The 56,706-nt window shown below is 71.9% G+C and carries 49 protein-coding genes and 4 pseudogenes (1 of these 53 only partly in view); 26 read left to right on the top strand and 27 right to left on the bottom strand.

The genetic code is table 11. The features are described 5' to 3' along the window. Window positions 1-94, top strand: a pseudogene (locus ACZ6A9_RS29070) (DUF4396 domain-containing protein); the annotation flags it as partial. Window positions 95-120: 26 nt separating this feature from the next. Here ACZ6A9_RS29070 and ACZ6A9_RS29075 read toward each other — a convergent pair. The 3 genes from ACZ6A9_RS29075 to ACZ6A9_RS29085 all read right to left on the bottom strand — a co-directional run bounded on the left by ACZ6A9_RS29075 (window position 121) and on the right by ACZ6A9_RS29085 (window position 2,348). Further along, window positions 121-801 carry a class F sortase gene (locus ACZ6A9_RS29075; RefSeq protein WP_468991286.1) on the bottom strand — a complete coding sequence of 227 codons (681 nt, stop codon included), beginning with the start codon at window positions 799-801 and terminating at the stop codon, window positions 121-123. Window positions 802-806: 5 nt separating this feature from the next. Next, window positions 807-1,646 (bottom strand): DUF4397 domain-containing protein, encoded by an 840-nt coding sequence (locus tag ACZ6A9_RS29080; protein WP_468991289.1) that lies wholly within the window; start codon window positions 1,644-1,646, stop codon window positions 807-809. 363 nt (window positions 1,647-2,009) lie between these two features. Then, a complete protein-coding gene (locus tag ACZ6A9_RS29085) occupies window positions 2,010-2,348 on the bottom strand; it encodes a helix-turn-helix transcriptional regulator (RefSeq protein ID WP_468991290.1) in 339 nt (112 codons plus the stop codon). A 244-nt stretch (window positions 2,349-2,592) separates the two neighbouring features. On the opposite strand from ACZ6A9_RS29085, the gene ACZ6A9_RS29090 reads away from it, so the two are divergent. Continuing rightward, window positions 2,593-3,654, top strand: a complete 1,062-nt coding sequence (locus ACZ6A9_RS29090; RefSeq protein ID WP_468991293.1) for a TerC family protein — start codon at window positions 2,593-2,595, stop codon at window positions 3,652-3,654. A gap of 116 nt (window positions 3,655-3,770) precedes the next feature. After that, window positions 3,771-4,217 carry a universal stress protein gene (locus ACZ6A9_RS29095; protein ID WP_468991296.1) on the top strand — a complete coding sequence of 149 codons (447 nt, stop codon included), beginning with the start codon at window positions 3,771-3,773 and terminating at the stop codon, window positions 4,215-4,217. An 84-nt stretch (window positions 4,218-4,301) separates the two neighbouring features. On the opposite strand, the gene ACZ6A9_RS29100 is transcribed toward ACZ6A9_RS29095, so the two are convergent. From ACZ6A9_RS29100 to ppdK, 10 genes are all read right to left on the bottom strand, one after another. Next, complete coding sequence (locus ACZ6A9_RS29100) at window positions 4,302-4,568, bottom strand: metal-sensitive transcriptional regulator (protein ID WP_468991298.1); 267 nt, start codon at window positions 4,566-4,568, stop codon at window positions 4,302-4,304. Window positions 4,569-4,609: 41 nt separating this feature from the next. Next, window positions 4,610-4,978, bottom strand: coding sequence for a thioredoxin (gene trxA / locus ACZ6A9_RS29105; RefSeq protein WP_468991301.1), 369 nt, complete (start codon window positions 4,976-4,978; stop codon window positions 4,610-4,612). A 161-nt stretch (window positions 4,979-5,139) separates the two neighbouring features. Beyond that, entirely contained in the window at window positions 5,140-6,000 is an 861-nt protein-coding gene (locus ACZ6A9_RS29110) for a sulfite exporter TauE/SafE family protein (protein WP_468991305.1), read from the bottom strand. A 5-nt stretch (window positions 6,001-6,005) separates the two neighbouring features. After that, window positions 6,006-6,587: a rhodanese-like domain-containing protein gene (locus ACZ6A9_RS29115; RefSeq protein WP_468991308.1), complete on the bottom strand. Its 582-nt coding sequence runs from the start codon at window positions 6,585-6,587 to the stop codon at window positions 6,006-6,008. Continuing rightward, window positions 6,584-7,987: an MBL fold metallo-hydrolase gene (locus ACZ6A9_RS29120; RefSeq protein WP_468991310.1), complete on the bottom strand. Its 1,404-nt coding sequence runs from the start codon at window positions 7,985-7,987 to the stop codon at window positions 6,584-6,586. The genes ACZ6A9_RS29115 and ACZ6A9_RS29120 overlap by 4 nt, the downstream gene beginning before the upstream one ends. Continuing rightward, a complete protein-coding gene (locus ACZ6A9_RS29125) occupies window positions 7,984-8,340 on the bottom strand; it encodes a rhodanese-like domain-containing protein (protein WP_468991313.1) in 357 nt (118 codons plus the stop codon). The genes ACZ6A9_RS29120 and ACZ6A9_RS29125 overlap by 4 nt, the downstream gene beginning before the upstream one ends. A 232-nt stretch (window positions 8,341-8,572) precedes the next feature. Then, window positions 8,573-11,215 (bottom strand): bifunctional acetaldehyde-CoA/alcohol dehydrogenase, encoded by a 2,643-nt coding sequence (adhE, locus tag ACZ6A9_RS29130; protein ID WP_468991318.1) that lies wholly within the window; start codon window positions 11,213-11,215, stop codon window positions 8,573-8,575. A 188-nt stretch (window positions 11,216-11,403) separates the two neighbouring features. Next, window positions 11,404-12,051: a CBS domain-containing protein gene (locus ACZ6A9_RS29135; RefSeq protein WP_468991321.1), complete on the bottom strand. Its 648-nt coding sequence runs from the start codon at window positions 12,049-12,051 to the stop codon at window positions 11,404-11,406. Window positions 12,052-12,136: 85 nt separating this feature from the next. Further along, on the bottom strand, window positions 12,137-12,520 hold the full coding sequence (locus tag ACZ6A9_RS29140) for a hypothetical protein (protein ID WP_468991324.1): 384 nt from the start codon (window positions 12,518-12,520) through the stop codon (window positions 12,137-12,139). Between the two features lie 130 nt (window positions 12,521-12,650). Next, window positions 12,651-15,347 (bottom strand): pyruvate, phosphate dikinase, encoded by a 2,697-nt coding sequence (gene ppdK / locus ACZ6A9_RS29145; RefSeq protein ID WP_468991327.1) that lies wholly within the window; start codon window positions 15,345-15,347, stop codon window positions 12,651-12,653. Window positions 15,348-15,576: 229 nt separating this feature from the next. On the opposite strand from ppdK, the gene ACZ6A9_RS29150 reads away from it, so the two are divergent. The 8 genes from ACZ6A9_RS29150 (at window position 15,577) to adhP (ending at window position 25,508) form a co-directional block, all read left to right on the top strand. After that, window positions 15,577-16,518, top strand: a complete 942-nt coding sequence (locus ACZ6A9_RS29150) for a universal stress protein (protein WP_468991332.1) — start codon at window positions 15,577-15,579, stop codon at window positions 16,516-16,518. A gap of 331 nt (window positions 16,519-16,849) precedes the next feature. Then, window positions 16,850-19,108, top strand: coding sequence for a formate C-acetyltransferase (gene pflB / locus ACZ6A9_RS29155; RefSeq protein WP_468991334.1), 2,259 nt, complete (start codon window positions 16,850-16,852; stop codon window positions 19,106-19,108). Then, on the top strand, window positions 19,105-19,851 hold the full coding sequence (gene pflA, locus ACZ6A9_RS29160) for a pyruvate formate-lyase-activating protein (RefSeq protein WP_468991337.1): 747 nt from the start codon (window positions 19,105-19,107) through the stop codon (window positions 19,849-19,851). The genes pflB and pflA overlap by 4 nt, the downstream gene beginning before the upstream one ends. A 93-nt stretch (window positions 19,852-19,944) precedes the next feature. After that, window positions 19,945-20,646 carry a response regulator gene (locus ACZ6A9_RS29165; protein WP_468991339.1) on the top strand — a complete coding sequence of 234 codons (702 nt, stop codon included), beginning with the start codon at window positions 19,945-19,947 and terminating at the stop codon, window positions 20,644-20,646. A gap of 163 nt (window positions 20,647-20,809) precedes the next feature. Continuing rightward, the gene (locus tag ACZ6A9_RS29170) at window positions 20,810-22,567 is read left to right on the top strand and encodes a sensor histidine kinase (protein ID WP_468991342.1); all 1,758 of its coding nucleotides are present in this window, start codon (window positions 20,810-20,812) and stop codon (window positions 22,565-22,567) included. A gap of 240 nt (window positions 22,568-22,807) precedes the next feature. Beyond that, window positions 22,808-23,437, top strand: coding sequence for a hypothetical protein (locus ACZ6A9_RS29175; protein ID WP_468991344.1), 630 nt, complete (start codon window positions 22,808-22,810; stop codon window positions 23,435-23,437). A 107-nt stretch (window positions 23,438-23,544) separates the two neighbouring features. Beyond that, complete coding sequence (locus ACZ6A9_RS29180) at window positions 23,545-24,450, top strand: universal stress protein (RefSeq protein ID WP_468991347.1); 906 nt, start codon at window positions 23,545-23,547, stop codon at window positions 24,448-24,450. Between the two features lie 35 nt (window positions 24,451-24,485). Continuing rightward, a complete protein-coding gene (gene adhP / locus ACZ6A9_RS29185) occupies window positions 24,486-25,508 on the top strand; it encodes an alcohol dehydrogenase AdhP (RefSeq protein ID WP_468991348.1) in 1,023 nt (340 codons plus the stop codon). Between the two features lie 62 nt (window positions 25,509-25,570). On the opposite strand, the gene ACZ6A9_RS29190 is transcribed toward adhP, so the two are convergent. After that, the gene (locus ACZ6A9_RS29190; protein ID WP_468991351.1) at window positions 25,571-27,901 is read right to left on the bottom strand and encodes a heavy metal translocating P-type ATPase; all 2,331 of its coding nucleotides are present in this window, start codon (window positions 27,899-27,901) and stop codon (window positions 25,571-25,573) included. Between the two features lie 96 nt (window positions 27,902-27,997). After that, on the bottom strand, window positions 27,998-28,567 hold the full coding sequence (locus tag ACZ6A9_RS29195) for a flavodoxin domain-containing protein (RefSeq protein ID WP_468991354.1): 570 nt from the start codon (window positions 28,565-28,567) through the stop codon (window positions 27,998-28,000). Window positions 28,568-28,789: 222 nt separating this feature from the next. Here ACZ6A9_RS29195 and ACZ6A9_RS29200 point away from each other — a divergent pair, with 222 nt between their 5' ends. Genes ACZ6A9_RS29200 through ACZ6A9_RS29215 form a run of 4 tightly spaced genes read left to right on the top strand, consistent with a single transcriptional unit; the run spans window position 28,790 to window position 33,840 of the window. Beyond that, window positions 28,790-29,662 carry a universal stress protein gene (locus ACZ6A9_RS29200; RefSeq protein WP_468991358.1) on the top strand — a complete coding sequence of 291 codons (873 nt, stop codon included), beginning with the start codon at window positions 28,790-28,792 and terminating at the stop codon, window positions 29,660-29,662. A gap of 58 nt (window positions 29,663-29,720) precedes the next feature. Then, window positions 29,721-32,528 carry a cation-translocating P-type ATPase gene (locus ACZ6A9_RS29205; protein WP_468991363.1) on the top strand — a complete coding sequence of 936 codons (2,808 nt, stop codon included), beginning with the start codon at window positions 29,721-29,723 and terminating at the stop codon, window positions 32,526-32,528. Then, the gene (locus ACZ6A9_RS29210; protein WP_468991366.1) at window positions 32,525-33,184 is read left to right on the top strand and encodes a potassium channel family protein; all 660 of its coding nucleotides are present in this window, start codon (window positions 32,525-32,527) and stop codon (window positions 33,182-33,184) included. The genes ACZ6A9_RS29205 and ACZ6A9_RS29210 overlap by 4 nt, the downstream gene beginning before the upstream one ends. Further along, window positions 33,181-33,840, top strand: coding sequence for a potassium channel family protein (locus ACZ6A9_RS29215; protein WP_468991369.1), 660 nt, complete (start codon window positions 33,181-33,183; stop codon window positions 33,838-33,840). The genes ACZ6A9_RS29210 and ACZ6A9_RS29215 overlap by 4 nt, the downstream gene beginning before the upstream one ends. A 107-nt stretch (window positions 33,841-33,947) precedes the next feature. On the opposite strand, the gene ACZ6A9_RS29220 is transcribed toward ACZ6A9_RS29215, so the two are convergent. The 4 genes from ACZ6A9_RS29220 to ACZ6A9_RS29235 all read right to left on the bottom strand — a co-directional run bounded on the left by ACZ6A9_RS29220 (window position 33,948) and on the right by ACZ6A9_RS29235 (window position 37,998). Further along, the gene (locus ACZ6A9_RS29220; RefSeq protein WP_468991728.1) at window positions 33,948-34,169 is read right to left on the bottom strand and encodes a V-type ATP synthase subunit D; all 222 of its coding nucleotides are present in this window, start codon (window positions 34,167-34,169) and stop codon (window positions 33,948-33,950) included. 40 nt (window positions 34,170-34,209) lie between these two features. Further along, entirely contained in the window at window positions 34,210-35,811 is a 1,602-nt protein-coding gene (locus tag ACZ6A9_RS29225; RefSeq protein WP_468991371.1) for an FAD-dependent monooxygenase, read from the bottom strand. Continuing rightward, the gene (locus tag ACZ6A9_RS29230) at window positions 35,784-36,347 is read right to left on the bottom strand and encodes a hypothetical protein (RefSeq protein ID WP_468991373.1); all 564 of its coding nucleotides are present in this window, start codon (window positions 36,345-36,347) and stop codon (window positions 35,784-35,786) included. Before ACZ6A9_RS29230 ends, ACZ6A9_RS29225 begins: the two co-directional genes overlap by 28 nt. 175 nt (window positions 36,348-36,522) lie before the next feature. Next, window positions 36,523-37,998 carry a bifunctional aminoglycoside phosphotransferase/ATP-binding protein gene (locus ACZ6A9_RS29235; RefSeq protein ID WP_468991731.1) on the bottom strand — a complete coding sequence of 492 codons (1,476 nt, stop codon included), beginning with the start codon at window positions 37,996-37,998 and terminating at the stop codon, window positions 36,523-36,525. 507 nt (window positions 37,999-38,505) lie between these two features. On the opposite strand from ACZ6A9_RS29235, the gene ACZ6A9_RS29240 reads away from it, so the two are divergent. Genes ACZ6A9_RS29240 through ACZ6A9_RS29250 form a run of 3 tightly spaced genes read left to right on the top strand, consistent with a single transcriptional unit; the run spans window position 38,506 to window position 40,996 of the window. Beyond that, complete coding sequence (locus ACZ6A9_RS29240) at window positions 38,506-39,105, top strand: Rv1733c family protein (RefSeq protein WP_468991377.1); 600 nt, start codon at window positions 38,506-38,508, stop codon at window positions 39,103-39,105. Window positions 39,106-39,145: 40 nt separating this feature from the next. After that, window positions 39,146-40,501, top strand: a complete 1,356-nt coding sequence (locus ACZ6A9_RS29245; RefSeq protein WP_468991380.1) for a nicotinate phosphoribosyltransferase — start codon at window positions 39,146-39,148, stop codon at window positions 40,499-40,501. Between the two features lie 36 nt (window positions 40,502-40,537). Beyond that, a complete protein-coding gene (locus ACZ6A9_RS29250; protein ID WP_468991383.1) occupies window positions 40,538-40,996 on the top strand; it encodes an Hsp20/alpha crystallin family protein in 459 nt (152 codons plus the stop codon). Window positions 40,997-41,191: 195 nt separating this feature from the next. On the opposite strand, the pseudogene ACZ6A9_RS29255 reads toward ACZ6A9_RS29250, so the two are convergent. Then, a pseudogene (locus tag ACZ6A9_RS29255) lies at window positions 41,192-41,575 on the bottom strand (BON domain-containing protein); the annotation flags it as partial. A 318-nt stretch (window positions 41,576-41,893) separates the two neighbouring features. On the opposite strand from ACZ6A9_RS29255, the gene ACZ6A9_RS29260 reads away from it, so the two are divergent. Further along, the gene (locus tag ACZ6A9_RS29260) at window positions 41,894-42,433 is read left to right on the top strand and encodes an SMI1/KNR4 family protein (RefSeq protein WP_468991386.1); all 540 of its coding nucleotides are present in this window, start codon (window positions 41,894-41,896) and stop codon (window positions 42,431-42,433) included. A 19-nt stretch (window positions 42,434-42,452) separates the two neighbouring features. Here the strand turns inward: ACZ6A9_RS29260 and ACZ6A9_RS29265 are convergent. After that, window positions 42,453-43,366, bottom strand: a pseudogene (locus ACZ6A9_RS29265) (IS982 family transposase). Window positions 43,367-43,420: 54 nt separating this feature from the next. Next, window positions 43,421-43,573, bottom strand: coding sequence for a hypothetical protein (locus ACZ6A9_RS29270; protein ID WP_468991388.1), 153 nt, complete (start codon window positions 43,571-43,573; stop codon window positions 43,421-43,423). A gap of 738 nt (window positions 43,574-44,311) precedes the next feature. Here ACZ6A9_RS29270 and ACZ6A9_RS29275 point away from each other — a divergent pair. Next, entirely contained in the window at window positions 44,312-44,893 is a 582-nt protein-coding gene (locus ACZ6A9_RS29275; protein ID WP_468991394.1) for a hypothetical protein, read from the top strand. Window positions 44,894-44,968: 75 nt separating this feature from the next. Here ACZ6A9_RS29275 and ACZ6A9_RS29280 read toward each other — a convergent pair whose 3' ends face one another. From ACZ6A9_RS29280 to ACZ6A9_RS29290, 3 genes are read right to left on the bottom strand one after another with little or no spacing between them, the layout of a single operon-like run. Then, the gene (locus tag ACZ6A9_RS29280; protein ID WP_468991396.1) at window positions 44,969-45,148 is read right to left on the bottom strand and encodes a hypothetical protein; all 180 of its coding nucleotides are present in this window, start codon (window positions 45,146-45,148) and stop codon (window positions 44,969-44,971) included. Next, on the bottom strand, window positions 45,145-46,290 hold the full coding sequence (locus ACZ6A9_RS29285; RefSeq protein ID WP_468991400.1) for a sigma-70 family RNA polymerase sigma factor: 1,146 nt from the start codon (window positions 46,288-46,290) through the stop codon (window positions 45,145-45,147). The genes ACZ6A9_RS29280 and ACZ6A9_RS29285 overlap by 4 nt, the downstream gene beginning before the upstream one ends. Beyond that, window positions 46,287-46,634: a hypothetical protein gene (locus ACZ6A9_RS29290; protein ID WP_468991403.1), complete on the bottom strand. Its 348-nt coding sequence runs from the start codon at window positions 46,632-46,634 to the stop codon at window positions 46,287-46,289. The genes ACZ6A9_RS29285 and ACZ6A9_RS29290 overlap by 4 nt, the downstream gene beginning before the upstream one ends. Before the next feature lie 298 nt (window positions 46,635-46,932). Between ACZ6A9_RS29290 and ACZ6A9_RS29295 the strand changes: the two are divergent. The 3 genes and pseudogenes from ACZ6A9_RS29295 to ACZ6A9_RS29305 all read left to right on the top strand — a co-directional run. Then, window positions 46,933-47,148: pseudogene (locus ACZ6A9_RS29295) on the top strand (hypothetical protein); the annotation flags it as partial. 217 nt (window positions 47,149-47,365) lie between these two features. After that, a complete protein-coding gene (locus ACZ6A9_RS29300; protein WP_468991406.1) occupies window positions 47,366-47,893 on the top strand; it encodes a relaxase domain-containing protein in 528 nt (175 codons plus the stop codon). Continuing rightward, window positions 47,775-49,499, top strand: a complete 1,725-nt coding sequence (locus tag ACZ6A9_RS29305) for an AAA family ATPase (RefSeq protein ID WP_468991409.1) — start codon at window positions 47,775-47,777, stop codon at window positions 49,497-49,499. Before ACZ6A9_RS29300 ends, ACZ6A9_RS29305 begins: the two co-directional genes overlap by 119 nt. Window positions 49,500-50,055: 556 nt before the next feature. On the opposite strand, the gene ACZ6A9_RS29310 is transcribed toward ACZ6A9_RS29305, so the two are convergent. Together ACZ6A9_RS29310 and ACZ6A9_RS29315 are read right to left on the bottom strand one after the other, a co-directional pair. Then, window positions 50,056-50,793 (bottom strand): hypothetical protein, encoded by a 738-nt coding sequence (locus ACZ6A9_RS29310; RefSeq protein ID WP_468991411.1) that lies wholly within the window; start codon window positions 50,791-50,793, stop codon window positions 50,056-50,058. A gap of 698 nt (window positions 50,794-51,491) precedes the next feature. Continuing rightward, window positions 51,492-54,050 carry a DUF6185 family protein gene (locus tag ACZ6A9_RS29315; protein ID WP_468991413.1) on the bottom strand — a complete coding sequence of 853 codons (2,559 nt, stop codon included), beginning with the start codon at window positions 54,048-54,050 and terminating at the stop codon, window positions 51,492-51,494. Window positions 54,051-55,032: 982 nt separating this feature from the next. Between ACZ6A9_RS29315 and ACZ6A9_RS29320 the strand changes: the two genes are divergently transcribed. The 3 genes from ACZ6A9_RS29320 to ACZ6A9_RS29330 all read left to right on the top strand — a co-directional run. Further along, window positions 55,033-55,377, top strand: coding sequence for a hypothetical protein (locus ACZ6A9_RS29320; protein WP_468991417.1), 345 nt, complete (start codon window positions 55,033-55,035; stop codon window positions 55,375-55,377). 469 nt (window positions 55,378-55,846) lie between these two features. Continuing rightward, window positions 55,847-56,089, top strand: coding sequence for a hypothetical protein (locus tag ACZ6A9_RS29325; RefSeq protein WP_468991420.1), 243 nt, complete (start codon window positions 55,847-55,849; stop codon window positions 56,087-56,089). An 89-nt stretch (window positions 56,090-56,178) separates the two neighbouring features. Then, a protein-coding gene (locus ACZ6A9_RS29330; RefSeq protein ID WP_468991423.1) for an XRE family transcriptional regulator crosses the window boundary here: on the top strand, window positions 56,179-56,706 show its 5' portion. It continues 264 nt past the right edge of the window; 528 of the gene's 792 nt are visible here — the first part of the coding sequence; its start codon is at window positions 56,179-56,181; the stop codon falls past the right edge of the window.

Consider the following 56,706-nt stretch of genomic DNA (forward strand, 5'->3'; position numbering starts at 1 on the left):
CGGCTTCGCCGTCGCGTTCGTGATCACCACGCCGGTCAACAAGTGGATGATCGGCCGCGGCAAGGGCCACGCCGTCGTCCACGCCCACCACTGACGCACCCAGGCGAAGGCCGGCCGGGGTCAGCCGTGCTCGGGGACCGGAACGGCGTACACCAGCAGATTCCGCTGGTAGCCGCCATGGTCGTGGTCGTAGGGGGGCGCGCAGGTGACCAGGGTCAGGACGGGCCGCCCGTGACGCCGGAAGACCTCGTCGGGGAGCCTGTCCTTGTCGACCACCTCACGGGCCGTCACCTCGTACCGGACAGGGGGCGCGTCCGCGCGGGAGACGGCGATGTCGTCGCCCTTTCGGACCTCGTACAGCTTGGCGAAGGCGCCCAGGTCGCCGGTGCGGTCGTCCACATGGCCGATGAGGACGGCGGATCCGGTGGGGGCGCCCGGCGCGGGGCCGTGGCGGTACCAGCCGATCCGCCCCGCGTCACCGGGGATCTCCACCGTGCCGTCGTCCTCGACGCCGACGTCATGGATGCGGACGTCCAGGGAGAGCCGTGGGATGCGCAGCGCCGTCGGCTCGGGTCCGGGGACGGACGGGTCCTCCGCCTCGCCCGGTCCGCCGTCGTGGACCCCCTTCGACGGTCCGACCGCGGGCTCCAGGGCCCGCGGCCGGTCGCCGAAGTCCGACGGAGCCGAGGCTTTGGCCGGCCACAGCGACCAGGCCAGCACAGCCGCCAGGACGGCGGCGACGACCGCGGCGACCCCGATGGCCGCCGCGGACGTTCGCCCGCCCCCGGTGGAGAGGCGCATGGCCGTCAGCCGCTCCGGTGGTACCTGCGGTGGGCGGCCAGCAGCCCGGCGACCGCGACGGCGCCCGCGGTGCCCCAGGCGAGCCAGACGGTGGCTGACTCGTTGTCGGCGGCCATCGCGCCGTTCCCACCGGCGTTCACACCGTTCGGCGCGGAGTCCATGCCGCTGATCGTCTGCGTCTTCAGCGCGAGGTTGTCGTCCTCGGCACTGCCCCAGGCGTAGACGATCGTGCCGGTGCCCTCGGCGAGGTCGAGGTCGGCGGGGCCGATGGCCACGGTGTCGGTCCCGGCCAGGACGACGTCGGCGTTCACCGTGCCGGCGGGCACCTCGAGCGACTTCTCGTTCGGGTTGGTCAGGTCCTCGACGACCGGCTCGCCGCCCGCGCGGACGTCCACGGCGGGCGCCGCGGCTACGTGACGGACGGTCAGCCGCGATTGGCCGGCCGGCACCTCGGAGGTGTCGTTGACGAACGCGGTGAGCGTGGGGTCGCCCTGCGCGTCGAGGTGGGCCGCGAGCGTGGCGTTGGCCCCGGCCGGTACCTCGACGCTCTTCTGGACGGCGGGATCGCCGTCGGGGCCCTGGCCGTCGGCGAAGATCTCGATGTCGTAGGTGCCCGGGTCCAGGGACTGGGGCTCGGTCAGGGTGCCGGGCTCGAAGTCGGGGATCAACTCGTTGCCGTTGGCGTACACGTCGACGGTGAGGCCCGGAACGCCGTGGAAGACGGACACGGATGCCTTGCCGTCCTCCTGCGCCGTACTGCCGGCGGAGGCGGGGGCTGCCACGGCGAGGGACAGGACGCAGGCCCCGGCGGTGGCGGTGGCGATCTTCCTGCTGCGTGAGTTCATCGTCGGAACTCCCTTCATGAGGGCCCCGGTCATGCGTGGGGCCCGGCTTCCCGAGTGCGGCTTCCCAGATGTGTCACGCGACGGGTTCTTCGGTCGGTGGTACGGGTGCCGTCGGGAGGGGGTCACTGGTGACGTCACGTGTGTGGTCGTAAAGCGAGGGCGGACCGGACCGGCCCGGGCGTGCCTTTGAAGGGCCCAGCACGTGGATTCCGGCCGCCGTGGGACGGAGCGGGCGCTCGCCGTTGAGCGGTCCGCTTCCCGTGACACGTGAACCAGTGTGGGCCGCCGTGCGGCCATCCGCCACTTGTCAGAACCGCTGCGGTCTCCGCAGGCCGGCGGTGCCGCAGGCTGTCGGGCGGGTGGTCACGAGGCGGCGCTTCCGGTGTCCTCGGCGGGGCTGTCCTCGCGGTGCAGGAAGGTGGCCAGCAGGTCACCGACGGGGTGGTCGGCTTCGGACGGGTGACGCAGGGCCACGGTGGGGTCGATGGTGTAGCGGTTGCGGCGGCCTACGCGAGTGCGGGTGAGATATCCGGCGGCCTCCAGGTCGGCGACGATCAGTTGCACGGCCCGTTCGGTGATGCCGATGAGCTCGGCGACGTCGCGTCCCCGTGCTTCCGGGTCACGGGCGAGGGCGATCAGGACACGGGCGTGGTTGGTCAGGAACGTCCACTGGCCACCGCGCGTGGCGGAGGGCTGACTCATGAACTCCATCATACGAAGCCCGTTTCGCTTGATCAAAGAAATTTCGCGAAAGTAGATTGACGAAAAACTTTTCGCGCAATTCTTGACGTAGGTCGGAGGCCGGGTGACGCTGGACATGTCTCCACCTCCCCTTCGACCTCGCCGGAAGGGATCCCGATGTCCCCTCGGACCCCGCCCCGCATCAGCGTCATCGGCGCTGCTCGCCCGCGTCCTTCTCGCTCCCGCCCGAGGAAGCCCAGCAACCATGAATGAACTGTCGTTCGCCGTCCCGCTGTGGGTGTGGGCCGCGGTCACCGCCGGTATCGGCGTGATGCTCGCCGTCGACCTGATCGCCCACCGCGACAACCACGTGATCGGCTTCCGCGAGGCCGCGCTGTGGAGCGCGCTGTGGATCGCCGTCGGCCTGGGTTTCGGCCTGGTCCTGCTGGCATGGCAGGGCGGCGAAACCGCCTCCACCTACTACGCCGGCTACCTGATCGAGAAGGCTCTGTCGATCGACAACGTCTTCGTCTTCGCGCTGGTCTTCTCGTTCTTCGCCGTTCCCGACGCCTACCAGCACAAGGTGCTGTTCTGGGGCGTCATCGGGGCGCTGGCGGCCCGGCTGGTCTTCATCTTCGTCGGCGCCGAGCTGCTGCAGGTGTTCTTCTGGACCGCCTACCTCTTCGGTGCGTTCCTGATCTGGACCGGCTGGAAGATGGCCGTCTCCAAGGACGAGGAGGTCCACCCCGACCGCAACCCCGTCGTCCGCCTGGTCAAGAAGCTCATCCCCACCGATCCGAGGTTCCACGGCGACAAGTTCTTCATCCGCGTCAGCGGCAAGCGCATCGCGACGCTGCTGTTCGTGGTACTGGTCGCCATCGAGGCCACCGACCTGATCTTCGCCGTCGACTCCGTCGCCGCGGTCCTCGCGATCACCACCAACACCTTCCTGGTGTGGACCGCCAACGCCTTCGCCGTCCTGGGCCTGCGCAGTCTGTACTTCTGCCTCGCCGGACTGCTGCGCCGCTTCCAGTACTTGCACTACGGCCTCGCGGTCCTGCTCGCCTTCGCCGGGGTCAAGCTCATCCTGTCCGAGACACCCGTGGGCAAGCTGCCCATCCCCCTCACCCTCGGCGTCATCGTCACCACCATCACCGTGTCCATCGGGTGGTCGCTGATCGCCACCCGCGGCCGGCCGCCGTCCGCCGTTCAGGACCGTCCGGCGGGGACGGCGGCGGACGAGGCCCGTCGCGCCGCAGCGCACACTCCTGCGGCCCACCGGCCCGCACCCCCGCAGGCCACCGAGCACGACAAGGAATCGCCATGACCACACCCTCCTTCTTCCTTCGACCGGAAGGCGTGACGGCCATGACCTCCTCTCGTCCGCACCCCGCGCCCGCGTCACCCGTTTGTGGACCGGATCGCTCAGGCACACGGTTTCCGGTGGCCGCGGTGCTGGCCGACCGCCTCGACGACGTCCCCGTGGTGGAGGCCGCCGTCCGGCTGGCCGACGCACGTGGCGCCCCACTGCTGCTGATCGCGGTGATGCCGCCGTTGCCGCCGAGGGCCGCGGCGCGCCACCCGGCCAGTCCGGCAGTCCGAGCGGTGGTGGGGCGGGCCCTGCCCCGTCTGGCCCGGGCCGGTATCACCCACACGCCCGCCGTCTACCATCGCCCTGCCGGCCGTGCCGGACGCCTGGGGACGGCCAGGGGCCTGCTGGACGTGGCGGTCGCGCACGGCAGCTCGGTGCTGGTCGTCTCGCGCAGCGGGCCGGCCGAACTCGATGCGGGCACCGTGATGGAGGCGGCCGCCATCCGTGGCGGTCCGCTCGTCCGGGCAGCGCCACCGGTGCCCTGGGTGCCGCTGGTCGCGCCCTGCCCTGACGGCTGACCGGCATTCCGGGCAGCCGACGGGAGGGGGCTGCCTTCGAACGGCGGATCAGCGCACACCGCCGGCCCCGGGGCTCATTGGGTCTCAGGAGAGGGAGAGGAAGAGCCTCTCCATCTTCTGGGTGTCGAGGCTGTCGGCGCCGCCCTCCTGGCTCAGGCACTCCTTGAGGCCGCTGGCGACGATGGCGAAGCCGGCGCGGTCCAGCGCGCGGTTGACCGCGGCGAGCTGGGTGATGACGTCCTCGCAGTCGCGTCCTTCCTCCAGCATGCGAACGACGCCGGCGAGCTGGCCCTGGGCGCGCTTGAGCCGGTTGGCGGCCGACCGCACCTGGTCGGCGGGGAGCTGGACCATGGGGTGTCCTCTCGAAGGGCCGGCCGGGGGACCGGCGGTGGTCACTGGCCGGGGCTCGAGGTCGCGAGGGAGGCACGCACCTCGTCCATGTCCAGCCCGCGGACGGCGGTGATCAGCTGGTCCAGGGCCTGCGGGGGCAGGGCGCCGGGCTGGGAGAAGACCAGGACGCCCTCGCGGAAGGCCATCAGCGTGGGGATCGAGGTGATGTCCGCAGCGCTGGCGAGGGCCTGTTCGGCCTCGGTGTCGACCTTGCCGAAGACGATGTCCGAGTGGGCCTCGGAGGCCTTCTCGTAGACGGGGGCGAACATCCGGCACGGTCCGCACCACGCGGCCCAGAAGTCCACCAGGACGATGTCGTTGGCGGTGACGGTCTTCTCGAAGTCCGCGGCGGTCAGGGCGACGGTGCTCATGGGATGTTCCTTCCGTTTCGCGGGAGTGTGGGCGTTTGATACCCCCTGGGGTAAAGAACGCGGGAGTGAGGCGGGACATTCCCCGGACGGCACGGCATGCCGCTGCCCCGGCGCTCCGAGGGGACGGGACGACGGGGCAGCGGTGGCCGGGCCGGTGGGCGCTAGGTCCGGTGGACGACCCGGCGCAGCGGACAGCGGGCGACGAAGCCGTAGCAGACACCCGCACCGGCGCCCAGCGAGGCGAGGGCCGCCAGGATCGGGACCGCTATGTGGGCGGGGGCCTGCTGGATCAGGACGAAGGTGCCCATGGCCAGCACGAACCAGGCGAAGAGCCGGGAGAGGACGTGCGCGGGGACGCGCCCGGCCAGCCGCGCCCCGGCCAGGCTGCCGGCGACCGCGAATCCGGTGACGGCCAGGGTCAGGGTCCAGTCGATCTGGACGCTCGACAGGTAGCCGGCGAAGCCGGCCGCGGACTTCATCGCGATGACCAGCAGGGAGGTGCCGACGGCCACCGGCATGGGCAGGCCGCCCAGCAGGGCCAGGGCGGGGACGACGAGGAAGCCGCCGCCCGCGCCGACCAGGCCGGTGGCCAGACCCACGGCCGCGCCGTCCAGCAGGACCCGTCCTACGGGGAGTTGCTGGTGGGCCCGGCCGGGATCGGCACCTCGGCGGCCGCGGAGCATGGCGGCGGCGGTGACGATCATCATGACCGCGAAGGCGATCAGCAGGACGACGTCGGGGATGTGGCCGCCGACCAGTCCGCCGGTGTAGGCGCCGGCCATGCCGGCCGCTCCGAACAGGACACCGGTGCGCCAGCGGACCCGCCCGCCGCGGGCGTGGTTGATCACGCCCACGGCGGAGGTGACGCCGACGACGAACAAGGAGGTGGCGATGGCCTCCTTGGCGTCCATGCCCGCGACGTAGACCAGCAGCGGCACGGTCAGGATCGACCCGCCTCCCCCGAGCAGCCCGAGGGAGACGCCGACCAGCAGCGCGAGAACCAGGACGAGCGTCAGCGTCATGGTGGTCACCTGCCGTCGGCGAGCCGGGCGACGGCCTTGCGCGGGTCGAAGGAGGGGGTGCGGTTCCACGGCATCCTCGACAGCAGGACGCCCATGGCGCAGGTGTTGCTGATGGCCGCGAAGGCCAGTCCACCGCCCACGAACGCGGACAGCGCCTGAAGGCCGGGTACGGCGAAGCTGCCGAGGGCGCCGACCAGCACCAGGGAGCCGGCGACCAGGCGGACCTGGCGTTCCATGTCCCAGCGCTCCTGTCCGTAGTTGGTCGGTGCGCCGGACTTCTCCCAGGCGGACATGCCGCCCGACAGGACCGCCAGGCCGGGCAGTCCGGCCTCGGCGAGGGCGCGTTCGGCCTGGCCGGCGCGCTGGCCGGAGCGGCACACCAGCACCACGTCGGTGTCCAGGTGCCGGGTCAGTTCCTCGCGGTGCTCGCGCAGGGTGTCCAGGGGGACGTTGTAGGAGCCGGGGATGTGCGCTCCCTCGAACTCGGCGGGGGAGCGGACGTCGAGCAGGCGCGGCGGGCCGGCGGAGGCCAGCCGGGTGCGCAGTTCGTCGATGGTCAGGCTGCGGGGTGCGGTGGGGGCGGTCACGCGTTGATCTCCTGTCGGTCGTCGGAGGATGCGGGGGTTCGGGAGGGGAGGGAGCACAGCCCCAGGTCGAGGGCGTTGTCGAAGCTGTCGTCGACGGCGACGACGTCGCGGCCGCGGGCGTGGAGCAGTGCGGCGACGACTCCGGCGCGGTAGCCGCCGGCGCAGTGCACCCAGACGGGGCCCGCGGGGATCTCCTCGAGACGGTCAGGCACCTCGTGGATGGGGATGTGCACCGTGCCGGGGATGTGCGCCTCGGCGCGCTCCTGGTCGCGGCGTACGTCCAGGACGACGAAGTCGTCGTCGCCGTCCAGGGCGGCCTTCAGGTCGCCGAAGGTGGCGCGCTCGTAGGCGGCCAGCGGCTCGCCGCCGGCCCAGTCCCCGGGGCCGCCGGTGGCCATGGCGGCCGGGCGGTCGATGCCGATGCGGACCAGCTCGCGCTGGGCCTCGGCCACGTCCTCGGCACTCTCCCCGAGCAGGGTGAGCGGGGTGCCCCACGGGATCAGCCAGCCCAGGTAGGTGACGAACTGGCCGTCCAGGCCGAAGTTGAGGCTGCCGGCCAGGTGCCCGGCGGCGAAGGCGGTGCGGTCGCGCAGGTCCACCACCCACTCGCCGGCCTCGATCCTGCGGCGCAGCTCGGCCGGGTCCGCCACGGACGGGGCCGACAGGTCGGGATCGCCGGGTCCTTCGGAGTTGGCCGGCCCCATGTGGGCGTAGTAGGCGGGGTAGGCGTCCAGGCCCGCCAGGAGCTGCTCGACGTAGGCCTCCTCGTCCGCGGTCAGCGCGGTGTTGGTCCGCTTCTCCTGGCCGATGGTGCTGGCCAGGCCGGTGGCCTGGGTCGCGGAGCAGAACGAGCCGAACCCATGGGTGGGGTAGACGGCCGTCTCGTCCGGCAGTTCCTCCGCCAGCCGTCGCGCCGAGTGCCACTGGGCGCGCACCAGGGTGTCGGTGTGGTCAGGGCCCAGGAGGTCGGGGCGCCCGGTGGTGCCGTACAGCAGCGAGCCGCCGGTGAACACCGCGAGCTGCTCCCCGTCGGCCTCCAGGGCGTAGGAGAGGTGGGTGTGGGTGTGGCCGGGGGTGTGGATCGCCCGCACTCGCAGCGTGTCGCCGACCTCGATCACCTGGCCGTCGCGCACCGGGGTCCGCTCGTAGGAGACCTCGTCGTCGGCGTTCACCAGGTAGCGCGCGCCCACCTCGCGGGCCAGGGCCAGGCCGCCGGTGACGTAGTCGTTGTGGATGTGCGTCTCGAACACGTGGGTGATCCGCACTCCGGCGGCGTCGGCCAGCGCGGTCACGCGGTCGTAGTCGCGCTGGGGGTCGACCACCAGGCCCACGGAACCGTCGTGGGCGAGGTAGGTGCGGTCGCCGAGGCCGGGGGTCTCGACGGGCAGAACGGTGATCATCGTGTCTCCTCGGAAGTGGCGGGGGTGGTGGGCGTGCCGGGCTCGTCACCCGTGACCGAGGGGTGGCCCGCGTCGATCCAGGCGGCGGTGCCGCCGCTGACGCTGTGGGCGTCGTAGCCCAGGTCGCGGAGCAGGGACGTCGCCTGCGTGCTGCGGCCGCCGCTCTGACAGATCACGTGGACCGGCCGGTCCTTGGGCAGTGCGGCGAGGGCCAGGGGGAGGTCGGGCAGCGGCGCCGACCGGGCGCCGGGGACATGGCCGGCGCGGTACTCGCCGCGGTTGCGGACGTCGATGACGAGTGCGCCCGCGGCGTGCGCCTCGGCGAACGTGTGCTGATCGATCTCGGGAACCATGCGGGGAACTCCTGCTCACTCGGCCTTCGCTGATACCCGGGGGGGTATGCATGGCTCAACCGTAACAGGATGCGGTTTATGCCCCGGGGGGTATCCGGAAGTGAGGTGTTTCACATACCCGCCGCTCCGCCCCCGCCGGGCGCGGCACGCGCCCGGGAACGCCGAAGCCGCCGTGCGGGAGCCCGTCAGCTCCCGCACGGCGGCCTCGGACCGGTGACCACCGGCCCCGTGGTCAGCCGTGGTAGGCGGTGCGCATGAGCGCCTGCATGTCGTCCAGCATGGGCATCCGCGGGTTGGCGGGTGCGCACTGGTCCTCGAAGGCGTTCAGTGCCTGCTGGGGCAGGGCGTCGAGGAAGGCCCTCTCGTCCACGCCCAGGGCCCGGAACGACGGCTCTATGCCCACGGCGTCGCGCAGCCGCTCCACGGCGCCGGCGAGGGACTCCACGCCCTCCCGCGGGGTCGCGGCTGCCAGTCCGAGAGTGCGGGCGATGTCCTGGAAGCGTTCCGGGGCCCGGTAGTTCTCGTACTTGGGCCAGCCGGTGAGCTTCGTGGGGACGGTGCCGTTGTAGCGGATGACGTGGGGGAGCAGGACCGCGTTGGTGCGGCCGTGCGCGACGTGGAAGGTGGCGCCGAGGGTGTGGGACATGGCGTGGACGATGCCGAGGAAGGCGTTGCCGAAGGCCATGCCCGCGATGGTCCCGGCGTTGTGCATCCTCTCCCGGGCCTCCGCCGCACCGTCGCGCTCGTTCACCGCCCCCTCCAGGTTGCCGAAGATCAGGCGGATCGCGTGCAGCGCCAGGCCGTCGGTGAAGTCGTTGGCGTAGACGGACACATACGCCTCGATGGCGTGGGTGAGGGCGTCGAAGCCGCTGTCGGCCGCCAGCGCCGGCGGCAGGGCGGCGGTGAGGAGGGGATCGACGATGGCCACGCTCGGGGTGAGCGCGTAGTCGGCCAGCGGGTACTTCTTGCCGGTGGCCGGGTCGGAGATGACGGCGAAGGGGGTGACCTCCGCACCGGTCCCCGACGTGGTGGGCACGCACACCAGGCGGGCCAGCCTGCCCAGGGTCGGGAAACGGAAGGCACGCTTGCGGATGTCGGAGAACTTCTGCCGCATGTCCGCGAAGTCGATGCCGGGCTGCTCGTACAGCAGCCACATCACCTTGGCCGCGTCCATGGGCGAGCCTCCGCCCAGCGCGATGATCGTGTCGGGGCGGAAGTCCCGCATGAGGTCGGCGCCGCGCCGCACCGAGTCGATGCTGGGCTCCGGTTCGACGTTGTCGATGACCTGGAGGGTGACCGGGTCGCGGCGCCGCCGCAGGACGCGCGAGATCCGGTCGACGAAGCCGAGACGGGTCATCGTGGCGTCGGTGACGACGGTGACGCGGTGGACGTCCGGCATGGAGGTCAGGTAGCGGATGGCCTGCGGTTCGAAGTAGATCTTCGGCGGGACCTTGAACCACTGCAGGTTGTTGCGCCGGGTACCGACCCGCTTGATGTTCAGCAGCTGGGCGGCGGAGACGTTGTTGGACACCGAGGTGCTCCCCCAGGAGCCGCAGCCGAGGGTCAGCGACGGCAGCAGACCGTTGTAGACGCCGCCGATCGCGCCCTGCGAGGACGGGGCGTTGACGATGACGCGCACGGTCTTCATGCGGGTGCCGTAGGCCTCGGCCAGGTCACGGTCCTCGGTGTGGATGACGGCGCTGTGGCCCTGGCCGTGGAAGGCGACCATGTCGGCGGCCAGCGTGAAGCCCTGCTGTTCGTCCTCCGCCCGGAGCACGGCCAGCACGGGGCAGAGCTTCTCCCGGGTCAGCGGCTCGTCCGGGCCGACGTGTGCGGTCTCGACGAGGATGACCGAGGTGTCCTCCGGTACGGAGAATCCGGCCTGCCCGGCGATCCAGGCGGGGCTCTGTCCGACGGCGGCCGCGTTGACCTTGGGTTCGCAGCCGGCGCCCGAGCCGCCGGAGGCGGGGAAGAGGAAGGACTCCAGCTTCGCCTTCTCCTCGGCGGTCGCCAGGTGGGCGTGGAGGGTGCGGAACTCGGCGAGCGCCGCGTCGTAGATGCCGGTGTCCAGGATGACGGCCTGCTCGGAGGCGCAGATCATGCCGTGGTCGAAGGACTTGGACAGCACCAGGTCGTTGACGGCGCGGCGCAGCTTCGCGCTCTTGTGGACGTACGCGGGGACGTTGCCGGCGCCGACACCGAGGGCGGGCTTTCCGGCCGAGTAGGCGGCCTTGACCATGGCGTTGCCACCGGTGGCGAGGATCAGCGAGACGCCCGGGTGCCGCATCAGCGTGTCGGTGGCCTCGACCGACGGCTGCTCGATCCACTGCACGCAGTGCTCCGGCGCCCCCGCGGCGACGGCCGCGTCGCGCACCACGCGGGCGGCCTCGGCGCTGCACCGCTGAGCGGAGGGGTGGAAGGCGAACACGACCGGGTTGCGGGTCTTCAGCGCCATCAGCGCCTTGAAGACCGTCGTGGAGGTCGGGTTGGTGACCGGGGTGATCGCGCACACCACGCCCACCGGTTCGGCGATCTCGACCATGTCCTCGATGTCGTCACGGGCGACGACCCCGACCGTCTTCATGTGACCCATGCTGTGCGTGACGTGCTCGCAGGCGAACATGTTCTTGGCCGCCTTGTCCTCGAACACACCCCGACCGGTCTCCTCCACCGCCAGCAGGGCCAGCGCGGTGTGCTGGTCCAGGGCGGCGACCGACGCCTTCTTCACGATGTGGTCGACCTGCTCCTGCGTGAGGGACTCGTAGTCGGCGAGTGCCTTGAGGCCGGCCGTGACCAGACGGTCCACGGCGACCGCGGTGTCGGACGGGGCGTCGGTCGCGACGCGGTCTTCGGTCCGCACGTCCTGTCGGGTCATGATGTGTGCCTCCGTCGTCGGGGGCCGCCGTGGTGTCCGGCGGCGCCGCTGTCTGCCTTCACCGTCCTCCCGGACCGCCCGCCCGAGGAGACGCCGAAGGGCCCCTCCCGCGCCCTTGCGTCCCGGCTCTGCAGGGACCGTCGGCCCCGGCCCCTCGGCCCGCGCCGCGCCGCCGCCCGCCGCTGCGCTCACGGGTTCCCCGCCGGGGCGAGCCGGGTGGGCGCCGCACAGTCGTCGGTGCGGAAGCCGAGCCGGTTCATCACCCCGACCACGCCTTCGAGGCGCCAGACGGCGTGTACGAGCTCCGGCACCTGACTGCGCCGTTCGACCCGGCCGGACAGGGTGACGACCCCGTCGCGCACGGAGACGAGGACGGCGTCGGACGGCAGGTCCAGCGCGCCGACGACGATGTCCCCGGTCACCTGCCGGCGGATGTCGTCGTCGGCGCGCAGGAAGACCCGGAGGAGGTCGCGGCGGGTGGCGATGCCGATGAGCCGGTCGGCCTCGTCGACCACGGGCAGCCGCTCGACGCCCCGGCGCTCCATCAGCCGGGCCGCGTCCGCCACGGTCTGCTCCGGGTGCACGGTGATCGCGGGAGTCGACATCACGTCCCCCGCCCGCAGGGCGGAGGGCGGTGCGCAGCCGTCCCGGTGAGCCTGGATGCGTACCAGGTCGCTCCCTGACAGGACGCCGAGGACCTTGTCGTCGGCGTCCACCACCGGCAGCCCGCTGATCCGGTGGTGGTCGAGCAGCCGCACGACCTCCTTGAACGGTGTCGTCCGGTGCGCCTGCACGACGTCCCTGGTCATCACTGCACCGACGGTGTGAGTGGTCATGGCGGAATCTCCTTCGCGGACGCGACGGGGAGGGCCGGAGGCCGGCTCCGGCCCCCCGCCGGGTCGGGCGGCGCCGTGCGGGCGCCTACTTCATCGGGCCGCCGCGCCACGGAGGCGGCGCGGCCGTCCGGCGGACGGCGCCGTCCCGGTGGGCGACGCGTTCGACGCCGGCACGCAACCGGTCGTGGAGCCGGTCGGCGAGTTCGCGGGCGGTCGCCTCGCGGGCGTGGACGACGACGAGGCCGCCGCCGACGCGGATCTCGGCCCCCGCGGACCAGGGCAGCGCGAGGTGGTGGGCCGAGGCCCTCGAGACGCGTACCTCACCGCTCACCGGCGGCAGTCCGGGCCGGTCCAGTGCGGTACCGACCTTCTCGCGGAGGTAGGTGAGGGATTCCTCGTCCACCTCGCCGTCGGCGCGCACCCGGACGGTGTCGGTGGTCTCACGGGTACCGATGTCCTTGGCGGTCATGTGCTCCACTCCCTGTGATCGTTCCGTGACACCTCAAGACTGCTGCGCTTTTCGCCCGGATCCCAGAGGCGGCCGGCCCCGCCCGCAGGGGCGGTCGGCCCCCGGCCCCGGGGCCGAGGGGCCCCGGGCCTCACCTGCTGTCGCTCCCCTCGGTCCCCTCGAGCGCGGCCCGGCCCGCCTCCAGGCGCGCCACCGGCACCCGGAACGGAGAGCAGGAGACGTAGTCCAGCCCCGCGGTGTGGAAGAAATGCACCGAGTCGGGGTCGCCACCGTGCTCGCCGCACACACCGATCTTCAGGTCCGGGCGGGTGGCGCGGCCCTCGGCGACGGCGATGCCCACCAGCCGGCCGACCCCGTCGCGGTCGAGCGTCTCGAACGGCGAGACGGGGAAGACACCCTTGTCGAGGTAGGCGGAGAAGAACTCCGCCTCGACGTCGTCGCGCGAAAAGCCCCAGGTGGTCTGCGTCAGGTCGTTGGTGCCGAAGGAGAAGAACTCGGCCTCCTCGGCGATCCGGCCCGCCGTCAGGGCCGCCCTGGGCAGCTCGATCATGGTGCCGACGGGGCAGTCGACGGTGATGCCCGACGCCTGCGAGACGTCCGCCAGCACCCGTCGCACCTCCTCGCGTACGAGGCGCAGCTCCCGCACGTCACCGACGAGCGGGACCATGATCTCCGCCTGGGGGGCGCCGCCGGCCAGGATGCGCTCGGCGACGGCCTCACCGATCGCCCGGACCTGCATGGCGACCAGGCCGGGAACGACCAGCCCCAGCCGCACGCCGCGCAGCCCCAGCATCGGGTTCTCCTCGTGCATGCGGCGCACGGCGGTCAGCAGTTCGACGTCGTGGGCGTCCGCTTCCTCGCCCCGGGCCTCGGCGGCGGCGATCCGCACCGCCAGGTCGGTGTGGTCGGGCAGGAACTCGTGCAGCGGCGGGTCCAGCAGCCGGATGGTGACCGGCAGCCCGTCCATCGCCGCCAGGATGCCGGCGAAGTCCTGCCGCTGAAGGGGCAGCAGCTCCGCCAGGGCCCGGTCGCGCTCGGCGTCCGTGCCGGCCAGGATCATCCGCTCGACCAGCTTGCGGCGCTCACCGAGGAACATGTGCTCGGTTCGGCACAAGCCGACGCCCTGCGCGCCGAACCGGCGGGCCAGGGCGGCGTCCTGAGGGGTGTCGGCGTTGGCCCGCACCTCCAGGCGCCGGACGGTGTCCGCGCGGGACAGCGCCCGGGCCACCGCGCCGACCACGCCCCGTGCGCCCTCGTCGCCCCGGCCGTCCTCCAGGAACCGGATGACCGCCGAGTCCACCAGCGGCACCGAGCCCGCGTACACCGCTCCGGCCGAGCCGTCCACCGAGACGACGGTGCCCTCCTCGACGACGGTGCCGTCCGCGGTGGTGAAGCGGCGGTCCCCGGTGTCCACGGTGAGCTCCTCGGCGCCGCACACGCAGACCTTGCCCATGCCGCGGGCGACGACGGCCGCGTGGCTGGTCTTGCCGCCCCGGCTGGTGAGGACCGCCTGGGCGGCGATCATGCCGGGCAGGTCGTCGGGGGTGGTCTCCTGCCGGACGAGGACGACCTTCTCACCGGCGGCGGCGCGGCGCACGGCCCGGGCGGTGTCGAAGACCACGGCGCCGACCGCCGCGCCGGGGGAGGCCGGGACACCGCGGGCCAGTGCCGTGCCGGCCGCCGAGGCGTCGAACCGCGGGAACATCAGCCGGGCCAGGCCCTCGCCGCTCACCCGGGCCAGCGCCTCGTCCCGGGTGATGAGCCCCTCGTCGGCCAGCTCGGCGGCGAGGACGAACGCGGCCTCGGCGGTGCGCTTGCCGACCCGCGTCTGGAGCATCCACAGCGTGCCGCGCTCGATGGTGAACTCGATGTCGCACAGGTCGCGGTAGTGCCGCTCCAGGGTCTCCATGTGCGTCCGCAGCCGGGCGTACGACTCGGAATCCAGGCGCTCCAGCTCGCTCAGGGGCACGGTGTTGCGGATCCCGGCGACGACGTCCTCGCCCTGGGCGTCGGGCAGGTAGTCGCCGTACAGGCCGGGGCGTCCGGTCGCGGGGTCCCGGGTGAAGGCGACGCCGCTGCCGGAGTCGGACCCCAGGTTGCCGAAGACCATGCGCTGCACGTTGACGGCGGTGCCGAGGTCGTCGGCGATGTGCTCGCGCCGCCGGTACAGCCTGGCGCGTTCGCCGTTCCAGGACTCGAACACGGCCAGCACCGCCCGGCGCAGCTGCTCGGCGGGGGACTGCGGGAAGTGCTCCCCGCTCTCCCGGTGGATCAGGTCCTTGTACGTCTCGACCAGCTCGGCCAGGTCGGTCGCCGTCAGGTGCACGTCGTCCCGCACGCCGCGCGAGCCCTTCAGGAGGGCGAGGGCGTGCTCGAAGGAGGAGGAGTCGACGCCCATGACCGTGCTGCCGAACATCTGGACGAGGCGGCGGTAGGAGTCCCAGGCGAAGCGTTCGCTGCCGGAGGTCTTGGCCAGCCCGAGGACGGAGTCGTCGTTCAGGCCGATGTCGAGGATCGTCTCCATCATGCCGGGCATGGAGAACCGCGCGCCGGAGCGGACGGACACCAGCAGCGGGTCGTCCGGCTGACCCAGCAGCCGGTCGGCGGACGCTTCGAGGGCGGAGAGGTACGCGGAGACCTCCTCCCACAGGCCCGCGGGCTCGCTGCCCGTGGCCAGGAAGGCGCGGCACGCCTCGGTGGTGAGGGTGAATCCCGGCGGTACGGGGAGTCCCAGGCGGGTCATTTCGGCCAGGTTCGATCCCTTGCCGCCGAGGAGGTCGGCCATGTCACGGCCGCCCTCGGTGAAGTCGTACACGTAATGGACCATGACGCTGCGCTCCTCAGCCTTGGGCGTGACGGTTCCAGCGTCGGACGGGAGCGTGCCCGGCGCGAGGTGCCGGCCGTCCCGTCCGGGGGACCGGGCGGCCCCGGTCGACGCCGTTCGTCCCGGAAGGACCTTCGGGCCCCTGCCGGGGCGGTACGGCCCGTGGACCACCGGTGCCGCCGGGAGGACGCTCGACGGCACCGGACGCCACCGACTCGGGAGGGGACACGTCATGCCGCACGACATCGTGGTGGGGGTCGACGGATCGGCCGCGGGCCTGGCCGCCGCGCACTGGGCGGCGCAGGAGGCCCAGCGGCGAGGGGCGGGACTCCTCGTGGTCCACGCCTGGCACCGCCACCCCCGCCCCGCCCCGGACATCCCCGCGGACGGCAACGAGCACGACTGGGCCGAGCGGGTGCTGGGAGAGGCCGTACGCAGCGTCCGTGCCGCCCACCCGGGTCTGCGGATCACCGACCGACTCGTGTGTGACGCGACGGTCACCACTGTGCTGGCCGCATCCGCCGACGCCGGCCTGCTGGTGCTCGGTTCCCTCGGCCTCGGAGCCCTGGGCGGATTCGTGACGGGCTCCGTGTCCCAGCGTGTCGTCGGCCGGTCCGCGTGCCCGGTCGTTCTGGTGCGTGCCGGACGGGGAGCCGCCGACGAGCACCTGCCGGCCACGGACGGCGTCGCCCCGGAGGAGGTCCCCGCGACGCCCTACCGCCGGGTGGTGCTGGGGCTGCGGACGGACCGTCCCTGCGACGAACTGATCGAGTTCGCCTTCGACGCCGCCCGCCGGCGTGACACCGGCCTGCTGGTGGTCCACGCCGTCCGGACGCCGTTCCGGCCCGCGCCGGCTCCCTCGGTGCTCCTGTCCGCCGCCCCGGAAAGCCCGGCTTTTGCCCCGCAGCCGCAGGCCTGGGCGCGGGCGGACGAGGAGCGGACTCTGGCGGCGGTGCTGCGCCCCTGGCGGGAGAAGTACCCGGCCGTCCCCGTGACCGAGACAGTCAGCGAAGGACGGGCCACCGTCGCACTGGTGCGGGCCACCCGGGAAGCGGGCCTCCTCGTGGTGGGCCGCCGCGCCACCGATCACCGGGTCGGTGTCCACACGGGCCCGGTCACGCACGCCGTCCTGCACCACGTGGGATGCCCCGTCGCCGTGGTCCCGCACGACTGAGGCGGCGCGGAACACCGGCCGGCCACCGGTCCGCCGGGGCCGGCCGGTCAGGGCCGGCCCCGGCGGACACCAGGGGACACCGGCACCACGACCTGCCGCTCGGGCACGCGCACCGCGCCTCTCCCGTGTGCCGCTCGGGCGTTCCGTCCCGTCGCTCTGAGGACGTCCGCCGCTCGGGTGTTCCTTCCCGTCGCTCTCGGCACGGAAGGCCGAAGGTCCCGGCCGGCAGGGGACGGAGGGGACCCGTCCGGTGCCCTGTCCGGCACTCCCCGCCGGGGGCCCGCGCGACGAACATCGACAGTGACAAGACCGTCCGACGAGAGGACCTGCGATGACCGCGACGGTGACAGCCGGCCCCCGAACCGCCGACGCCTGGCGTCAGTTCGCCGGAAGCGGATGGCGTGAGCGCATCGACGTGCGCGACTTCATCCAGGCCAACTACACCCCGTACGAAGGTGACGCCACCTTCCTGACCGGCCCCACCGACCGCACCCGCGCGGTCTGGGAGAAGGTCAGCGCGCTCTTCCCCGAGGAGCGGCGCCGGGGCATCCTCGACGTCGACACCGCCACCCCTTCCACGATCACCTCGCACGCGCCGGGCTACATCGACCGCGACCGCGAGCTGATCGTGGGTCTGCAGACCGACGCACCGCTCAAGCGGGCGATCATGCCCAACGGCGGGCTGCGCATGGTGGAGAACGGTCTGAAGGCGTACGGCTACGAGGCCGACCCCTTCGTCTCGGAGGTGTTCGGCACCTACCGCAAGACCCACAACGACGGCGTCTTCGACGCCTACACCCCGACGATGCGCGCCGCCCGCAAGGCCGGCATCATCACCGGCCTGCCGGACGCCTACGGCCGCGGCCGCATCATCGGCGACTACCGGCGCGTCGCGCTGTACGGCACGGACCGGCTGGTCGGGGCAAAGCGCGCCGAGCGGGCCCTGCTGGACGCCCGGCCCTCCACCGAGGACGTCGTCCGCGACCGTGAGGAACTGGCCGAACAGATCCGGGCCCTGGGTGAGCTCACCCGCATGGCGGCCACCTACGGCTGCGACGTCACCCGCCCCGCGGCCACCGCCCACGAGGCCGTGCAGTGGCTCTACCTCGGCTTCCTCGCCGCGGTGAAGGAACAGAACGGCGCCGCGATGTCGCTGGGCCGCACCTCCACCTTCCTGGACGTCTACCTCCAGCGGGACCTGGACGAAGGCATCCTCGACGAGTCCCGCGCCCAGGAACTGATCGACGACTTCGTGATCAAGCTGCGGATCGTGCGGTTCCTGCGCACCCCCGAGTACGACGCGCTGTTCTCCGGCGACCCGACCTGGGTGACGGAGTCCATCGGCGGCATCGGCGCGGACGGCCGACCGCTGGTCACCCGCACCTCCTTCCGCTTCCTGCAGACCCTCTACAACCTCGGTCCGGCCCCCGAGCCCAACCTGACCGTGCTGTGGTCGCCCCGGCTCCCGGACGGCTTCAAGCAGTTCTGCGCCCAGGTGTCCATCGACACCAGCGCCGTCCAGTACGAGTCGGACGAGCTGCTGCGCCCGCGCACCGGCGACGACACCGCGATCGCCTGCTGCGTCTCGGCGATGGCGGTCGGCAGGCAGATGCAGTTCTTCGGCGCCCGCGTCAACCTCGCCAAGGCCCTGCTGTACGCCGTCAACGGCGGCCGGGACGAGATGACGGGCGACCAGGTGGCCCCTCGGATGTCGCCGCTCACGGGGGAGTACCTGGACTACGACGAGTTGTCGGCGGCGTACGACCGCGTCCTGGACTGGCTCGCCGGGACGTACGTGGACGCGCTGAACGTCATCCACTACATGCACGACAAGTACGCCTACGAGCGCATCGAGATGGCGCTGCACGACCATCCGGTGCACCGCTTCATGGCGTGCGGCATCGCCGGCCTGTCGGTCGCCGTGGACAGTCTGTCCGCCGTCAAGCACGCCCGCGTCAAGGTGTTCCGCGACGCGACGGGACTGGCCGTGGACTTCAAGACCGAGGGGGAGTTCCCGGCGTACGGCAACAACGACGACCGTGTCGACGCGCTCGCCGTCGACCTGGTGGAGACGTTCATGGCGAAGGTGCGCGCGCACCCGACCTACCGGGACGCCGAGCACACGCAGTCGGTGCTGACCATCACCTCCAACGTCGTCTACGGCAAGCACACCGGCAACACCCCCGACGGCCGCCGCGCCGGTCAGCCCTTCGCCCCCGGAGCCAACCCGATGAACGGCCGCGACCGGCACGGCGTCGCCGCCTCGGCCCTGTCGGTCGCCAAGCTGCCCTACGAGGCGGCGCGCGACGGCATCTCCCTGACCACCACCATCACCCCGGAGGGACTGGGGCACGTCCCCGGGGAACGCGCCGGCCACCTGGTCGGCATCCTCGACGCCTACATGTCCTCGGGCGGCTTCCACATGAACATCAACGTCCTGGACCGGGCGACCCTGGAGGACGCCATGGAGCACCCGGAGAAGTATCCCGAGCTGACGGTCCGCGTCTCCGGGTACGCCGTGAACTTCGTCCGCCTGACCCGCGAGCAGCAACTCGACGTGATCAGCCGCACCTTCCACGGCTCGCTGTGAGCACCACCGTCGAGCCGGTCACGGGCCGGATCCACTCCTGGGACCTGTCCACGGGAGTGGACGGTCCCGGGACCCGGTTCGTGCTGTTCCTCAGCGGCTGCCCGCTGCGCTGCCTGTACTGCGCCAACCCGGACACCTGGCGCATGCGGGACGGCGAACCGGCCACCGTCGACGAGGTGATGGCCGAGATCGAGAAGTACCGGGCCTTCCTCACCACCGCCGGCGGGGGAGTGACCCTCACCGGCGGCGAGGCCCTCCTCCAGCCGGCCTTCACCGCCGCGGTGTTCCGCCGCTGCAAGGAAATCGGCCTGCACACCGCCCTCGACACCTCCGGCTTCCTCGGCGCCCGCGCGAGCGACGCCCTCCTCGCCGACACCGACCTGGTGCTGCTGGACGTCAAGTCCTTCGACGTCCGTACGTACCGCAGGCTGACCGGCGGTGACCTCGCCCCCACCCTCAACTTCGCCACCCGCCTCGACCGGCTCGGCAAGCGCATGTGGATCCGGTACGTCCTGGTGCCCGGCTGGACCGACGACCCGGAGGCGATCGACGGACTCGCCGGCTTCCTCGCGGGCCTCGGCAGTGTCGAGCGGGTCGACATCCTGCCGTTCCACAAGCTCGGTGCCGCCAAGTACGACGCCCTGGGCATCCCGTTCCCCCTGCGCGACACCCCGGTCCCCGACACGGCGCTCGTGGAGCGGGTACGGGGCCGGTTCCGCCGACGCGGCCTCGCGGCCCACTGAGGCGGGCAAGAACGGGCCAACCGCCCCGGGACCTCGGCCTTCCTGGAAAGATGAGGAGTTCTACGGAGACCGAGGCACACGAGGAGCGTTGCGATGGCGCACAGCGAGCAGGACGGCAGCACGGGAGACCCGATCAAGGTGTTCCTCCTGGACGACCACGAGGTGGTACGGCGGGGGGTGCACGACCTGCTGAACGACGAACCGGACATCACGGTGGTCGGAGAAGCGGCGACGGTGGAGCAGGCCCTGATCCGGGTTCCCGCGCTGCGCCCCGACGTGGCCGTGCTGGACGTGCGCCTGCCCGACGGGGACGGAGTGACCGTCTGCCGTGAGCTGCGGTCCCAGATGCCCGACCTGGCCTGCCTGATGCTCACCTCCTTCGACGACGAGGAGGCGCTCCTGGACTCGATCATGGCGGGCGCCGCCGGGTACGTGCTGAAGCAGATCCAGGGCTCGGACCTGGTCTCGGCCGTGCGGACCGTGTCCCGCGGCCAGTCGCTGCTGGACGCCAGCGCCACCGCCAAGCTGATGGCACGGCTGCGCGGAGCCGGACAGCAGCCGGTCGAGGAGCCGGACGGCCTGCCCGGCGGCCTGACCGAGAGGGAACGCGAGATCCTCGACCTCATCGGCGAGGGGCTGACCAACCGGCAGATCGGTCAGCGGCTGTACCTGGCCGAGAAGACGGTCAAGAACCACATCTCCCGTCTGCTCGCCAAGCTCGGCGTGGAACGCCGCGTCCAGGCCGCCGTCATCGCCACCCAGGCACGTGACCGCAAGCGGCCGGCAGGCCAGTAGCTCGGGCGGGCCGGCCGGTTCGGCCGCCGGGTGGGCGGGCACCGCCCGCCCGGCCGTGATCGCGTATGTGCTGATCCTCTGTCATCCTCCCTGTTGGAGCCGCTACCGTGGCGGCCGGACAATACGGCCGCCGACACGAGGTGGGGGCGTTGGAGGAGCAGCGTTGAAGAACGCCGAGGAAGCCCACGAGGCGCGGATACGACTGCCGCAGCTGCGGCTGGACGAGCTGCTGGAGGAGCTTCAGGCCCGGCTGGACGCGGCGCGCGGCACCCGGGACCGGGTGCACAGCCTCCTGGAGGCCGTGCTGTCGGTCGGCCGGGAGCTGGACCTGGAGCAGGCACTGCGCAGCATCGTGGAGGCTGCGGCGGTCCTCGTCGACGCGGAGTACGCGGCGCTCGGGGTGATCGGCCCCGACGGCGAGCGGCTGTCGGCCTTCCACACGGTGGGCGTCGACGAGGAGCAGATCGCACGGATCGGCCCCTACCCGGAAGGCCACGGCATCCTCGGCGAGCTGATCCGCCATCCCGAGCCACTGCGCCTGGCCAAACTCTCCGACCACCCCGCTTCCTACGGCTTCCCGGCCCACCATCCGCCGATGAACAGCTTCCTCGGTGTTCCGATCCGGGTGCGGGACCACGTCTTCGGCAATCTGTACCTGACCGAGAAGCACGGCGGGCAGCAGTTCGACGAGGACGACGAGTCGGTGCTGGCCACCCTCGCCGTGGCGGCCGGCGTGGCGATCGACAACGCCCGCCTGTACGAGGAGTCGCGGCTGCGCGAACGCTGGCTGCGGGCGAACGCGGAGATCACGCACACCCTCATGTCGGGCGCGGACCAGGGCGGCGTACTGCCGCTGATCGCCGAACGGGCCAGGGAGATCACCGCCTCCGCCCTGAGCGTGGTGGCCATGCCGGTGAGCGGGACGGACCGGCTCGCCGTGGAACTCGCGGTGGGCCGGGAGGCCGACGGGTGGCGCGGGATCGTCCTGCCCGTGGAGGGGAACCTCATCGGCGAGGCGTTCGTCCAGCGGGTGTCCGTTCACAGTCCGGACGTCTCCCGTGACTCCCGGACCGCGGCGGGACCTGCGGGTTCAGACCGGCTCGGACCGGCCGTCGCCGTGCCGATCGGCTCGGGCGACGAGGCCCGTGGCGTCGTTCTGCTGGTCCGGCAGGCGGGCGGCCGTGAGTTCTCCGAGACGGAGACCGAGCCGATCGAGGTCTTCGCCGCCCAGGCCGCCGTCGCCATGGAGCTGGCGGAGCGCCGCGAGGACGCCGGACAGATCGCCCTGCTGGAGGACCGGGACCGGATCGCGCGCGACCTGCACGACCTGGCGATCCAGCGGCTCTTCGCCACCGGCATGACGCTGCAGAGCGCCGACCGGTTCATCCAGCACGAAGGGGCCTCGGACCGGGTCCAGCGGGCCGTGAACGACCTCGACGAAACCATCAAGATCATCAGGTCCACGATCTTCGGTCTGCGTTCCCGCGAGGAGGACGCGGCTCCCGGCCTGCGTTCCCGCGCGGTGCGCGCGGTCGGTGAGGCCACCGCGCTGCTCGGCTTCGCCCCCAGTGTCCGTATGGAGGGCCTGCTCGACACGCACGTCCCCGCGGAGACCGCCGACCACGTCCTGGCCGTCCTCACCGAGTCCCTTTCCAACATCGCCCGGCACGCCCGCGCGGACCGCGCCGACGTGGTGCTGGAGACCGACGGCCAGCACGTCCGTCTGACGGTCACGGACAACGGCGTCGGCATCCCGCCCGGAGGCCGGCGCAGCGGCCTGACCAACATGGCCGAGCGGGCACGCACGCTCGGCGGTGACATGGAGCTGGAGAGTCCGAAGGAGAAGGGGACACGGCTGGTGTGGCACGCACCGCTGGGGCAGTCCTCGGACGACGCGGGGCACGGCCGGCCCGCCTCGTGACACACGGCGTCAGCGGACGAGCCTGCGGGCGTAGAGCTCAACAGGGTGATTTCGCGGCTGTGTTCGGCTCCCGGACGGCGCCGTCCCGCCTCGCGGTACCGGATGTGGCCGAAGGTCCCCGCCGATCAGGGCTGTTGAGTCCCCGGCTGCGGACCTTCGGCGTCGGGCGCCGGCCGGCGCGAGCCGGGAGAGTGAGTGGTGTCAGGAACCAACCGGACTCTCCCTGAAGGGACCACCGTCATGGCCGTTCACCAGCCCACGCACCGCACTTCGGGTCTCCACCTGCCGTCGTTCCGCAGGAACCGGGCCGCTTCCGCACCGGGGTCGGCCGAGTCGGCGGAGGCCGGCACGCGTACCGCACAGGCCTACGTCTGGGCATCGGCACGGGTGTTGATGGGGTTCGTCTTCCTCTGGGCGTTCCTCGACAAGACGTTCGGCTTCGGCTACGCGACCGCTTCCGGAAAGGGCTGGGTCGACGGTGGTTCGCCGACCGAGGGTTTCCTGGGACACGTCGCGGTCGGTCCGATGGAGTCGACGTTCCACTCCTGGGCCGGGGCGGCCTGGGCCGACTGGCTGTTCATGCTGGGTCTGCTGGGCATCGGACTGGCGTTGGTTGCGGGGGTGGCGCTACGCCTGGCGGCGCTGGCGGGGACGGTGATGATGGCGTTGATGTGGGTGGCGGAGTGGCCGCCCGCGCAGCACCTGTCGGACGGCTCGGCGAGCATGTCGACCAACCCGTTCATCGACTACCACCTGATCTACGCGGTGGTGTTGATCGCCCTGGCCGCTGTCTCGGCCGGTGACACGTTCGGACTGGGCCGGCTGTGGGCCCGGCTCCCGCTGGTCCGTGACCACGGATGGCTGCGCTGAACGCACCGGGTGGGGCAGGCCCTTGTGGACCCGCCCCACCAGCCCGCCGGCAGGAGCCGGCGGAAGAGACACCGGGAACGGACCGAACGACACAGGAGGTGGGCAGCATGGCCCGCACGATCACCGTGGGACTCGACGGCTCGCCCGAGAGCCGGGCGGCCGCCGACTGGGCGGCCCGCGAAGCGGCGCTGCGCCGGATACCGGTACGGCTGCTCCACGTGTGGCAGCCGGTTCCGGAGCCCATGGCACTGGCCCCGCTCCTCGGTGCGGACACGCACCGATACGAAACGGAGCGGATCCTCGCAGAGGCCGTCAAGGGCCTGAGACAGCGTCACCCCGGCGTCGAGGTGACCGGCGAACAGCAGGTCGGAGCCCCGGCCGAGATCCTGCTCGACGCCGCCCGCGACACGGAACTGCTGGTGCTGGGCTCGCGCGCCCTCGGCGGACTGGCGGGCTTCCTGGTCGGGTCCGTCGGCCAGTCGGTCGTCGCCCGGGCCGAGGTGCCCGTGGTCCTCGTGCGAGCGGGCGGGCAGGCCGCCGGCGAACACGTCGAGGACACCGCCGGCCTTTCCTCCGCCGCCACCGGCTTCCGGCCCGTGGTCCTGGGCCTGGACACCGACGGTCCCGACGAGACGGTGATCACCTTCGCGTTCGAGGAGGCCCGGCGTCGCGGGACCACGCTGACCGTCGTCCAGGGCTGGAACCTGCCGCCCTCCTACGTCCACAGCCTGGCCGCCGGCATGGACCCCCGCGAGGACATCGCCCGAGGGCAGGCCGCCGTGCTCACCGAGGCCCTGCTGCCGTGGCGCGAGAAGTACCCGGACGTCGAGGTGACCGAGAAGTCACGGCTCGGCAGCCCCGCCGACCACCTCGTCGACGCGGCCCGCGACGCCTCCCTCCTGGTCGTCGGCCGCCGTGTACGCCGCAACCCGTTCGGCGTGCACATCGGCGCCGTCGCCCACGCGGTCATGCACCACGCCACCACCCCCGTCGCCGTCGTCGCGCACCACTGACGCGCCGTCCGGCCCACACCGAAGGAGCAGACACCATGAAGGCAGCAGTCGTCCGGGAGTTCGGAGAACCCCTGGTCATCGAGGACCGTCCCGACCCCGAACCCGGCCCCGGCCAGGTCCGCGTGCGCGTCGAGGCGTCCGGCCTGTGCCACACCGACATCCACGCCGCGCACGGCGACTGGCCGGTCAGGCCCACCCCGCCGTTCGTCCCCGGCCACGAGGGCGTCGGCCTCGTCGAGAAGCTCGGCGACGGCGTGACCCACCTCGCCGTGGGGCAGCGTGTCGCGGTGCCCTGGCTCGGCAAGGCGTGCGGACGGTGCGAGCACTGCCTCTCCGGCTGGGAGACCCTCTGCGAGAGCCAGGTCAACACCGGGTACGGCTGTGACGGCGGGTACGCCGAGAAGATGCTCGCCTGGGCCGACTTCGCCCAGCCGGTGCCCGACGGCGTGAGCGCCCTCGACGCCGCCCCGCTGACCTGCGCGGGCGTCACCACCTACAAGGCCCTGAAGGTCGCGGACGTCCGGCCCGCCCAGCTCGTGGCGATCTCGGGCGTCGGTGGGCTCGGTCACCTGGCGGTGCAGTACGCGAAGATCGCGGGTGCCACCGTCGCCGCCATCGACGTCACCGACGACAAGCTGCGACTCGCCCGGGAACTCGGCGCCGACATCGTCATCGACGCCCGTACCCAGGACGTCGGCGCCGAGCTGAAGCGGCACGGCGGCGCGCACGCGGCCCTCGCCCTCGCGGTGAACCCGTCCGCCTTCGCGGCCGTCAACTCCGGTCTGCGCCGCGGCGGGAAGCTCGTCATGGTGGCCCTGCCGGCGCACGGCACCCTCCAGGTCCCGATCTTCGACACCGTGCTCAACGGTACCTCGGTGATCGGCTCCATCGTCGGCACCCGGCAGGACCTCGCCGAGGTCTTTCGGCTGCACGCCGAGGGCCGTACGAAGGTCATCCGCGAGACCCGCCCGCTGGCCGCCGTCAACGACTGCATGGAGGAGGTCCTGCACGGTCACGTCAAGGCCCGGATCGTGTTCGACCTCGACGCGGGAGCCTGAGGACGACGCCCCGTGCCGGGGCGGCGGCAACCGGTGGATCCGAGCTCGTCCCGGGCCGTCGCTCACGGGGCGAGGGAGAAGAAGTTCTCCTCTTCCTGGGCGAAGTGCAGCCGCAGCACGGTGTTCAGGCCGTAGAGGCACGCGCGCAGGTCGTCAAGCTGTTCGGGGGAGAGGCCCCCGTCCGCGTGGGCCAGCCGCACGTGGGTGGCGACGCGGCGGGAGAGACGTTCGATCTCGGTGTGGGCGCGGCTCATGGTGGCGGTCGCCTCGGGGCCGCCGAGCGTCGGCGCGAGGGCGGGATAGAGCTCCTGCTCCTCGGCGTGCTCGTGCGGCAGCAGCCGCTCGGTCAGCAGCCGCTGGGTCTCCTCGACGGCCGTCAGGGCCTCGGGTCCGGGGCCGGCGGAGAGGCGGTCGGCGGCGTCGCGTACGGATTCGAGGACGTCCTGGAGATCGTCGTGCTCGGCGGCGAAGCGGTGGACGAGGGCTTCCGCGGCGGGGGTGAGGGCCGGACGTGCGGCCGGGCCCCCGGCGAGGGCGCGCAGGGCGTTGAGGATGACGGCGACGTCGATGCCCTCCTGCAGCAGGGCGCCGACGGCGGGCGGGAGGAGGCCGGCGGCGGCCGCGGCCATGGCGGCAAGGGACAGCAGCATGCCGCCGAGGGCGCTCTGGACGGCGATGCGCCGGGTGCGCTGGGCGATGACGACGGCGTCGGCGAGACGGTCGACGCGATCGGTGGTCAGGACGATGTCGGCGGCCTCGGAGGAGGCGGTGGAGCCGCGGGCGCCCATGGCGACGCCGACGTCGGCGGCGGCGAGGGCGGGGGCGTCGTTGACTCCGTCACCGACCATGACGGTGACGGCGTGCTCGCCTTCGGCGCGTACGGCGGCGACCTTGTCGGCCGGATCGAGTTCGGCCCGTACGCCGTCGAGTCCGAGGACGGCGGCGACCTCACCGGCGGACGCGGCGCGGTCGCCGGTCAGCATCAGCAGTCGTTCGATGCCCGCCGCGCGCAGGTGCCGCAGGGTCCGCGGCGCGTCGTGGCGGACGGGGTCGCGCAGCAGGACGGCGCCGGCCAGGTCGTCGTCCACGGTGAGCCAGGCGACGGCCGCGCCGTCGAGCAGGGCACGGTTGTCGACCGCCCCGGCCCACGCCGGCCGCGCGTCCGCGGGGTCCGTACGGCCGATGAAGACCCGGTGCCCGTCCACGGTGCCGGTGGCGCCCCGGCCGGGTTCCTCGGTGACGCCGGCGGGGACCGACAGAGCCAGTCCGCGTTCCAGGGCGGCCTCGACGACGGCCCGGGCCAGGACGTGCGGCGAGTACTGGTCGAGCGAGGCCGCCAGACGGAGGACTTCGGCGGGGTGGGCCCCGGGAGCGGCGACGACGTCGACGACGCGGGGGCGCCCTCCGGTGAGGGTGCCGGTCTTGTCCAGCAGGAGGGTGCGGGCCCGGCCGAGGTTCTCCAGCGCGCCGCCGTCGCGGATGACGACGCCGAGGCGTGAGGCGCGGGAGAGCCCGGAGACGACGGCGACCGGGGCCGCCAGGAGCAGCGGGCAGGGGGTGGCGACCACCAGGACGGCGACCGCGCGCACCGCGGAGCCGCTGATCAGCCAGGCCAGTCCGGCCACGGCGAGCGACAGGGGCAGGAACCAGGCGGCATAGCGGTCCGCCAGGCGCACCACGGGCGCGGACTCGGCGCCGGCCTGTCGCGCCAGCCGCACGATTCCGGCGTACGTGCTGTCCCGCTCGGTGGCCGTGGCGCGCAGTTCGAACGCGCCCGAGGCGTTGACGGCGCCGCTGCGCACCGTCTCGCCCCGGCCCCGCTCGACCTGGAGGGCCTCGCCGGTGAGCACCGACTCGTCGACAACGGCGGCGGCGCTCTCCACCCGGCCGTCGACGGGAACCACCTCGCCCGGACCGACGACCAGAAGATCGCCGGCAGCGACCTCGGCCAGCGGCACCGTGGCCACTTCGGTGCCGGTACGGCGCCGTGCGGAACGCGGCGCGTGCTCCAGCAGGGCACGCAGATCGTGGGAGGCCCGCCGCTGTGCCGCCGACTCCAGGGTGCGGCCGGTGGCGAGCATGAACGCGATCAGGGCACCGGCCAGGTACTCGTGCACGGCCAGGGTGCCGCCCAGCGCGAGGACGGCGATGAGATCCACACCCGCGCGCCCCTGACGCAGCGCGGCGAGCACCCACACCAGCGCGGGGACGACGGCGGACAGCGTGCCCAGGGCCCACAGGAGGTCGGAGAACGGTGCCGCACCGGCGAGCCGGGCGATGCCACCGGCGGCCAGGGCAGCCGCGGTGACGGCCAGGAGGACGGGCTCGAGCCGTGGCCGAACCACCGCCGCGGTCATGCGCCGCAGCCGCGGGAGGAACGGGCGTCGGGTCATGGCACACCTCGGTCCGTCCGGCGCGGAGGTCAGGGGCCGGACCTTCTTCCATCACACCTCACCACCGGGCAGGGTGCAGGACGGCCCTCCGCACCATCACACCCCCGCTCGCAGTTCCCCGGAGATGCCCGCCGCCCAGGCGTCGACGGCCTCCCCGTCCCGGAAGTCGCCGAACCGTCCGCCCACCAGGCGGAACAGCAACCGTCCGGTGACCGGCAGGTGGTTCCGTCCGACGACGCCGGAGAACAGACGGTGGCTCCGGTACACCAGGCGCGGCGGCAGGCCCTTCTCGATCACCGGTACCTCTCGGGGAGCCATGCGCCGCCACGGTCCGCGCAGCGCCGCCGGCATCCCGACGCTGAAGAGCCACACCGGGCGCGCCACGAGGAGGTCCAGGTGCTCCTCCGCGAAGTCCCGGGCCGGTCGCAGCCAGCTCTGCCCGTGCACGGCGCTGCCGAGAACGAACGCCCCGTACGCTGCGGCGTCCTCGACCTCGACCACGGGCCTGGCCTCCGCCGTCAGCCCCGACCGGCGCAGGACGGCGGCCGTCCTCTCGGCGATCGCCCGGGTGGAACCGTGGGCGGTCGCGTATCCGACGAGCACGTTCACGGCGTCACCTCGCTGGTCGAGCCACGGCGTGGGGAATCCCGGCAGCAGCCACTTCACCGGCCCGCTCCCAGTGTCCGTCGGACGGCGTGCCCGGCCCGGGGCCGAACGGTGCACGGAGCCGGTCGTGCCGGACGCTTCCGGGCGGCCACCCGCCTGCCCCGAACCACGGGCGGACGCGAATCCGGCCACGTTCCCGGCAAGCCGTGGCGTGGCGTCACCGGGTGGCGGAGGCGAGGCTGGAATGACAGGCAACGCGCAGTGCGAGAACCTGGAGGTGCCATGACTGGTGCGGACGGGCGTCGGCCGATCGTGGTGGGCGTCGATCCCGATCCTGCGAAGCGGCTGGCTCTGTCCTGGGCCGCCGAAGAGGCGGACCGGCGCGGTCTGCCGCTGCGGCTCGTCCACGCCCAGGGCACGCCGACCGGCGGATACCGGTCGGGGGAGGTCCGGCCGTCCTGGGAGGAATGGAACCGGGCGCTGCACGGCATGGGCGATCAGGTGCTCGAGGATGCCGCCTCCTTCGTGAGGTCCCGGTGGCCGGGGGTGGAACTGTCGACGCTGCTGGCGGAAGGGGAGCCGGCCTATGTCCTGCACGAGGAGTCGCGGAGCGCTGCCCTCGCCGTGGTGGGTTCCTGGCATCTGAGCCGGCGGCGCGGGACGTTCTCCTCCGCCTCCGTGGCGCTTCCCCTCGTCGCCCACGCTCCCTGCCCCGTCGTGGCCGTACGGGAACCGGAGCACACCGCTCAGCAGCCCCCCTACTTCGTGGTCGGCGTCGACGGCAGTGAGCATGCGGCCGCGGCGGTGGACGTGGCGTTCGAGGAGGCGTCCCTGCGCGGAGCGCTCCTGCGGGCGCTGTACGTGTGGCATCCGCCCCTCCTCGGTGTCCTGGACGAGCACGCGGCGGTGCAGGAGTGCCGGCGGGTGCTGTCGGAGACGGTCGCGGGCCGCACCGCGGCGCACCCGGACGTGGAGCTCCACCACGAAGTCGTCCGTGGCCACCCGGTGCAGGTTCTGACGGAAGCCTCGCGACACGCACTGGGTCTGGTGGTGGGAACCCGGGGGCACGGAGGTTTCACGGGCATGCTGCTCGGCTCGGTGAGTCAGGGGGTGCTCCACCACGCCCACTGCCCCGTCATCACGGTCCCGACATGAGGCACCGGACGGCCCCGTACCCGGGCGACCCGGCCCGTGCCCGTCGCGGGGGCGGGTGATGGGCGCCGGTACGAACGCGCCGGTACCCGGCGGGGGCAGGCAGGAGACGTCCGGTTCCGGCCCAACTCCTCCCGTACCGCAGCTCCCCGCCGGTGAGGTCTTCGCCGCGCTGGGCACGACACGCCGCGGGCTGCCGGGAGAACAGGCCCGGGCCAGGCTGCAGAAGTACGGGGCCAACGAACTGCCCCACGCGGCACGCAGCACCGTGTGGCGGCAGCTGGGGGCGCAGTTCACGGACCTCTTCGCGGTGGTGCTGATGGTCGCGTCGGCCATCACCTTCCTGGCGTACGCCCTGGAGGAGCCGCGGGACGCGGGCACCGCGCAGCTGGCGATGGCCATCCTGGCAGTCGTGGTGCTCAACGCCGCGATCGGCTTCGCCCAGGAGTACTCCGCCGAGCGGACGGCACAGGCGCTGGAGGCGATGGTGCCACACGCCTGCCGGGTCCTGCGCGACGGTGAGCGGCTGGAGCTGCCGGCCCGGGACGTGGTGCCGGGAGACGTGGTGACGCTGGAGGCCGGCGACGCCGTGCCGGCGGACTGCCGGGTCGTCGAAGCGCACGAACTGGCCGTGAACAACGCGCCGCTGACCGGCGAGAGCAACGCCGTGGGCCGCACCGCCGACCCGGTGGCGGCGGGACCACCGCTGGAGGCGCGCAACTGCGTCTTCATGGGCACCGACGTCGTCACCGGATCCGGCCGGGCCGTGGTGTTCGCCTCCGGCGCTACGACCGAGTTCGGACGGATCTACCGGCTGGCCGCGGCCGCCCCGCGGCAGAGGACCCCCCTGCAGATCCAGGTCGCCTCCATGGCCCGACGGGTGGCGGGGGCCGCCCTGGCGACCGGCGCCCTGATGTTCGCCGTGCGGCTGCCCACCGGGGAGTCCGCGGTACCCCTGTTCGTGTTCGCCCTGGGGGTGATGGTGGCGCTGGTGCCGGAAGGGCTGCCCGCCACCCTCTCGGTGTCCCTGTCGATCGGGGTGCGGCGGATGGCACGCCGCCACGCCCTGATCAAACAGCTGCTGGCGGTGGAAGCACTCGGGTCCACCACCGTGGTGTGCACGGACAAGACCGGAACCCTCACCCAGGCGGAGATGACGGTCACCCAGGTGTGGGCGGGAGGCGCGCCCCACCCCGTGAGCGGTGTGGGGTACGAGCCGGGCGGCGAGGTCGCCGACGCCGCTCCGGTGCGCGAGCCGCTGCGGGTGGCGGCCCTGTGCTGCAACGCCCGGCTCGCCCCGCCCACGAGCCCCCGGGAGCGCTGGCGGGTGCTCGGCGACACCACGGAGGGAGCGCTGCTCGTCGTCGCGGCCAAGGCCGGTCTGGACCCGGGCGCGGAGGAGGCGGCCGCGCCACGGGTGACGGAGTTCCCCTTCGACTCGGACCGCAAGCTGATGACCACGGTGCACAGGACGGACGCCGGCTACCGGGCCTACGTCAAAGGAGCGCCCGGAGAGCTGCTGGCGCGGTGCACCGACGTGGAGTGGGACGGGCGGCGCGGACCGCTGACCGGGCCGGACCGGGCGGCGGCCGTCGCGGCGGGTGACGAGCTGGCGTCGCAGGGGCTGCGGGTGCTGGCCGTCGCGCGGCGGGCACTGGACGGGCCCCGCCCGGCGCAGCAGGAGGCCGAGTCGGCGCTGACGCTGCTGGGCCTGGTCGGCATGCTGGACCCGCCGCGCCCCGAGGTCACCGACGCGGTAGCCGCCTGCCGCCGGGCCGGCATCCGGGTCGTCATGGTGACCGGTGACCACCCGCTGACCGGGGAGGCCGTGGCCCGCCGGGTGGGCATCGTGCGGCGGCCGGATCCGGTCGTGGTCACGGGCGCCCGGCTCGACGCGATGGACGACGAAGGGCTCGACTCGCTCCTCGCCGAGCCGTCCGAGCTGCTCCTGTGCCGGGTCGGTCCTGAGCACAAGATGCGCGTGGTCACCGCCTTCCAGAGGCGTGGCGAGGTGGTGGCGGTCACCGGGGACGGGGCGAACGACGCCCCGGCGCTCAAGCACGCGGACATCGGCGTCGCGATGGGGGCGTCGGGCACCGACGTGGCCCGGGAAGCGGCCTCGATGGTGCTGCTGGACGACTCGTTCGCCTCCATCGCCGCCGCGGTGCGGCTCGGACGGGCGGTCTACCAGAACATCCGCAAGTTCCTCGTCTACCTCTTCAGCAGCAACATCGGGGAGCTGGTCCCGATCCTGGTGGCGACGTTCGCCGGGTTCCCGCTGGTGCCCATCAGCGCGGTGCAGATCCTGGCGATCGATCTGGGATCCGATGTGCTGCCCGCCCTGGCCCTGGGGGCGGAGCCACCCGAACCCGACGTGATGGACCGCCCGCCGCGCTCCCGTCACGAGCGACTGTTCTCCGCCGCCGTGGTGGGGCGGATCCTGTTCCTCGGGGGCGTCCAGGCGGCCTGCGTGAGCGCCGTGTTCTTCTGGCACATCGCATCATCGGGCATCCCGTTCGACGACTTCACCGAGGACACCCTCGTCTACCAGGAGGCGGTCACGATGGTCCAGGCGGGGATCGTGCTCAGCCAGTTCTTCAACGCGCTCGCCGTGCGCACCGACCGCCAGAGCATCCTGACCGTGGGACTGACGACCAATCCCGCCATGCTGGCGGCGGGCGGCTTCGGCATCGCCCTCATGGCCGCGATCAGCTACCTCCCGCCCCTTCAGGCCGTCTTCAACACCGCCCCGCTCGACGCCGGCCACTGGGCGGTCCTGGCCGGGCTCGGCACCCTGCCCCTCCTCGCGGACGAGGCCCGCAAGGGGTGGCTGCGCCGCGCCGACCGCCGGAAAGGAGGCCCACTGTGAAGGTGATCGTCGTCGGCTGCGGACGGGTGGGCTCCGCCCTCGCCGGTCTGCTCGCCGCCGAAGGGCACGACGTGGCGGTCGTCGACCGGCGTCCACGAGCGGCCCGCCGGCTGCCCGACAGCCCGCACATCCGCTTCCACGAGGGCAACGGCTACGGCCGAGCGGTGCTGCGGGCCGCCGGGATCGAGCACGCGGACGCCTTCGTCGCCGTCACATCGAGCGACAACAGCAACATCGTCAGCACGCGGATCGCGAAGGAGACCTACCGGGTGCCCATCGTCCTCGCGCGCGTTCACGACCCCCGGAGTGCCGACATCTACCGGGAACTCGGCATCCCCACCATCGCCGGCATCCACTGGACGGTGCACCAGATCCACCGGATGCTGCTGCACCGTCACCTGAGTCCCGAGGTGAGCTTCGGCAACGGGGAGACCCTGCTCGTCCGCTCCGATCTGCCCGGCTACCTCGTCGGCCGGCGGCTGACCGAGTTCGACGTCGACGGCGAGATCCGCGTCGTCGAGGTCACCCGGGCGGGCCGCTCCTTCATCCCCGCGCACGGCACGCCCGCACACGACGGAGACCTGGTCACCTTCGCCGTCGCCGCCACCGCCCTCGGCAGGCTGCGCGGCTTCCTCGACAAGGAGCTGGGGACGTGAACGTCATCGTCGCCGGCGCGGGACGCCTCGGCACCCAGATAGCCCAGGTGCTCTCCGCGGCCCACAACGAGGTCACGCTGATCGACAGCGACGACGACCGCGTGGCCGAACTCCGGGGCCGCCTCACGGGCGTGCTGCTCCTCGTCGGGGACGCGTGCGAACCGGCCCTCCTCGAACACGCCGGCGCGCTGACCGCAGACCTGGTCGTCGCCACCACCGGTGACGACGAGGACAACCTCGTCATCGGCCTGCTCGCCAAACGGCGGTTCGCGGTGCCCCGCGTGGCCGCCCGCGTCAACGACGCCGACAACGCATGGCTCTTCGACGCGCGCTGGGGCGTCGACGTGGCCGTACCCGCCGCCACCCCGCTGATCTCCCTCATCGAGGAGGCCACCGGAGCCACCGACACGGTCGCCCTGCTGCGTCTCAGCAAGGCCGGCGTCGACGTCATCGAAACGGCCATCACGCCGCGGTCCAGAGCGGTGGGCCGGGCCCTGGGCGACATCGTGCTGCCCGAAGGGACGGTCGTCGCGACGATCGTCCGTGACGGGCAGCCCACGGTGCCGGATCCGGCCGTCCGCCTGCGGGCCGGCGACGAGCTCCTGCTCGTCTCGCACTCCGCGACCGAACACGAGATCCACGCGGCGTTCCAGTGAACCGCGCCCCCGCGCAGCGAACGGTGCGCGGCTCACCGGTGCCCGGGCACGTCCCACACGGTCGGGCGGATCGCGGTGACGAGCCCCGACCGCCGCGTACGGAGCGGTCAGCGCCGGGCGGCCCAGCGCCGCCGGACCCCGTCCTCGTGCTCGGCCTGTTCCAGGGCGAGGTCGCTGCGGTCCAGGGCCTGGCGCAGACAGGGGATCCTTTGGCGCCGCAGGGCACGGACCCGGTGCCGGGTGCCGCTGACCTCCGCGCCCACCAACGGGGCGGCGGCGTGGACCGCCGCGTACTCGGCGGCCGCGCGCACGGCACGGCCGTAGGCCAGGCCGGCCGCTCAGCGGACTGCGGGGCTCGTCGCCCGGCGTTCACGGCCGGACACGCGGGGACGGCGCCGCGCCGACCAGGGAGAGCCATCCGGTCAGCCTCACAGGGTCGGCGGCCCCGCAGCGGAAGCCGACATGCCCGTCCGGACGGACGGCCACCAGACCACGGCCGCGACTGTTGGACAGCCGCAGGACGGTCACGAGCGGCCCGCCCGGCAGTGGGGCGGCATCACGCTGCAGCAGCAGGTGCACACCCGGGCGGGCCAACAGTGCGTGCAGCCGCTCAGCAGCTCCACCGACGCCGACGGTCGCGTCGGGCAGGCGGTCTCCTGGACGGGGAGCCCCGTGCAGGGGCGGTGTCCCCTCCACCGACAGGGGACTGCGCCGGTAGTTCACGCGGAGCTGGGAGATGACGCGAACGGCCTCGGCGACCAGTCGCCGCCGGCCGAGGAGGACGGGGACGGCGGGGGCCGCGCGCGGAGCGGCCACCGCGCGCAGCCATCCCGGGAGCCGGCCCGTCGACGCCTCCGCCCAGAACGCGGTGTGCGTGAGGATCAGGCGTCTGAGGGCAGCCGCCCTGCGCTCACCTTCGTAGGAGTCGAGCAGCACTTCGGCATCGAACCCCTCCGCGGGCCCACCTTGTGGACCGCTCGTCGCGAAGCCCAGCTTCCAGCCGAGGTTCACCGCGTCCTGGATACCGGCATTCATGCCCTGTCCGGTGGCCGGCGAGTAGGTGTGCGCCGCGTCCCCGGCGAGGAAGAGCCGTCCCTGGCGGAATCGCCGGGCACGGCCGCACTGCAGCGGAACCCGCGCCGACCACGCGAGACGCTCGATCCGTGCCCCCGCCCCCGAGTCGTCCACGAGCTGCTGAAGCTCGGCCCCGGGGACGGCGGGGCCGGGCTGGCCGAAGCCCTGTCCGGCCCCGCCGTCCGACGCGCGCGTGGCCAGCAGCCGCCACGTGGCCCGCTCCCCGAGCGGGAAGAGGAACAGCAGCCCCTGGCGCCCCGCGAACACCTCGGCGTCGGCACCGGGGGACCTACCGCCGAGGTCCAGGTCGGCCAGGACCACCTCTTCGGCGTAGGGCCTGCCGTGCCAGCCGATGCCGGCACAGGCCCGCACCACACTGGCCGGGCCGTCGCAGCCGACGACGAAGGGGCAGCGGACCTCCTCCACGCCGTGCCGCGAGCGCAGCACGGCTCGTGCGCCGTCTCCGTCGTCCCGGGCGGTGAGCAGTTCGGTGCCGCGTTCGACCGTCACCCCCCGGTCGGCCAGCGCCTGCGTCAGCACCGTCTCGACATCCGTCTGCCGCAGGAGGGACAGATGGGGGAACGCGGTGTCGGGCAGCGCGAGGTCCGCGAGTCCGGCGTCGACGACGCGGGAGCCGAGACGCAAGTGGACCCGGGGGGCGGTGTCCGCGAGCTCCAGCAGGGCGTCCGTGACACCGAGCGGTCGCAGGACCTCCAGGGTCCGCGGGTGCAGGATGAGCGCACGGGAGGGCCGGAACGCTTCGGGACGCCGCTCGACGACCCGGACCCGCGCCCCGTGGGCACGGGCCTCGAGAGCCAGGCTGAGGCCGGTCGTGCCGGCCCCCACGACCAGGACGTCCACCGCCGGGGTCACGTCCCCGCCGTGGGGCGCCACCACGCGGCGGCCTCCGGCTCCGGACTCCCGGCGGGCCGGAGGCCGGCGATCACGTCGTCGGGGCGCACCCCCGGCAGGACGGCGTACCGGATCGAACCCGGGACGCTGACCAGCGCGAGGACCCGCCACAGGGAGCGTGCGTAGTGTTCGGCGCGTCGCGGACCGTCCCACTCGTACATGCCGCGGTAGCGGTCGCGCTCGTCGTGGGCCAGCCACAGCTTCGAGGTGAAACCGGGGAAGCCGACGAACAGCGCGGTGTTCAGAAGGCTTTCTCGGCGGAACAGCGCGTGCGCGGGTCCGCGCACCCGGCGCAGCCGGAAGGTGACCACCAGCGTGCACGGGTCCTTCGCCAGACCGCTGCCGAGGCGGGTCTCCCGGTAGACCCGGGCCGTGGTGCCGTCGGCGAAGCTCATCCGCCTGCCCACCCGCTCCTCCGACAGGTGGACCCGGCGCCGCGAGAGCAGGGCGAAGGTGGTGAGGAAGCACGCGGCGACGGCCCGCCACGCCTCACCGGGGGCAAGTGGTTCCTGTTCACCCATGGCGGCCTCCTCCGCAGAGCCCCGCCGGCCACCGCGCGCCGCGCCCGCCACGCCGGACGCGCCGGAGTCGCCCTACCACCAGCATGAGGCAGTGCGCCGCGCCCCGCGAGACCTGCCAGTGCGGACCCGCCGTCGACGATCGGACCCGAAGAGCACAGAGGAGCAACCGCTCGCTCTAGTCGGGCTCCATGTAGGGGCGGCGGAAGACCGGTGCCTGGCCCGTACCCCACGGACGCACGGCGGCCAGCGCCCGGGCGACCGCTGCCTCCAGGGGGCCGCCGGTGTCGACCGCGACGGCCTCCGGCCACGGCTGTTCCCCGGCCGCCATCGCGGCCGCGATGCCGGCGTCGGCGTCGGACGCTCCGGGGGCCCGCGTGCCCAGGCGGGCCGCCGACACGTCGCCCGGCACATGGCAGTGCAGGGCCACCAGGTCGGCGCTGGTGCGTTCCGCCAGGCGCACGGCCGCCTTCCGCTGTGCCGCATCGGACCACGTGGCGTCCAGGACGACGGATTCCCCCGAGGACAGCAGGACGGACGCGCGGTCGAGCAGCGCGGAGTAGGTCCTGGCCGTCCACTCCGGCGTGTAGATCCCCTCGCCGTAACCGGCCGCCGCGGACTGTTCCACGGGGATCCCCGCCAGCTCCTTGCGGAGGCGGTCGCTGCTGAGCAGCGTGACCCCCAGCCGGTCCGCCAGCGCTCCGGAGAGGGTGGACTTCCCGCTGCCCGGCAGCCCTCCGACGAGCGTCAGGCCGACGGCGGAGGTGCGCAGATGACCGAGCGCCGCCGAGACCAGCCGCCGGAACGCAGCCTCGGCGCCCGGGGCGCCCTGGCGTGCCTGGATCAAGGAGACCTTGGCGCGGACGAACGCGCGGTAGGCGACGTAGTGGTGCCACAGGGAGGAGGGCGCCGGGTCGCCCGAGTACTCGCCGTACCGGGCGAGGAAGTACTCCGCGGACCGAGGGGCGCCGAGCTGTTCCAGGTCCATGGCGAGGAAGGCGGCGTCGTCGAGCCCGTCGACGTGGCGCAGGTGGTCGTCGAACTCCAGGCAGTCCAGGACGCGGGGACCGTCGTCGAGGCAGAAGACGTCCTCGGCGAGCAGGTCGCCGTGGCCGTCGACCACCCGCCCCTGCTCGATGCGGGAGTCGAACAGACGCTCGCGGCCGGCGAGATAACGGCGCACCAGCCGCTCCACCTCCGCCACCCCGTCCGGCACGATGCCGTCCCCGGCCAGCGCACGGACCTGCCGGAAGCTCGCCTCCCAGCGCGACGACAGGGCGTCCCGTGTCCCCTGCTCGTCCACTTCCCGGCCCCGGGGCGCGTCCGCGTGCCACGCCGCGAGCTGCCGGGCGACGGCGCGCAGGGCGTCGTCGACGCCGACACCTTCCCGCACCAGGCGGGAAAGGCGGCGGTCCGCAGGCATCCGGCGCATCACCACGAGTGGTTCCGGCTCCTGCGCGCCGGGGGTGCGGAACTCGCCCAGACCCAGATAGACATCGGGGGCGAAGCGGCGATTGAGAGCGACTTCGCGCTCGCACGCCGCCCGGCGGGCCGTCACCGTCGTGTAGTCCAGGAAGCCCAGGTCCACCGGCTTCTTCACCTTGTAGGCACGGTCACCGGCGAAGAACACGATCGCGGTGTGCGTCTCGCACACCTGCGCGCGCGGCGGCGCATCGCCGTGCCGGCCGGCGGCCCGGAGCGGGGACGTGCCGGCCGCGGGCACCGGGGGGGCCATGCTCCGGCCGGGGTCCTGCTCAGTCATGAGGGCCCGCACCTGCGTGGTCGGCACGGCAGGCGGCGGCGGGACTCGCGGGTGAGCCGTCGAGGCCGACTGGTTGCATGGCGGTGCCCTCCGTCTCGTCACACACTGGGAAGAGGGACGGGCGACGGTGCCCGGGTCCGCCGGCACGGACGACCGGGAGGCCGTCGGCAGGCGCATAGCGGTTTCCCTCGTTCGAGGAGTACCCCAATCCCCTCGGCGGCGCATGTGCAGGACATGCCGGTCCCGCGAAGACCGACCACCTCGGCGGCGGTCCCCGCGGACCCGTGAACCGCCCCGTACAGGGACGTTCGGCCCTGGGACCGCAGCCGGCGCCGTCCCACGACGGAAACAGGAGGGTTGGGTGGGGGGAACGACCGGCGACCTGTTGGAGGCCGAGTCATGAGCACACGGAACCCGCCGTACGCGTCCGGTCCGCTCCCGCCGCACCGGGAGCCGGAGGGGGCGAACCCCCTGCGCCGCAGGTCCGACCGGTTCGAGGCCTGGTTCCGCGGATTCCTGATGCTGGTCCTCCTGCTCGGTCTGCCGGCAGCCGCGCTCGGTGCGGGCGTGTCGGTGTACGAGTCGTCGATGCGGACCGTGCAGACCCAGTCGGTCGAGCGGTACCGGGTCGACGCCCGGGTGACGTCGATCACCGAGGAAGCCGGTGAGAACGCCCAACAGCAGGCGCGGGTCCGCTGGACCGACGACGACGGGACGGTGCGGACGGGGACCACCTCCGTCACGCCGGACACGCCCGGGGGCGCCACGCTGCGGGTGTGGGTGACCGGCGACGGGGCGGTCACCGGTCCGCCGATGACCGACCAGCAGGCCGTCACCACCGGTTGGTTCGCGGGCGGTGCGGCGGCGGTCGGTGTGGCGGCCGGGGTCTTCGCGGCGCGGGTGGCCGCGCGCCACGTGCTGGACCGGAGAAGGTACGCGCAGTGGGACGCCGAGTGGGCCCGGGTGGAGCCCCTGTGGGCCGGCCGGTTCCGCCGGTGACGTGAGGACGAGCCGTAGACGACCCAGGAGGCGACGCTGAATGTCCGACGCGACGACCACAGACCTGTACGAGGTCACTATGGCCACGTCCTACCTCCGGGAGGGGATGACCGGGTCCGCGACGTTCAGCCTCTTCGTCCGTGACCTGCCCGCCGGGCGCGGCTTCCTGGTCGCGGCGGGGCTGGAGTCGGCCCTCGACTACCTGTCCGGCCTCCACGTCGGCCCGGAGGACGTCGACGCCTTCGCCTCCGCCATGCACCGCCCACCCAGTGATCTGCGGCCCCTGCTCGGCCTGGAGTTCACCGGTGACGTGAGGGCGGTGCCGGAAGGACGGATCGTCCTGGCGGGAGAGCCCCTCCTGGAGGTGACCGCGCCGCTCCCACAGGCGCAGCTGGCCGAGACGTACGTACTCAACCGGCTCAGCCACCAGACCGCCGTCGCCTCCAAGGCCGCACGGTGCGTCCTCGCCGCGGCCGGGCATCCGGTCGTGGACTTCTCCCTGCGGCGCACCCACGGCCCGGAGGCCGGGTTCCAGGCCGCCCGCCTGGGCGCGATGGTCGGCTTCGCCGGAACCAGCAATGTGGCCGCGGCCACCGCTCTGGGCCTGCCGGCCGTCGGCACGATGGCCCACTCCTTCGTCGAGGCGTTCCCCACGGAGGAGGACGCCTTCCGCGCCTTCGCACGGTCCCACCCGGGGCCGGTGACCCTGCTGGTGGACACCTACGACACCGAGGAGGGCGTACGCGTCGCGGCACGTGTCCTGCACGACCTGGGCGGCGCGGCCCGTGGGCCTGGCTCGGCGGTACGGCTGGACAGCGGCGACCTCGGGGCCCTGGCGGTACGGGCCCGGTCCCTCCTCGACGGCGCGGGCCTGCCCGACGTACGGATCATCGCGAGCGGCGGTCTCGACGAGTACGAGGTGGACGACCTGGTCCGCTCCGGGGCGCCGATCGACACGTACGCCGTCGGCACCCGCGTCGGTGTCTCGGCCGACGCCCCGTATCTGGACTCGGCCTACAAGCTGGTGGAGTACGACGGCCGGCCGGTGATGAAGCTGTCGTCGGCGAAGGTGACGGCACCCGGGCCCAAGCAGGTGTTCCGGCGCCCCGGCTGCGTCGACGTGATCGCCCTGGCCGGCGAGCCGCCCCCCGACGGCGGCCGGCCGTTGCTGGAGACAGTGATGCGGGGCGGACGGCGCAGCGGCCCCCGGCCCACGCTCGACGAGTGCCGGGAGAGGTTCAGGGCGGACCTGGACGGCCTGCCGCCGGCGGCCCGCCGGATCCGGGAGCCGGTCGCTCCCCGGGCGGCGGTCTCCGAGCCGCTGGGCGCACTCGCCGCCCGCGTCCGGCGCCGCATCGGGGAACGCACGACTGCGGCTGCCGCCCGGTTCACATGAGCGGTGGCCGGCGCAGCAAGGCAAGGAGGAGCAGCCATGACACATCCCGTACGACACAGCAGGGGCGGGCTCTCGGCAGCCGTGCACGAACTGGACGATCTCCGTACCCGGATGGACCAGCTCATGCACGCCGTCTTCCCCGTCGGCGGCTATCCCGAATTCGGCACGGGCGAACCGTGGGCGCCGCCGGTCGACGTCGTCGACACCGAGGACGCCTACCTGGTGGAACTGGAGCTGCCCGGCGTGGGCAAGGACCAGGTCACCGTCGAGATCGCCGAGGGCGAGCTCGGTATCCACGGTGAGATCAGGGAGAGGGAGCACCCCGGGGTGGTGCGCAGGCACACCCGCCGCCTCGGACAGTTCGACTACCGCACGACCCTCCCGCCGGACTCCGACACCGGGCACGTCAGCGCGGACCTGACGAACGGAGTCCTCACGGTGCGCGTCCCGAAGAGCGAGACCGGAAAGGCGCACCGCATCGAGATCACCGGCTGAGCCGGGACGGGCGCCGTCGACACTCCGGCACTTCGGTGTTGCAAGAGACCTCCCCGTACGGGTTGCGACCGTCCGGCAGCCACCCGCCCGGCCCGCTTCCGCGGACAAGGCCGGCCGTGCCCGTGCGGCGGTGTACCGCGCGTGACACGCCGCCGCACGGCACCATTCCGATGAGAGGGCGGCGACCGTGCACGGTCACCCGGACGTTCCGGACCCGTCCCGGCCTGCCGTCTCGCCGGTGAGCTGCGGCTCGACGTCCACGACGCCCTCCACGGCACGCACGAGACGTACGGCGACCGATATGAGTGAGGTGTCGTGAATGCGCCCGCGGAGGGTGACGACTCCCTCGTGGACGTCGACGTGGAGGGTGTGGCCGTGGGTGGGGAAGAGGTAGGACACCACAATGCGGCGGACCTCCTCCTCGATCTCCTCGTCCGGCCGCAGGAAGACCTTCAGCAGGTCGGCGCGGCTCACGAGGCCCTGGAGCATGCCGACGTCGTCGACCACGGGCAGCCGTTTGACATGCCGGACGGCCATGATCCTGGCCGCCTGGGCCAGGGTGGCGCCGGGGTGGACCGTGCTGTGGGACACCCGCGCCTTCCACGATCTCTCCGCCCTCACCGACCAGGCGTGCACGATCGCGGGCCGGTCTCTGACCCAGCAGGAATGGCACCGCTACCTCCCTGACGGAGTTCCCCATCAGCGGATCTGTCCCTGAGCTGGCTGTCTCCACGAGCGAGAACGGACGGCGGGTGTGTCAGCACTGCGGGAGGCACCGAGATGGTCCCCTGTTCGATACTCATGGGCATGAGCCGCGATGGCTGACAGCCGGATCCAAGAACGGCAGCAGATGGGGGATCAAGATCAGATGTCAGCCTCTTCTGCCAGCATGCTGCCGTGACGACCACACCTGATCAGCGTCCTGTTGAGGCAACTCTCGACTTCCTGCGTTCCGCGTTCGCGCCGGAGTGGCGCGAGCCTCCTCTCGGCCATGAAGCCGTAGCAACGTGGGAGACCGAGAACCGGGTGACGCTCCCGGAGCCGTACAGAACCTTCGTCGTGGACATCAGCAACGGATGCAGCCTTGGTCCGGCGGAAGACGGCGGTCTGCAGCCGCTCGGGTGGCTGCCCGAGAGCTGGCCGGACCTCGGTCCGCGGCAGCCAGGGGAACTGTTCCCCTTGGAGGCAGCCTGGCCGTGGGAGGACGACGAGACGGTCGACCCTGAAGACGATCCACGCACCGACGCCGTGTACACCAGGGGGTCGATCGTTCTCGGTTCAGAGGACGGGCAGTCGTTCTGGGTGCTGGTGACCACGGGACCTCGCCGAGGCGAGGTCTGGATGGTGTCCGACGTAGGAGCCGGCCCGGTGCCCGGGGATGACGCCTGGGGTTTCGAGCAGTGGGTGCGGCATTGGTACTCCGGCGGCAACGACTAGATGATCGATTCCAAGGGCTTCAGTGGTCGTAGGCGGTCTGTGCGCGCATGACCGGCTGGCCGGTGTGGTCGTTGTGCCAGATGGCGGCGGTAAGGGCGAGGATGCGCTGCAGGACGCGGACGACCACGCCTCCGGGCGTCCGACCGCGGTGGCGTTCGAGGTCGAGCTGGCCCTTGAAGGTCTCGTTGATGGACTCGATGACCTGCCGCAGCGGCTTGAACAGCTGTGATCCGGCCCGTTCGGCCTCACCCCTGCGGGCCGGCCGCAGCAGCCGGATGCCCAGCTCCGCGAGTTGTTGCTCGAATTCGCGGCCGAAGTAGTTCTTGTCGCCGATCAGCGTCTGGCCGGGACGCTCGTTGATGAGTTGGGGCTCGACGGCGAGCAGGTCCAGCAGCGTCTCGCGTTCGTCGGCCTTGGCCCCGGTCAGGGCGAAGGTCACAGGCAGGCCCCGCAGGGTGCACACCAGGTGCAGCCGCAACCCCAGAAGAAGCGCGAGCGGCTGGCGCAGTACCCGTACTGGGCCCATCCGGCCAGGTGGGAGCGTTTGACGGTTTCGCGGGACCGTCCGCATTCGACCGGCGTGGAGTCCACGACCCACACGTCATCGGTCCACGACATGGTGTCGACGGCCAGTGCGCGGGTGACGCGCCGGATGAGCTCGGCGGCCTTGCGCAGCCGCTTGTTGTGGCCGGGCTGCTGCGGCAAGTAGGGGAAAAGGTGCTGCAGATGGGTGCGGGCGTGCCGCAGCCACCGGGCCTCGGAGGTAAACCCGAGCGTGGCCTGCATCATCGCCAGGGTCACCAGTTCGGCATCGCTGAGCCGGGGCGCGATGCCCACCGCTGGCCGCCACGGCCCGCACTGCGGCGAGTCCTTCAGCAAGTCGTCGGTCTTCACGTAGAGTGCGATCGCGAGGGTGTCCAGGTCGTTCGTCACACAATGACTTTGGATGCCCTCGTATCGTCTGTGCGGCTGAACCAGGGAATCCGATCATGGTCCGGAGCTGGAGACAACACTCGGATTGGTCGTGTCGAAGTAGACCCAGTCCGCACGCGGGTCGAAGTAGAACGCGCCGGAGTACGTCCCGCCCGTCACCTGACGGTCGAAGGACTCGCTCCGGACCCACCTGGCGCTCTTGGGCATGAACTGCACGAGTGTTTCCGGCAGCCGGCTCGGCACCGCGGGCTGAAAACCCCACTGTGGTGCCCCCACAATGGCGGCGACGCCACCCGTTCTCAGCCGGGCGAAGCCCACCACACGAACATCAGTGGGACCCGGAACGGGGCCCCTCGAATCGGTGCCCAGCACGACGCCGAGCCAATGTGTGTCGGAGAGCGGGCCGAGCGCGGCGAACCGACGTTCCAGCGGTTCAGAGTCCGTACGGACTTCGTTGCCGTCTGCGCGGTTCGCAGTCGACCCACACGCCGCGAGTACCGTCGCCGCGCCCAGCGCGAGCGCGCCCCGACGCCCCAGACCCGCCAAGCCGCCCATAACACGCTCTCCCCCGCCACCCCACGCCCAAGACCCTGAGCGTAGCGGTCCACTCAAAGCCGCTACCCCTTGGAATCGATCATCTAGCTCGACGGCCTGATCACTGCTGTCGGCTGTCAGCGCTTCCGAGGCCCATGGACAGTCTGGTTCGCGTCAGACAACCAGGTGTCCCGTTCCCACGGACGTCTCTCGGTGCGTGGTTGTCGACCCATCCACACTCGATCGTGGTCCGTCCCTGGCTTCCGCTTGGCTGTCCGACGCGACTGTCGGCCGGTCCGTCGGGACAGGGCGCCGCTGTGCTCTCTCCGCGCCTTGGTTCGGCCTGGCACCGTTGACTCAAGATCAAAAGAATGGACAAAGGCACGTCCCCTACGGGAACGGACGCGGCCGTTGGCCATCAAGGTCGAGGGGAGGGGGCGGCAGTCGATGGCCTGGGTGACCGGGATCGTGGATGACGGGCAGGTCGAGTACCGTCTCACCGGTCAGGCTGGCTGCTACGTCCAGCACGACGGCGAGGGCCTCGCCGGGCACGCCCGGCCGACCGTCGGCGACCAGATCGGCTCTGGCACGGACGCCACCGCCGACGGTCCGCTCGTGTGGATCGGCGAAGAAGGTCTCACCGAGGTGGGCCAAACCCCTGGCACACCGCTCGACGGGGCGGGCCGGCAGGTCGCACGCACCCTGGCCAAGGGCGTCCACCCCCTCACCGCCGAGCACCTGGTGCGCCCCGAGCTTCGTGCCCATCCGCGTGCCAAACTGACCGGCGCCCGGCTCGCCGGCGCAGTCCTGAGGCGGACACCTGGAGTCTGCAGATCCTGGAGTAGCACCACGTCGACCGCATATGTCTCATACCTGCCGCTACCTGCCTCGACGGTCCACTGCCCTGACGGGCAGTGGACCGTCCCGCGTTCGCTGACTCGACAGCGCCGTCATTTCTCGTCGACATTCACGAGCCGGCGGATCGACAACTGACTCCGGAACCGGGCGACAATCGCTGTTCCTTGAGATGAACGAAGCCAGCCTTTTTGCGTTTGCGGGAGATCTTCCTCAGAAGAGCCCGGCGACCTCGTCGGCGGCCTCCTCGATGGCCGCTTCGTAGTCGTCGTCGTCGAGGATCGGGGTGCGTGAGGTGACGCGGTGACGGAGCTCGGCCAGGTGGCGGAGCACCTCCTCGTCGGAGAAGGTCTGGTCGTACCCGTCCACGTCCAGTTCGGCGTCGTGCTTCATCGCATACCTCCCTCGCGGAAGTCGTAACCCAGTGAGTCCTTGAGGTCCTTGCGGGCCGCGCTGAGCCTGCTCTTGACCGTTCCCGAAGGGAGATGCAGGAGCTCGGCGATCTCGCTGACGGAGTAGCCGTCCATGTAGTGCATGACAAGACACTCGCGCTTGTCGCGCGTCAGATTGCCCATCGCGGTGTGCAGCGCGATCTTGTCGACCGTCGCGGACGCCACATCCTGCCCGTCGCAGGGCACGCCCGCATCCGACTCGTTCAAGGGACGCACGCGGCGGGCCGCCAGCTTCTGGTACGCCCGCATCATGATGCGCCGACCCGTGAGGACCACCCAGGCGACCGGATTGGGATGCTCACTGACCTCCGCCCAATTGCGGTAGGCGATCTCGAAGGCCCGGCTGGCTGCCTCCTGCGCCATCTCCCAGTTGTTGCACCTGGCGTTGAGGATGCGGCAGACCTGTAGATAGTGGGCCTTGAAGAAGTCCTCAAAGGGCCTGACCTGCGGAACGGAGGGGACTGGGACCATGGCATTGGCATGGGCCAGAAGCTTGTTGGCGCGTGCCTGCACGGGCCAGATGGACTCCGGCCTCAGCACGGAAGGGGCGCAGCGATCCCCGAAGAGCACCACCAGCTGGTCCCCGGGGCTCCAGCGGGAGGGCCACAGGAGTCCGTCGGCCCAGGGATTGTTCCGGCGGAGCACCGAGGCCCAGGCGCGTGCCCGCACGAGGTCGTCGGAAAGGACGAGGTCGGATGTAGCACCGACGGCATGGAGAGATTTTGCCGTCGTCAGGTCGATGAGATGGAGCGGGGTAGTGACGCGCAGCTGAGTGAGCTGACGGTTCACCACCGCGGCCCACGGCAGGAGTCGTGGGTCATCAGGGGTGAACACCGACCCCTTCAGCAGGGTCTCGGCGACCGCTGCCTTAGGACTGAGAGCCGCGTAGAGGAAGGGGTACGGATCCTCCGCGCTGCTGTCGAAGCGCCCGCCGCCGAGTGCGCCCGGTACGTGAGGGAGGAACATGGTCGGAGAGAAGCGCTTGTTGTGAACCCTGTACAGCACGTGGTCCTTGGGAAGCGAAGCGCCGTGAGCCGTCAACGGCTGCGCCGGCGGAGGCGAGACAGGCACGGGCTTGATCACCTCTCCTCAGCCCGGGGGAGGGCAGCCGAACGGGCAGCAAGCAGTTCCGCAGGCTCCGATGCGGCGCGATCGCGGACGGGCGGCTCGCCGACGATGAAGCCCATTCGCCCCTTCACGGGGACGGTGATCTCCAAGATGCTGCCGTCGCTCCGCTGGTCGTAGATCCTGCCGCCCTGCTGCAGTGCCGACGGCGCCGTGAGCAATGTCGTACGCCGCTCTCGCTCGAACGTCGTTGCGTTCTTGCCCTCGATCCAGGTCCGGATCGTGTGCCACATGCCGCCCTCCCGTCCCTGCCCGCTGCCGTCGGCGCGCGACAACGCCGCTCGAATCATCGCAACCACCATGCCTGCTCCATCGGCTCGTCGTGTCTGCCTTTACCCCGGTAAGACCGCCGACGGAGCCCCGGTTCACACGAATTTCTGGAAATCCTCGATCCTCCTCCGAGGCCCAGCAGCTCGGCGCTATTACATGCGGCACCCAAGTCCCTTGGGTCACGGCACTCGCCAGTACAGTGACCAGTCACACCAAGATCGAAAGCCGAAGTACCAAGGTATGGCTGCGCCATACGCCAACACGCTTGAAGATCATCGACGCGGGAGGGGGTGAGTAGCGATGGCGTGGGTGACACCGCTGGGGCCGGACATGCAGCAGGTCGAGTACCAGCTGACCGGGCAGTGCGGATGCGACCTGGAGCGCCAGGAGCAGCGCGAGCAGGAGGCCGACGCGCAGGTCGACTACCGCCTCGGCGACGCGCGTGATCTGGAGTGGATCGGCGGCGGGCTCGCCGACGTCGGCCTGGTCGCCGGACAGAGCGTCGACAAGGACCAGGCGCGGCTGCTGATGGACGGCCGGCACCCGCTGACGGGCGAGTTGCTGGTGACGCCGAAGGTCGCCGTCGACCCGCGCGGCAAGCTGCAGGCGCGGCCGCTCGCCGAGGCGATCGAGACGTCGGCCGCCGAGCTCAGCGTGGACGTCGACGAGCTGCTCGGCGACGACAAGCTGAGCAAGAGGTTCGCCCGCCTGCAGCGCGACATCCTGCGTGAGGGCGACCGGCACCGCCTCCCCATTCCGCGCGGTGGAGGATCTCGCCGAGGCGTCCGGCGTCGACCTGGTGCAGCTGTACGGGCGCTCAGATGTGGCGGAGGCCCGCGCGTGGGCCGACGCCCGGGTCCGGGTCGGCAACCGCGGCTACGACGTGACGCTGGATCTGTCGAAGTCCTACAGCGCCGCCGTCGCGCTCGCGGGCGAGGAGATGTCCGAGGCGCTGCGCGAGACCTTCCTCGAGGTGGCCCGCGAGACGTTCGGCGCGCTGGAGGGCTGGGCCGCGTACGCGATGGCCGGCGAGCACGGAGGCGGCAAGACCGCCGACCGTGTTGACACCAGCGGCTTCCTCGGCTGGATGACCGTGCACTACTCCGCCCGCCCGCCCGGTCGGCGGCGAGGTCGGCGACCCGCACCTGCACGTCCACGGCAACCTGGCGAACTTGGCGTACGCCGCCGACGGCAAGTGGCGCACCGTCGGGGCCGGCGGCCGCGACATCCTGCGTCACGCGCACGTCGCCGACGCGTTCGTGAAGGCCCGCCTGCGGCAGGTGACCGGTGAGTGGTTTGGGATGCGCTGGGAGCGGCACGCCGAGACCGGTGCGTGGGAGGTCGTCGGCATCGACGAGGACCTGCGCCGCCACTTCTCCCGCCGCAACGCGCAGATCGTCGCGGCGGCCGCCGACGGCGCGACGACCGGCGAGCAGAAGCTGATCGCCCGCCAGCTCGCCGAGGACATGGACACCACCAGGGCGGACGTACGGGCCGCCTGGAGGGCGCGCGCCGAGGAGGTCGTCGACGACGTCGAGGCGATGATCCGCCGCGCGATTCCCGGCCCCGAAGGCCCCGACGGGCCGTCCGTGGCAGGCCCCGGCGGCGGCCCGGTCATGCCCTCCCCGGAGCAGATCGCCGCGTTCATCTGGCGGCGCGAGGGCGGCCTGACGGAGTCGCGGAAGTCCGTCACCCGCGCCGACGTCCTGGCCCTCGTCATCGACGCCTGCCCGTTCGGCGTGCCTGACCTGGCGGCCGCCGAGGCCCTGACCGACGCCGTGCTCGCCGTCGACGGCGAGGCCGTCGCCCTGCCGACCGGCGGCATGACGCACCTGACCAACCCCCAGCGCTACACGCACTCATCGATCCTGACCGCCGAGCAGACGATCGTCGGGTCGGTCGCCGAGCGGCTGAACGAGGGCGCCGCCCAGCTCACGACGGAGGCCGCCGAGCTGGCCATCACCACGTTCGAGATCTCCCGCACCACCGACCCGCTGCGCCCGTTCGTCATGTCCGACGAGCAGCGCGCCGCCACCCTGCGCTTCCTCACGGCCGGGCACGGCGTCGACGTGCTGCGCGGCAAGGCCGGCACCGGCAAGACGACCATCATGTCGGCGGCCCGCATCGGCTGGGAGGCCGCCGGGCTGCGCGTGGTCGGCGCCGCCACCGCGGCGGTCGCCGCGTCCAAGCTGCAGGCCGAATCCGGCATCACCAGCGCCACGGTGGCGACCTGGCTGATGGACGTCCGCGACGGCGGCCGCCGCATGGCCGACACCGACGTCCTGGTCCTCGAAGAGGCCGCCATGGTCGACGACCGCGACGTCGCCGACCTGCTCACGGCGGCCGCCGAGCACGGCGTGGAGGTCGTCCAGATCGGCGACTGGGCACAGCTGAAAGCGATCGGTGTCGGCGGCGGCTTCAAGCGGGCCCACGAGATCGTGGACGGCCTGGAGCTGAGCGAGAACCGCCGCCAGAAGGACGCCGTGGAGCGGGCCGCCCTGGAGGCGTGGCTGGACGGCGGCTGCCGCACCGCGCTGTCGATGCTCGCCGAGCACGGACGCATCCACGCCGTGCGCACGCCCGACGAGGCGTACGCCGCGATGCTCGGCGCGTGGAAGGACACCGTCGACCGCCTGGAGGGCGACGTCCACGACCAGATCGAGGACCTGGTCGTGCTCGCCGCCCGCAACGCGGACGTCGAGGTCCTCAACCTCGGCGCGTCGACGCCGACCTCCACCACCAACTCCGGCACGACGAGATTGACGTGCAGACTCTCGCGCGAGCCCCATCCCGCGCTGAAGGTCCAGCCCCTCCACGGATGGTCTCCGGCCGGGGTAAGGAACCCGGCGACCACCCGGCCCGAGGCCTGCGGGAGCGTCGTGCTGCGCCCGACGTAGCGCAGGCGCCCGTCGGTGTCGTACCTGCCCAGCAGCAGCGTGCGCGGAGCCGCCAGAGCCGGTAAACGCCCCGACGATGGCGTCCTCGGTATGCCGGACCTTGTACTTCCTCCAGGCCCTCACGGGCAGGTAAATGCTCTCCAGCCTCTTGTAGACCACGCCTTTGACACCTGGATCGCTGACGAGGAACGGCGCGAGACCGAACCGGAATCGCCGACGACCACCAGACCGCCGCGGCTGAGACCTGCCAGGACTCCGCTTCCAGTGCTGAACGTGTTCCTCTACCCACGTTCAGCAAACTGCCCCCCGCGCCGAACCCTGGCGCCCGACCGGGCTGTGGCACCGGCCCTGACAGCCGGGGACGGCCGGTAGAAGCCCCTCCCCGGCCCAGGAACCCCCGCCACGGCGGGGGTTCCTGCGTTCCTCCCCCAGGTGTAGGGGTTTGGCCAAGGTGAGCCCAAAGGGGGCAGTGGGATGATCTTGGCCGGACCCCTATCGGGAGGCACGGCATCGCCTGCGGCCGTAGAGCACGGCCGCAGGGAGTCTCTTCGTTCCCTCATTGCGGTCGCATGAGCTCAAGGTCCTCGCCCCATGCATCCAGTACCTCGCCGTGTCCGGCCTCTCGGGCCGCCGTCTCGACGAGGGTGAACAGGTGCCGCTGCAGGGGTACGTCGCCTGTTGCCGAGATGCCGTCCACGGCACGGAGCAACACGTCGGTGTCCCAGCCCGGAAGCGGGTGCCGGTCAAGCTCCCACTCGAGGTACTTGTTGTAGGGGCGGGGACGACGGTCGAGAGCGAAGAGCAGCTCAAGCAGGAACCGAATGCTGTCGGCGGCGTCGAGGCGAGCGGCGAGAGCCTGGCCGTCCCGGTGATTCTTGACGGAGCGGTAGAGCGAGTTGGCGTAGGCGTCGAGCCAGCCACTGGCGTTTTGGAATGCCTCATCAGCGCCCAGGCGAGCCTTGTCGGCGAGGATCCGGGAGATGCCTCCGTCGAGCCGGTCGAGCACGATCTGGGCCCGGGCGAGAGCGTAGCGTTCGAAACCCGGCATTCCGGCTGCACGGAACTCGGCGAGAGAGACGATGACGAGGTCCAGCTCGGCGGTGCGGTGGCCCGCAAGCCGGGTGAGATCGGTAGTGGCGTCATCGGCGAGGACCACGTACAGATCACGGTCGGAATGCTGGGTGATCATGCCGTCGTGGGCTCGGGAACCTTTGAGGACGAGGCCGACGACGGCTGGATCAGCGGTGGCGAGTTCGACGAGCGCGTCGTAGGTGAGAGGCTGCTGAGCAGTCATGGTGTGGATCTCCGCTGGGGTGATGACGGGTATGCCTGCTGGGGCGGCCCCTTCTTCGAGAGGCGCCCTGCACCGTCTGCGGCTGCACGGGGCCGCCGCCCGGAAGATCAACGCACGTCCGGACCCTACCTCCGGCCGGGACGTGGGTCAGGGCATCCGGGGAGACGTCCCGGCCAGCCCCCCTTGGCCACAGCCACTCGCCGAGGCTGCGACCGGCACGGTCGCCTGACAGCGACCGTGCGCGGCCGGTTGATCAGGCGTCCGCGCGGCGCAGCCGCTCAGGTGCTTCGTTGCCCAGCCGGGCGGCGGCGGAGCCGTTGGGCGCCTCCCAAACTCATTGAGAAGCGACATCGCTACTGCTCGATAAAGCCAACCCCACCAACTGCGACCGCGGCCAGACTGCTGCACTGGTCCATCTGGCGCAGACGCCACCAGGCAACCGCCCGGCGCAGCCACTACCGACGACGGTCTGACCATGAACCTGCTGGATAGGCCACGAAACCAGACCGGAGTACTAACCGTTCCGAAGATCTGCCTTCTGCTCGCCACCCTCTTCGACCCACCGACCGTGTCCGCGGCCCGAGTGACGCACTGGTCGACCTGGCGCCGACACCGCCAAGCAACAGCCCGCCGCAGCCACTACCAACGGCGGTCCGCCCACGAACCTCCCGCGTAGATCACGAAACTGCACTGGAGTATTAGTTCCCGGAGTCCTCACCTCCGGCACTGTCACCAGGGTTTCGATCGATCACGATCATCGGGTCGTTCCCCTTCATCTGCTGCCAGATGGTCACCAGCGCCACGAGCTGGCCGACGAGGAAAGCCATCTGGACCGAGGCCGTGCGCCACTGGTAGACGGACAACAACAGGCTCGCTTTGGTGGGCCAGTAACGCTTCTCCCCGTGGAAGGTGTCGATGTCCATCGCGACTCCGGTCAGAGTCAGGACAAGCAGCGTGAGACTGAGATCCAGCGGCCACGTACCGAAGGACTGGTCGATGATCCAGTCGCCGGCCCACTGCGCCACTACCGGCGCCGCGTAAACGAGGGCCAGCCCGGACGCGCGCGTCGGACCGCGTCGGCCGGGCAGCACACGCCAGAGTGCGCCCAGCGTGAAGCCGGCACCCACCCAGAGGAGTTCCGTGGAGACCGCGGACGTCACCGTCTCGACGAGTCCGAAGCGCTGCAGGAACTTGTCGGTCCACCGGACGCCGCGGAGATGATCGGACCAGGTCAGTATGGCTACCGCGGGCACCGAGATCAACGCGGCGAAGTACGCGCCCCGGCAGGCGTTGCCCCACCAGGTGGTCCGCGGACCCCAGGCCAGGGCCAGCTCCACCGGGCCGATCGAAGGCGGCAGCCGCACCCACGTGTGCGGCAGGCCGGGTGGCGGGGAAGGGTGAGGCACCCGGTGCAGCCGGTCGAGCTTGTGCTCCATGTCGGAGCGATCTCCGTCCTGCTGTCCCTGCTCCACTCGGCGTAGCTGGGCGTGCAGTTCACGATGGCTCCGGGCCGCCTTGAGCAGGTGCCGCCGGTCGGACTCCTTGGCCACTTCGTGCAGCCGGTGGCCCGGGAGCAGCTTCTGGTACAGGACGGCGCGCCTGGTTCCCAGTGCGAGCAGGCCGGTCAGGGTGAGCCAGAGGGCGAGCAGCGGCAGTAGGGGCAGGGGGACCCCGGCGTACCAGCCGGCGACCGGCGCGACGCAGACGACGAAGAACACCTTCAGGGTCCGCAGCTCCGCCGGTGAGGGGAGGGCGGCAGCCGGAACGTCTGCCGTGCCGCGGGCACGCAGGACGGCCAGGATCGCCAGAGAGGGGGCTGACCACCAGAGATAGGTCCCGTGGAACCAGTCCAGCCAGTCCGAGGGGAACCAGCGTATTTCGTTGAACAGGGTTGCCACATGCCACACGCCGTAGACCTCGTGCGCGTTGCGCCTGCTCAGCCAGCTCTGGTGCTCCCACAGGTTCTCTGCGGCCCACACGCTGACCGCGGAGACCGTCACCGATACGAGCACCATCGCGACCAGCAGCACGTGCGGGAAGCGACCTCGTGCCCTCCCTGCCGTCGGGGCATCACTGGAGCGCCACAGCCGCAGCATGGATGCCAGGGCACCCACCAGCCAGACGAAGACGACACACGCGCACGCCCCGGCGAAGGCGACCATGGCCCCGTTCTCCCGGAACCAACGCACCTCGTGCGGGGCATTTTCCCAGTCGAGCCACATCTGAGAGGGCAGTGCGAACCACTCGGGGCTGCATGCCACGGCGATCACGTATCCGGCGGCGGCGGTGACGAGACCGACGGCAGTCCTTCCCGGCATGCCGAAGACGCACAGGGCCAACCCAGTCAGGAGGGTGAGCCCGAAGTGGACGGCGGTGCGGTGCTGGTCCGTCCAGAACAGGGCCATCTCCTGACCCGCGAAGTGAGCGAGCAGCGCGTCGTCGAGTAATTGAACAACGGTGACCGCGAACGCCAGCCAACTCATGACCAGCAGATTGCGGGCCGTGCGTGTCTCGGCGTCGGTGCGTGGCGCGGAGACAGGCGCGCGCCGCACCGTACGCGTCGTGACCAGAAGCAGGGCGAGGAGGACTCCGTGCAACGGCAGCCAGCCCAGCCAGCCGACGACGAACCAAGGCTGGTCGTTCAGCCGTGACGCGAATGCCTTGGCTGCCGGCGGTTGCAGGGTGATCCGCACCTCGGGAGGCTTGCTTCCTGCCTTCTCCCTGGTCCAGGTCAGTTTCGTCGTGGCACCCGTGGTGGGCGTCGAGGAGAGGCTCCGGGCGGCCCGCCCGCCCAGATCGACGGTGATCTTCTGCCACCAGGCCCCGTCCAGGGCAGGCGGACGCATGAGTTCCAGGCGCCACAGCCGGTGGCCCACGGTGAGACTCCAGGGACCGAAGTGCCGGGTCTGAAGATTGACGACCCAGGTCGTCACACGCTGGTCGACCCTCACCCCATCCTCTTCGACCGTCACCGTCGGCGGCTTCGTGCGCCCCTCCGTGTCCCGGTACGGAAAGGGATCGTCGGGGTAGCGCAGCAGACACCGCATGGCCGTCCGGAACCGCTCCGTGTCCCCGTTCAGCAGGAGATCCGCCGACCGCCCCCAGGACTTGGGCACCTTCACCGTGAGGCGCCCCTCGGCCTTCGTGAAGTCCTCGCCCTCGTGCTCGAAACGCACCGACGCGGTGACACGCGCCGACTTCAGCTGTTCGACATGGCAAGCGTCGTCCGCTGCATGGGCGGTCGTGCCGGGCACCATGCACAGCAGCACTGTCGCGACCAGCAGAAGGAGAACGTGCCGCAGCCCCCGCCCCAACGAGCCCCCACTCGTCTTGCACCACCTGGACCACAGATCCCTACCCTGCGCGGTGGACAATGCCACCTGCTCCCGGGAAAGCGCGTGCCCGGGCAGGGTCGATCCGGCCCAGCGGGTGCCTTGGCGAAGGACCGGCCACCGAAGTGACGAGCGCCCAACGATCATGGCGTGCCTCCGGCGGGGGACCGGTCGGCCCCGGGAGGGAGGGGGCGCCGTCGCCGACTGCGGGTACGTCGTGGCGTGCGCGGGCTGCTCCCATCCCGTCCACCGCCGACCCAGGCAGAGCCGAGCAGACGTGGCTCCTGGCGTCCAGGTCGTTCGTACAGTGGTGCGCTCCACCTGGACACCAGGAGCCACGCCCGCTCCACGGTGTGTGAATCGGCGGCGGACGGGATGGGAGCCGGGGACAGTGGTGGTGGAGGGAGCCGGGAGCGCTGACGCGGGACGCGAGCGCGTCCGGACGGTACAGCTGGTGCGGCCCTCTTGCGATCGCTTCAGGAGCCGCGCGCCGGGGTAGACAGACACGTCGGGCACCTGGTGCACGACCAGGGCGGCGTCCCGGCCGGGAAGCCGGGCCCGCGTCGTGGCGTCCTCGCCCGCGTCGCCGGCGAGGATCTTCTCCAGGGCGCGCAGCTCCCGGTCCGCGGTCGTGGCCGGCAGGTGCGCGTCCTGCGTCATGGTGTGGGGTCCGTACCCCTTGCACTGTCCATCCGGCACATCCGCTCCCTAGCTCTCGCCAGCCCCGGCGGGCCCCGTTTCGCCCTTGCGCTCCATAGGTCGTAGGCGCGGCTCGCGGCTCTCCCCCCTCCCCAGCCCCATAAAAAGGATGTGATGTGAGTCACGCGGGGGGAGTGGGTCGGACGGTCCCTACACCCTCAACAACCGGCCACCCCAGTGGTGACCTTCCGTCAGGGAAAGGAATCCCATGAGCACCAGCCACGTCCCCGGCCAGGGCCACCCCGACAGCCTTACGACCACTCCGGCCCCCGCCACGGGTGAGCCGCAGGCGCACCACGCCGGTTACGCCCCGCAGGCCATACCGCACCCCCAGCCCCCGCAAAGCCCTCACCCGCCACAACCCCCTGCCGCGGGCGCCAGTGCCCTGCTGGGGCTGCGCAGCGCCATCATCCTGATGCTCGGCGTCCTCGTCGGCACCGGCGCCGGCGTCCTCACCTGCCTCGCCCAGCACGACGCCGCCACCGCCGTTCTCGCGGGCGGCGCGGCCTTCGCCGGCGCGGTGCTGTTCTTCCACACCATCATCGCCGTCTGATCCCGGGCCGTGGCGTCCCACACGGGACCCCACGGCCCGTCGAGAGCAGATGGCGAGTGCGTGACCGCGTCAGGGAAACCCCGCCGGCCCACTTCGTCCGGCCGCGTGGGACCGAAGCGCACGGGTGGTGGGCCGTGCGGCCCCCTCTTCCTTCTTCAGCACAGGGGGCCGCACGTGGTGCGGCGTCGAGTGGCGCCTTGTGAGCATCCATGATGAGGGATCGCGTGCAATTGCAGAGCAGAAGTGCTGTTTTTCTCCTCAAAGGGATGAACCCGCGCGCTGTGAGGCCCGCGAGGCGGGTGGCGGGGCGTAGCGGGAGGTGGCGGATTTTCTTATTGTTCCGTAATCCCATGATCACATGGCGTTGGGCGGCTGTGTGCGGCCATTCTGGCGGTCCCTTCCTGATGGCGCTTCAGCACCGTCTGACGGAGGGCTCGTTGGTGCCGTTCGCTCACAGAAACAGAGTGCGATGTCGAGTAAGAAGGTGGTGGCCGCTGTCGTCCTGGCGGCGGCCCTCACGTGGAGCACGGTGATGACCGTGCTGGGACACGCGGCCGCCGCGGCGGTCCTGCTGCCCTCCTTGGGCCTGCTCGCGCAGCAGGTCGTCCATGCGCTCACGGCGTCCGACGGACGCTCCCGTCCCGCGGACGCCGCACCGTCCTCCGCCGACGGCCCGACCGGGCGGCGGCGGGACGGCCAGGAGGCGCCGTGATGATGCCGTCGTCCGATGCCGCCCAGCCCCCACCACACAGCGTCAGACGGGGCCGCCCGCCGGCCCCCATCTCCCCGGAGGCGGGCCCGTTGCACCGCGCCTGGCTCGAACCCGTCCGCGGCGTGCTCTCCGTCAGCGGCCTGACCCTGGACGATCTCGCCGACCGCTCCGGCTACTCCAAGACCCGGATCAGCGAACTCCTCCGCGGAAACGGCTACTACCCCGCCTGGGAGATCACCTTCAGCGTGATCAGAGTCCTGGAGATACCCGCGGCACCCATGTGCCGACTGTGGACGGCCGCCGCCCGCGAAGCCCACAAGGGCACGGAGTGGATCCGCCAGTGCATCGAGCAGGTCGCCCACGAGGCCGAAGGGCCCCCGCTGCCCTACCAGGCGTTCACCGACACCATGTACCACCCCTACCTGGAATACGCCCGCGCCTTCCTCCTGACCGACCGGCGGGCCCGGGGCGTCGTCGCGGAAGCCAACGACATCCTGTGGCTCTCCTGGACCGAAGCCACCGCCAGCGAGAACCTCAACCGCTACGCCTGGCTCCTGCTGCGCTCCCGGGTCATGCTCCGCACCCCCCGCCACGAAGGCCATCCCGATCTGCGCGCC

Source organism: Streptomyces sp. NPDC041124, assembly GCF_055592385.1.

Bases quoted from the DNA above. Each gene is read 5' to 3' on its own strand.
- ACZ6A9_RS29075 (WP_468991286.1), bottom strand. From the start codon at position 801: ATGCGCCTCTCCACCGGGGGCGGGCGAACGTCCGCGGCGGCCATCGGG.
- ACZ6A9_RS29080 (WP_468991289.1), bottom strand. From the start codon at position 1,646: ATGAACTCACGCAGCAGGAAGATCGCCACCGCCACCGCCGGGGCCTGC.
- ACZ6A9_RS29085 (WP_468991290.1), bottom strand. From the start codon at position 2,348: ATGAGTCAGCCCTCCGCCACGCGCGGTGGCCAGTGGACGTTCCTGACC.
- ACZ6A9_RS29090 (WP_468991293.1), top strand. From the start codon at position 2,593: ATGAATGAACTGTCGTTCGCCGTCCCGCTGTGGGTGTGGGCCGCGGTC.
- ACZ6A9_RS29100 (WP_468991298.1), bottom strand. From the start codon at position 4,568: ATGGTCCAGCTCCCCGCCGACCAGGTGCGGTCGGCCGCCAACCGGCTC.
- trxA (WP_468991301.1), bottom strand. From the start codon at position 4,978: ATGAGCACCGTCGCCCTGACCGCCGCGGACTTCGAGAAGACCGTCACC.
- ACZ6A9_RS29110 (WP_468991305.1), bottom strand. From the start codon at position 6,000: ATGACGCTGACGCTCGTCCTGGTTCTCGCGCTGCTGGTCGGCGTCTCC.
- ACZ6A9_RS29120 (WP_468991310.1), bottom strand. From the start codon at position 7,987: ATGATCACCGTTCTGCCCGTCGAGACCCCCGGCCTCGGCGACCGCACC.
- ACZ6A9_RS29125 (WP_468991313.1), bottom strand. From the start codon at position 8,340: ATGGTTCCCGAGATCGATCAGCACACGTTCGCCGAGGCGCACGCCGCG.
- adhE (WP_468991318.1), bottom strand. From the start codon at position 11,215: ATGACCCGACAGGACGTGCGGACCGAAGACCGCGTCGCGACCGACGCC.
- ACZ6A9_RS29135 (WP_468991321.1), bottom strand. From the start codon at position 12,051: ATGACCACTCACACCGTCGGTGCAGTGATGACCAGGGACGTCGTGCAG.
- ACZ6A9_RS29140 (WP_468991324.1), bottom strand. From the start codon at position 12,520: ATGACCGCCAAGGACATCGGTACCCGTGAGACCACCGACACCGTCCGG.
- ppdK (WP_468991327.1), bottom strand. From the start codon at position 15,347: ATGGTCCATTACGTGTACGACTTCACCGAGGGCGGCCGTGACATGGCC.
- ACZ6A9_RS29150 (WP_468991332.1), top strand. From the start codon at position 15,577: ATGCCGCACGACATCGTGGTGGGGGTCGACGGATCGGCCGCGGGCCTG.
- pflB (WP_468991334.1), top strand. From the start codon at position 16,850: ATGACCGCGACGGTGACAGCCGGCCCCCGAACCGCCGACGCCTGGCGT.
- ACZ6A9_RS29165 (WP_468991339.1), top strand. From the start codon at position 19,945: ATGGCGCACAGCGAGCAGGACGGCAGCACGGGAGACCCGATCAAGGTG.
- ACZ6A9_RS29175 (WP_468991344.1), top strand. From the start codon at position 22,808: ATGGCCGTTCACCAGCCCACGCACCGCACTTCGGGTCTCCACCTGCCG.
- ACZ6A9_RS29180 (WP_468991347.1), top strand. From the start codon at position 23,545: ATGGCCCGCACGATCACCGTGGGACTCGACGGCTCGCCCGAGAGCCGG.
- adhP (WP_468991348.1), top strand. From the start codon at position 24,486: ATGAAGGCAGCAGTCGTCCGGGAGTTCGGAGAACCCCTGGTCATCGAG.
- ACZ6A9_RS29190 (WP_468991351.1), bottom strand. From the start codon at position 27,901: ATGACCCGACGCCCGTTCCTCCCGCGGCTGCGGCGCATGACCGCGGCG.
- ACZ6A9_RS29200 (WP_468991358.1), top strand. From the start codon at position 28,790: ATGACTGGTGCGGACGGGCGTCGGCCGATCGTGGTGGGCGTCGATCCC.
- ACZ6A9_RS29205 (WP_468991363.1), top strand. From the start codon at position 29,721: ATGGGCGCCGGTACGAACGCGCCGGTACCCGGCGGGGGCAGGCAGGAG.
- ACZ6A9_RS29230 (WP_468991373.1), bottom strand. From the start codon at position 36,347: ATGGGTGAACAGGAACCACTTGCCCCCGGTGAGGCGTGGCGGGCCGTC.
- ACZ6A9_RS29240 (WP_468991377.1), top strand. From the start codon at position 38,506: ATGAGCACACGGAACCCGCCGTACGCGTCCGGTCCGCTCCCGCCGCAC.
- ACZ6A9_RS29245 (WP_468991380.1), top strand. From the start codon at position 39,146: ATGTCCGACGCGACGACCACAGACCTGTACGAGGTCACTATGGCCACG.
- ACZ6A9_RS29250 (WP_468991383.1), top strand. From the start codon at position 40,538: ATGACACATCCCGTACGACACAGCAGGGGCGGGCTCTCGGCAGCCGTG.
- ACZ6A9_RS29270 (WP_468991388.1), bottom strand. From the start codon at position 43,573: ATGCCCAAGAGCGCCAGGTGGGTCCGGAGCGAGTCCTTCGACCGTCAG.
- ACZ6A9_RS29280 (WP_468991396.1), bottom strand. From the start codon at position 45,148: ATGAAGCACGACGCCGAACTGGACGTGGACGGGTACGACCAGACCTTC.
- ACZ6A9_RS29290 (WP_468991403.1), bottom strand. From the start codon at position 46,634: ATGGTGGTTGCGATGATTCGAGCGGCGTTGTCGCGCGCCGACGGCAGC.
- ACZ6A9_RS29310 (WP_468991411.1), bottom strand. From the start codon at position 50,793: ATGACTGCTCAGCAGCCTCTCACCTACGACGCGCTCGTCGAACTCGCC.
- ACZ6A9_RS29315 (WP_468991413.1), bottom strand. From the start codon at position 54,050: ATGGTGCCCGGCACGACCGCCCATGCAGCGGACGACGCTTGCCATGTC.
- ACZ6A9_RS29320 (WP_468991417.1), top strand. From the start codon at position 55,033: ATGAGCACCAGCCACGTCCCCGGCCAGGGCCACCCCGACAGCCTTACG.
- ACZ6A9_RS29325 (WP_468991420.1), top strand. From the start codon at position 55,847: ATGTCGAGTAAGAAGGTGGTGGCCGCTGTCGTCCTGGCGGCGGCCCTC.